A 57,671-nucleotide genomic window follows, 5' to 3' on the forward strand; every position below is an offset into this window, starting at 1 on the left:
TGATAGAGCACCTAATTAGTGGTTCAACTTCTGTGGATACCAATATGGTGACAATTCCGGAAGGGTATACTACTGAACAGATTATTGAGCTTTTGGTGCAAAAAGGAATAGGGAGTAAAGGGGAGTTAACTAAAGTTGTTACGGAAGATTCGTTTCCGTATGAATTTCTAAAGGATGCGCCTCAAGGGATCCACCGCTTAGAAGGATATTTATTTCCAAATACCTATGACATCCCAGTTGAAACTTCTCCTCATGAAGCTATTGATTTGCTCTTGCGGCAATTTGCCAAAGAACTAACCCCGGAGGTTCAGCAACAGCTTGTTGCTATGAAGTTGTCTGTTGCTCAATGGGTTATCCTGGGATCTCTAATTGAAAAGGAAGCGGTAAGAGAATCGGATCGGGCCTTAATTGCTTCAGTTTTGTTTAACCGCTTAAAGATTAACCAGCCTCTTCAGATAGATGCTACAATTCAGTTTTTGCTGGGTACACCCAAGCCTAAACTCTCCTACCAGGATTTGCAGATTCCTTCACCCTATAACACTTATCTGCATGCCGGTTACCCGCCTGGACCCATCGCCAGCCCGGGGCATGCCTCGTTGCAAGCTGTATTGAATCCAGCTCAGACAGATTTTCGCTACTATGTCGCCAAAAAGGATGGTTACCATGTGTTCGCGAAGACCTATGCTGAGCATCTGAAGAATGTTGAGTTGTATCAGTGAGGGTGAAAGCGAGATGGTATGGCAAGCGAGATGACTTTTGCACGTTCACCCGAAACTCCGTTGCTGCTCACTGGATGTTAAAACGAAAACGCTAAACCCTTCTGCTTTCTGCAAGTTAACCATAGCGTTTTCATGTTTTAACATCGGCGTTCGCCGGACGCAACTCCGTTTAACGGGATTCACTTTGCAAAAGTCATCTCTGCTTTGTGGGAAGTTTAAGGAATGCTTGAAGGAACCTCTTGGGTGGAGCCTCTGTAACCCAGCGCTTTTGACCATCTTGAACGGCTATGGTTAGTTTGGGGTTAATACCTCTCAAGTCAAGTTTAGACTGACTTGGTCGATCCGCCTCCTTTGGCGGGACTCTTTAGGGCGTTAGTCGTAATCAGTTAACAGATTAGAAGGGCTAAGATTTATGAGTTAGTTGATAGATTTGTTCAACATCTTTGTCACCGCGACCGGAGATATTAACGATGATAATTTCATTGGGGTTCATGGTTGGAGCAAGTTTCAGGGCGTAGGCTACAGCATGAGCGCTTTCCAGGGCAGGAATGATACCTTCTGTTCGGGAAAGTCGGTGGAAGGCTTCCAGGGACTCGGTGTCAGTGATGCTTACATACTCTGCACGACCACTGTCCTTCAGATAACTATGCTCCGGTCCAACGCCGGGATAGTCCAGGCCGGCGGATATGGAGTGGGTGGCCAGAGGTTCTCCGTTTTCGTCTGCCATAACGTAGCATTTAAAGCCGTGAACGATTCCGGGAGCTCCGGCGGACAGAGGAGCAGCGTGTTTGCCGGTTTCCAGACCTAAACCTGCCGGCTCAACTCCTATGAGTTTAACGGAGGAGTCTTCTAAGAAATTGGCGAACATACCGATAGCGTTGCTGCCGCCGCCGACACAGGCCATCACTACATCAGGAAGTTTTCCTTCGGCCTCGAGTATTTGCTGGCGTGCTTCCCGGGAAATAACTGCTTGGAAGTGTTTGACAAGTGAAGGAAAAGGATGGGGGCCTACTGCCGAACCCAGCATGTAAAAGGTGTTCTCATAATTTACGGCAAAGTCCTCTAAGGCTGCATCCACAGCATCTTTTAAAGTACGTGTTCCCGATGTGACCGGGACAACTTTTGCCCCCAGGAGTTCCATGCGGAAGACGTTGAGGGATTGGCGCTTGGTATCTTCTTCTCCCATATATATAATGCATTCCATGTCAAAGAGAGCGCATGCTGTTGCTGTTGCTACGCCGTGTTGTCCGGCACCGGTTTCAGCAATGACCCGTTTAGCTCCCATACGTTTCGCCAGCAATGCTTGACCAAGAACATTATTAATCTTGTGGGCCCCGGTATGGTTAAGGTCTTCACGTTTCAGGTATACTTTAGCACCACCTAATTGTTGAGTAAGCTTTTTGGCATAGTAGAGAGGGTTGGGGCGGCCTACATACTGCCGTAAATAGTAGTCAAGCTCCTGATTAAAATCCGGATCATTCTTATGGGTTTCGAAAGCATCGTCTAATTGAGCTAAGGCATTTTCTAATTGGGGGGGAACAAAACTACCGCCAAATTCTCCGAAATATCCTTTTTCCATGGTTGATTCCTCCATCTTCTTTTAAAACTAAAAAACTTTCCGTCCTTCAAAGGACAGAAAGTTAATTTCCATTATGCCACCTTTTTGTATGGGACATACAAATGTATATTACCCATATCGGGATCTTAGATACGGAGTAGGTTCTCGGCAACAAGTAAGCAGATGCGGAGAGTAAGCCTCTCGATATCCGTGTCTCTGTAACGGGAAACCCCCGGTATCACCTACTTACTTAAAGGGTGTTCGGATTACGACTCCGAGATCCATTCAGTCTACGGGACATGTATCAGACTCCCACCTGCTCTGACTCGCTAAAACAGTCCTCAAAAAACTTACTAATTCTCTTCATTGTCTTGCATGTTAATTTTCTGTATTGTAATATGTCAGAAGGCACTTCGTCAAGGGGTGTTATGTAAAAGATTTTTTCTGTTTGATCTTATTACTTCGAACAGGTTGAATAAGGTACTATCCATTGATGTTAAACTATAGTGAAATAGAAAAACGATTAAAGCTTAAAGTTAGTTAGGGGAATATATATGAAAAAACCGGAACTATTGGCTCCTGCAGGAGATATGGAAAAGTTAAAATATGCGCTTGCCTATGGAGCGGACGCAGTATATATGGGGGGGCAGGCCTTTGGTCTGCGAGCTTACGCCGGAAATTTTGGTTGGGCGGAAATGGAGCAAGCGGTTAGCTGGACCCATGGTCTGGGGAAAAAGCTGTATGTAACGGTTAATATTTTTGCCCATGAGCCGGATTTTGCAGAGCTTCCGTCCTACCTCAAACACTTAGAGGAATTGAAAGTAGACGCTGCCATTGTTTCTGATCCGGGAGTTATTATGATGGCTAAGGAAGTGGCTCCTCGTCTGCCCTTACATTTAAGTACCCAGGCTAATAATACAAACTCCTATTCCGTCCGCTTTTGGATGAATCAAGGGATAGAGAGAGTGGTTTTGGCCCGGGAATTAACCCTACAGGAGATGAATGATGTACGTGCTAAAGTGGATGGGGGCTTAGAAATCTTTATCCATGGAGCAATGTGTATGTCATATTCCGGGCGATGCCTACTAAGCAACTACTTAACAGGCAGAGATGCTAATCGCGGGGAATGTACTCAGCCCTGCCGTTGGGGCTACGCACTTGTCGAGGAAAAGCGACCGGGGATTGCTTTTCCGATTGAAGAGGACGAACGGGGAACCTATGTGTTTAATTCCCACGATTTATGCCTCTTACCCCATCTTCCATTGTTAAAGCCAATTGACATTGACAGTTACAAAATTGAAGGGCGAATGAAAAGCGTTCAATATGTGGCTAGTACGGTTAAAGTTTATCGGGAGGCTATCGATACTTTATGGGTGCAAGGGGAAGAAGCCTTTCGGGAAAAGCTTCCACAATGGTTGGAGGAAATGGATAAAGTTAGCCACAGAGATTATTCACCAGGCTTCCTGTTTGGAAAGCCGGGTGCCAGTTCACATAACCTGGTTTCCTCTCATTATGTTCGAGATTATGATTTTGTAGGAGTCCACTTATCTGAAGAAAAAATGGCAGGACAAATCATTAAGACACCTGATGAGACCATCTCGTGGGTTGAGCAAAGGAATAATTTTAAGATCGGTGAAGTCTTAGAAGTCTTAACTCCCCAAGGAGAATGTTGGTCTTTCGAAGTAAAAGAGATGTGGGATATTGAAGGGGTACCGATGGAGGTGGCTCGTCATGCTCAACAAAAGATAAGGATGACTGTACCAAGGGAAATCCTGCCTTACAGTATTTTGCGACGAGCAAAAAGCGAGAAAAAGTAGTCAAAAAGTAAACGTAGACCCGGCCGGGCTTGTACCAAGAATCTTACGCGCGTAAGATTCTTGGTACAAGCTGAGGAGAAGCCTCCCACCCTATCGGGATTGCCCACAGTATGATTTGGATATGGGGGCGGAAAAATCGTAAGATTCTGGTTTTCTAAGAGGGAAAAGGAGTTTGGTTAGCAAACCCTACTTATCATAATAATTGTTTGTAACGAAAAGTGTTGAAGATTAAGGAGACGGGTTATGAATTTTGATAGTATTGAGCACTCAAGTCCGCCTATTTTGGGTCTGGATGTTGTTGTTAAAGCCCGGTTAGAAAGGGTGGAAATGCAGACGTTAGATAAGCTTGTCGAAGGCCTTGGACATCTGGGAATTGTTACGACAACTGATCGAGCCTTAGGGGAAGTCATGATTCAAACGACCAAGCAGTGTTGGCCGGATTTAAAGAAGGCCATAGAACAAATGCCCTTTGAGATAGAGTTTATCTAGATGCTGAGTAATACGGAGAGAAAAATTATGGAAACAGGAGATAAGTTAATGAATTTTTCCGAACCCCAAGGAGTCCAACTTTCGGATCTTGACCTGATCATAAAAGCGCGCATCGATCGTTCCCAAATCCAATTGCTTTGTAAGCTTGTCGAGGGATTAGGTCATTTGGGCGTTGTAACTACAACGAATAAGGCCTTAGGGGAAGTCATGATTCAAACCACCAGGCATTGTTGGCCTGAGTTGGAAGGAGTTGTGAAAGAAATGCCCTTAGAAATTGAATTTGTGTGAAGTAGCAGGGGGCGGTTTAGCGTTATCTAAACCGTCCTCTCTCTACTTCCGAACCATTAATTTTTTGATGGCTTGATCAAGTCCTTCTAAGGTTAACTCATACATGGGAAAGACGCTGCGTACCATATTTATGGTGTGAGAGCCGTGAACCCGATCCCAAAATTTTTCCGGTATGGGGTTAAGCCAGACATTATAAGGGAAATGTTTAGCCAAGCGCTGCAGCCAGGTAAATCCCGGTTCTTCGTTGCTAACATCCCAAAAAATATTGCCATCAATCATTGTCAGTTCACTGGGGGCCATAGCCGCATCCCCGATAATAATAACTTTGTAATCTGAACCCAGGGAATGCATAACATCATAAGTTTTGACGGCTCTTCTGGGGCTACAGCTGGCGTCCAGATGGAGCAACTCATAAAAACAATTGTGGAAGTAATAAAACTTTAAATCTTTAAAGTGAGAGGATCTATGCACTGCTGCAAACAATTGGCTGCATATTTGAGCATAAGGGGCCATAGAGCCCCCGGCATCCATTAAGACAATTAGTTTTACCGAATTTTTGCGGGGGCTTGTCCAAATAAGCTTTAGTTGACCGGCATTCTTACAAGTTTCATCAATGGTATCCTCTAGATCGAGCTGATCTTTTGCTCCATCAATACGTGTACTAAACTGGCGTAATTTACGTAACGCCACTTCAAATTGGCGTACTCCTAAGGTTTTGTCGTTGCGATACTCTCGGTAGTTTCGCTCAGAGGCCACTTTCACCGCAGATTGCCCATGGGACTCCCCGCCTATGCGGATGCCCCCCGGATGAAAGCCGGAGTGCCCAAAAGGGGAAGTTCCCCCTGTTCCTACCCAGGTATTCCCACCGTGATGAGGCCCATCTTGTTTGCGCATACGTTCTTCTAAAGCTTCCCTAAGACTTTCCCAATTGGGCAAGCCTAATTTGTTCAAGATTTCGTTGCGTTCTTCTTCAGAGAACATTTTAGCCGGCAGAGGATTTTCCATCCATTTCGAAACCTGATCCAATAACTGTTCCGGGGTTGCTATCCCCTGAAAATACTTTTGAAAGGCCAGGTCATATTGGTCAAAGTGACTTTCACTCTTAACTAAGACTGCGCGAGCAAGATAGTAAAACCCAGAAAGACTTGATTCAGCTAAGCCTTGGGCCAGGGCTTCCATTAAGGTCATCCATTCTGTGATAGAAACGGGAACCCCTTCCCGGCGTAATTGATAAAAAAAGTGTGTAAACATAGGCCATTCTACCAGCCACGTCTGCTGGCGCGGGACGTGCCATCTGTCTCACGCAAGTGCAGCTGCCTTAAAGCTAGATCGAAATCCTGGTTCTTCTTTAATAACGCTCCAAGAAAGGGGATCTCTTTGGCAATCTTATCAGGATCAATTCCTCCGATGGTTAAGGCTTGCACCCAATCGAGAAGTTCGCTGGTACTGGGTTTTTTCTGTAAGCCTGAGACACTGCGCAGCCAATAAAAGGACTTTAAGGCCTCGGCAAGGAGGAGGGTATCTAATTGGGGGAAATGGACATGAACAATCTCTTCCATCATTGTTTGATCGGGAAAGTCGATATAATGGAATACACAGCGCCTTAAAAAGGCATCGGGAAGCTCCTTTTCTGCATTGCTTGTTATAATCACAATGGGACGATGTTTGGTTGCAATGGTTTCTCCGGTTTCAGGGATATAGAAATTCATAACGTCTAATTCCCAAAGCAGATCATTAGGGAATTCTAAGTCAGCCTTGTCGATCTCATCGATCAAAAGTACCACCCGCTCCTCGGACTGGAAGGCTTCGCCGAGTTTTCCGAGCTTAATATATTGTTTGATGTCGGATACATTTTGCCCCCCAAATTGACTGTCGTAGAGGCGCTGAACTGTGTCATAGACGTAGAGACCGTCTTGGGCTTTAGTGGTGGATTTTATATTCCAAACTATTAAGCGGAGGCCCAGGGAGCGAGCGATGCTCTCGGCCAGTACAGTTTTCCCTGTGCCAGGCTCTCCTTTTATCAGGAGCGGTCGTTTTAAAGCGACTGAGATATTGACACTATTGCTAAGATCCTTGGAAACTATGTAATCCTCAGTACCTTGATAGATTAGCTCATCAGTCATTTAGATATTTCCCCCTGTTCTGATTAAACTTGTATCAACATAATACCACTATTTGGTGGGTTTTGGGCAACAATTTATCAGACTATTGAATTTTTATAGCGTGAGGTATCGGAGCAAGTCTATCCCTCTTATCCATTGATTGAGAGCAGCGTCCAACTAAAATTAAATTACATAAAATGGAATTAAAGTCTCGATTTTGTTGTGAGAACTGACTTAGGACTACGAAGATTGCTTTAGCAGATAATATTTAAATTTAATTACTTACAAACGTTAAGTAGTTTTAACATATAGGATATCTTCAATAATTATTAGTTGTTTCCATAACAAATTAGAGTATTTAGAGATGTATTAAGTTGCAGAACTATTGACTATTCATGGCTTTAGCGATACTATTATTAACTAACATAGGTCAAAAGTCCCATACACTATAGCCCAAAAGTCCTAGCGAAATTTGTCAAAAAATACAAATTTTAAGATTATTTTGGGGACAAGTTAAATTTTACACTAGCCGCTTAAGGTTATTTTCCATTAATATTAAATATTTTTTATGCTATAATATACCTATTATTGTTTTAATTACATAATTAGCCTGAATCCATTAAAGAGAGAATTAGTCGTCCGGGTTCCTTGGGGGGGTAACTTAAAGCTTGCAACGGAAAGGTGTCAGTAAGAGTGTATGGAAAAGCCTAAACAGAAAATAAAGCTGGGCGAACTCTTAATGGGAGCAGGAATGCTTACACAGGCTCAGCTAGAAGAGGTGTTAGCTGAACAAGGAAAGTCCAGAAAACGGATGGGGCAAATCCTTATTGAGCGTAACATTCTAACAGAAGAAGAAATCATGGATACTCTCGCTGTGCAGCTTTCTCTCGAACGTTTTGATATTGGCAAAGCCTTTATTGATCCGGAAGTAGCTAGATGCATCCCGAAAGAAGTGGCAAAAAAATATAATCTGATTCCCTTTGGTGAAAAAGATGGCAAACTGCAAGTAGCTATGAGCGATCCTCTCAATATCTTCGCCATAGATGATATTTCGTTTATAACGCAAAAGCCTATTCAACCTTGTATTGCAGGATTCGAGGCCATTGAAAAGGCCATCGAGCTATATTTCAGCAAACAATCTACCGATAAAGCCTTAGAAGACTTGAAAAAGGAATACAAGGTTGAACTTGACGGTAAGTACGATCAAGCTATCATTGATGAAGTTCAGAGCGCTCCGGCAGTAAGGCTTACCAATTCAATTGTGAATCAGGCCATTACTTCTGGGGCAAGCGATATACATATAGAACCCTTTGAAAAGGAAGTAAAGGTTCGTTATCGAATTGACGGGGTTTTAGTGGCCAGTATGGCAATCCCTAAGAGCTTGTACTCATCAGTGTGCACCCGTATTAAAATCATGGCGGGGATGAACATTGCTGAAAATAGAATCCCTCAAGACGGAAGGAACGAAATGGAGGTTGGGGGGAGGAGCTATGATTTCCGGGTTTCCTCATTGCCCACTGTATTTGGAGAGAAAATAGTAATTCGGATTCTTGATGGGAAAAACTTTGATTTAAACAGAAGTATGATTGGCTTTACTAATCATGATAATGCTATTCTTAACAGGATTCTAAGCATGCCCTATGGAATTGTCCTCTTAACAGGTCCTACGGGAAGTGGGAAATCTACCACTCTTTATACAATTCTAAAAGAGTTTAACACTGTCGACAAAAATATTGTAACTGTTGAAGATCCTGTAGAATACACCTTGCTGGGTATTAACCAAGTTCAAGTTAATTCAAAAGCAGGATTAACCTTTGCTTCCAGTTTGAGAAGCATTCTCAGGCAAGATCCGGATATTATCATGATCGGAGAAATGCGGGACGAAGAAACGGCTCATATCGCAGTCCGGGCGGCTATAACCGGTCACTTGGTATTTTCCACCCTCCATACCAATGATGCCCCTACCTCCTTGACCCGCTTAGTAGATATGGGAATTGCTCCTTATCTGGTTGCGGAGTCCACTATTGGGATCATAAGCCAAAGACTCCTGCGCAAACTCTGCCCCTCCTGCAAAAGAGGTTATCTGGCAGATGATCGGGAGAAAAAAATCCTGCGGGATCTGAACGTTGTAAAATTATATAAACCAACAGGTTGCCCCGCTTGTAATAATACCGGCTATAAAGGCCGTATTGCCATCCATGAGGTCTTATACTTAGATAGTAAAATGCGCAGTATTATTGAAAAAGGTGCCAATGCCGATGAGTTGAGAACCCTTGCCGTCAAGAACGGGATGGTGCCCCTTTATGAAAACTGTAAGAGGCTCGTTATCAATGGAGTTACCAGTATTAATGAAATGGTTCGTACAGTCTACGCCAGAGATTAGTCTATAACAATTAACACTTCTGAATCTCGAAAAGAGGTAGTAAAAGAGGATGCCTATATATACCTTTAGGGCCAAAAAGTTAAATGGAGAAGAACTCACAGGTACTCAAGAATTTGCGTCCATAGAGGTTCTTAAGGCCATGTTGTCCGATCAAGGTTTTTTTCTCATTGATGCTCAGATTAAAGGAAAAGAATACAGCTTTGGCGAATTGCTCAAACGAGTTGACATGAAGGATATTTCCCTTTTCTGTCGACAATTCTCGGTTATTCTAAATGCTGGGATTCCCATTGTCGAGGCTATAGCCATATTACGAGATCAGGTGGAAAAAAAGAAATTCCGAGATACCTTAGAAGATGTCCACGACCAACTCCAAAGAGGTAATCTGTTTTCCAGCACTCTGCAGGCTCATCCCAAGGTTTTCCCGGATTTTATGATAAACATGGTTGAAGTGGGTGAAGCGAGCGGAACCTTAGATTCCATTATGATTAGCTTGGCTGAGTATTATGAAAAAGAGAACAAGCTACGTCGTAAAATCAAAAGCGCTATGACTTATCCCATGATTCTCCTAATTCTGATGATTGGTGTCGTCACCTTGCTGATGGTTAAGGTTCTTCCCACCTTTTCTAATATCCTGCAGTCCATGGGAGGGGAACTGCCTGCCTTGACTAAAATCCTCATGGGGATGAGCGATTTTATGGTTCAGAATGTGGCGTTGATTTTTGCGATTGTGGCACTTGGAGGAATAGGGCTAAGAGTTCTTTCCAAGAATGATGAATTTAGATTTTGGCTGGATTCTTTAAAATTACGAGCCCCGGTGATTAAAGCAACCGTAGTAAAAGTAATCACTGCTCGATTCGCGAGAAGTATGGGGATTTTACTTAAAAGCGGCATACCGATTATCCGTTCCTTTGAGATTATGAATGATTTGCTGGGGAATCGGGTGGTAGCTCACAAGTTTACCGAATGCCGGGATGAAGTTATGGAGGGCAAGGGGATATCAGGCTCCATTAAGAAGATGGGAGTGTTTCCGCCTATGCTAATTCATATGATTGAGGTAGGAGAAGCCACCGGACAATTAGACGAAATGCTTACTAGAACAGCTGGATTCTTCGATGAGGAGGTGGAGGAAGCCATCGAGAAACTGACGGCCATGATTGAACCTGCCATGATCGTTATAATGGCAGTGGTCGTAGGGACAGTGGTTATGGCAATGATGTTGCCAATGGTCAGCATTATGCAGTCGGTACAACAATAAATATAGGGGAGGTATGAAGAGGTGGAACTTAGACAACGTATGGACAAGCTTAAACAAAAGCAAAAGGGATTTACGCTTGTGGAATTAATTGTAGTTATTGCCATTATTGGGATTTTGGCAGGGGTTATGTTACCGAGGTATTTTGGGTTTACAGATAATGCAAGAGTAGGAGTTGCGATTTCTGAAGCTAAATCTGTAAGAGCAATAGCAGAAGCTTATTATTCGAGTAACGGGACATGGCCTCAACCGACCAAATCTAGTGAAAGTAGTACTGTTGATACAATTAATGGAACTACATTTACTGGAGCTACAATAGGTGCGCTTAATACAACAAATGGTTCTTTTGATTATACAGCAAAAAATAAGAAAAAAGCTCATTGCGATGAAAATGGTGTAGTTACTGAAAAATCATAGAATTTTGGTCATAGCTAATGACAAGAATTTTAAATTAATTTTATAAATCTGATTAACAATTTAATTGCTAATACAATTAAATTGTAAGGAGGTAGGAAAAATGGAAATAAAACTGCATATGGAGAAGTTTAAACAAAAACGAAAAGGATTTACTCTTGTAGAATTAATTGTTGTCATAGCTATTATCGGAATCTTGGCGGGCGTTATGCTGCCTAAGTATTTTGGATTTTCAGATGATGCCAGAAAGGCTGCAGCAATATCAGAAGCCAAAAGTATAAGAACACTTCTAGAAACATATTCTGCAAACGATCCTGAAGGAGACTGGCCATCATTAACTAATGCAACATCAGTAACAGTGAATTCTGAAACTACTACATTTCCCGGTAAAATTACGACTAGCACAGATGGAGCTTTTGATTATGTAGCAAATAATGGTTATACTGCGGAATGCACAGAAAATGGGACTATTACTGCCAGTAAGACCCCTGCTTCAGGTGGTTAATCAGGTAATATTAACTGAAGAATCGCTATAACAACAGGGGTTATAACGATTCTTCACATAGAGCTATCGTAAAAAATAAAATTCACGTTACTTATTTGTCAAACATTATCCTGATCAAGGAGGAGAATAATTGGAACTTAGACAACAACTAAAGAATCTAAAGCAAAATCGAAAAGGCTTCACTCTCGTGGAGTTAATTGTTGTTATAGCCATTATTGGAATTTTAGCTGGGATTATGCTACCAAGATATTATTCTTTTACCGATGACGCCAGAAGAGGTGCTGCAATATCTGAGGCAAAATCTATTAGAACTATGTCTGAAACCTTTTATGCTAAGTATGGTAAGTGGCCGGAAGTTTCTGGTGATTCTAATTTCAAAGTTCAAACTGGTGTAGAGAGTGATGGTGATCCTAGTTATTCAGATTCGCCCACATTTACAGGTACTATTGATGGAATTGGTACTGCTGATCCGATGAAAGATGGTACCTTCGAATATGAAAAAGCTGGAGAGACCGCAACTTGTGATGAAGACGGAGCAGTTACTGCAGACTAATCAATTTTATAGAAACAATACAGATCCAAAATCTGTAACGTTCTATACACAAGGAGTTGTTGGCAGTGCCCAACAATAAAGGGTTTACATTAATCGAAATGATGATAGTAATTGTTATTATTGGAATATTGGCTTCCGCTGCCTATCCTACTCTCTCAGGAGCAGCAAACATATCTAATGAGAATGAACGCGCAATACACGAAGAAGTCATCAATAAAGCCTTGATAGAATGCTATGCGCTGACAGGGACTTATCCTAATCAGGGAGTTCATGACACAAGTAAATCAAATCTCACATTAAGCGAGTTATCTAAATTAGAAGAGCAAACGGGTATTCACATGAACACCTCCAAATATGAGTACACCTATGTACTAAATGACAATGGGATCTATGATGTTAATAAACTCCATGTTGATTTGAATTGATATTGGAGGAATCAATATTGGAGAGTAAGAAATTTAATCAGTTGAAAGATTACCAAGGATATACTCTTGTAGAGCTTATTGTCGTGCTGGCAATTATGGCTATTTTGGGTTCGATGCTGGTGTCATTGATGAATGTTGGTGTCCGGTTATACAGAACCGCTGATACAGCAATGAATAATCAAAGTAACGCACGGGTGGCCTTAGCATATGTAACAGTCAAAATTCGACAGAATGATGCATCTAATGCTATATCAGTCAGTAATGAATTAGATAGTCTAAATGATTCTATCTATGTATTAAAGATAAAAGATGCCAATGTATCAGGGAATACGATTTGGATCTATTATGATAAGTACACTCAAAAATTGCGAGAACAAAAGGGAAGTAGTAGTTTCGATCCTGTATTAAAAAACGGTACAGAAATAACGGGGTTAAAAAGTTTTAAGATTGAAAAAAGTGGGATTACGCTTCACTTTGAGGTTTTATCAATTGATAGTACCGTTTATTTATCACAAGATATCACCTTGCGATCACCTTAGTATCTTTGTGTTCGACTAGTTAGTATCGATTATCTATTTTTAAGTGAAGAGTTAAACCCTTTTATGCATAGTAATTTGATCAGGCCGGGAGGAACATCATGTTTAGGGATAATAAAGTTCTTGGTATTGATATCGGCACGCGTTTGACAAAATTTGCTTTATTGAAGCAAGGAACAAAACCGGAACTTATTGCCTGGGGGATTGTTCCAACACCTCAGGGAAGTGTTTCTGACGGCCTGATCAGGGACAAGGAAGCCGTCTCGGAAATGCTGAAGAGTGCGATCAGTGAATATAAGTTAACGGCAAAGAGGGTTGCTGTTACACTGCATTCCTCCGGCATTATGCTGCGGGAACTTAACTTGACGGCTCTAGAAGATGCTGAAATCGAACCTGCTGTCGAGTTTGAATTATCTCAAAGCTTTCCGGATATGCTGCAAACTCATGCTACTGCTTTCAAAATATATACTAAGACAAGTGAATCTCTGAATGGGATTAGCACATCTTGTCCTAAACAAATTGTAAATAGTTATATTGAGCTGTTTGATGATTCTGGTCTAACATTAAAATATGTTGACGTTAATGCTAACACATTGGCAAAAGCTTATAATCATTTTGTGCAACCTCCGGTCCCGGGGGATTCGGTGTTAATCGTTGACCTAAGTTATGCAACATCCGAAGTAAATGTTCTAGTCGATGGAAAGTTAATCTTAAGCCGCAGTGTTTCAGGTGGGGGGGCATTCGTCGATAGCTTAATTGTCAACCGCTTCGAAATCTCCATGGAGGAAGCAGAAGCAGCCAGGCAGAGCGGGTATAAGCAATTGTCGATAAGTCAGGATGAGTTGGATTCTTGCCTTCGCTTGGGATATTCTTCGGTTGAAGAACAGATAAGACAAACTCTGGACTTTATTCGCTATAGTAAGCTGCCTGACGGTATAAAACAGATTTGCCTTACCGGCGGGGGCAGTAATTTTCCAGGTTTGGAGACTTACTTCAGCGGCATATTCAGGACACCTGTAACAGTTGCACAATCAGATAGTATTCCCCTTGAAGTCTCAGATAAGTTTTTTATTTTGATGCCCGCTATTGGCGCAGCTTTAAGGGAGGACTAGTGTCTTGAAAGATATAAATCTGATAGCAAAGTCATTGCAGCAAAAACGGGAACATCAAAACTCTGGAATGGGTCAAAAATTATTGTTTTCGATTCTAATCGTTTTGTTAGTAGGAGCTCTGGGATATGGAGTTCTTGCCTTTCTCAAGGCTCGTTTAGTTACAAAGGAAGAAGCCATTGCCCAAAAGATTAAAGAGGCTGCCCCCATTGTTGAACTCAAAAAGAATATACTAGTCAAAGAACAAAAGATTACTCAGCTTTCTGAGGTAATTGATATGGCAAATGCTCAGTCCATCCTTAATACTAAAATACTTGACGGTATTTCCAAAGTGTTGCCGGAGGATGTCTTTATAGTTAATTATGCAGTGAGCCAAGCAGGAGAGTTGAATATCATTGGGAAGGCAAGGGACATGGACAGTATAGCTTATTTTGTCCATGAGCTGAAAGAGAGCGGGCTATTCAGTGATGTCTACCTTAGCAATGTAAGCAGTACCATTAGTAAAAGTTCGGATTCCAATCCCACAGGTATAACAGAGTATAATTTCTCAGCACTTTTAACTTTGAAAAAGTGAGGAAAATCCATGAAGTTCAAATTTGATTTGTCTAAATTGAAGAACCTCAGAGTATCAGGTAAGTCTAAAAAATCGGCGAAGAAGATGCCGGGCTACTTGCAGAAACTTAAAATTAAGCCACAGAAATCATCCTCGCTGAGCCTGTCAAAGAAGGATTTTGTTCTCTTAACCTTATTAATTATAGGATTCCAGGGGTATGGATTATATCACTTTTTTCTTAATCCTAAGTGGCAGGAGTTCAGTAGCTTGCAGACACGCTATACTGCAGAGCAGATGATTGCTGCTAATTTTGAAAAGGATATGGCCCAGAAAGACCATTATCTTGAAAATCTAAAGTTACAGGATTATAAGTTTAATGCTTTAACGAAGGTACTGCCTAGCGAGGTTCCTCAAGAGGAAATTGTCCTTATGCTTAATAAATTGTCCAAGGAACGAGAACTGGAGATTAACGGTATTTCTTTAAGTGATATTTCTTTTGTCAGCAAACAAGATTTTTCAGCTGGGAAAACAATATTATCCCAGTCACAAGATAACAGTAAAACAAGCACAACAACCAATGTTGCAGCGGATAGTCAAAACAGTCAAAGTACATCAGCGAATATGTCTGGCAGTTCAGTCCCAGCGAAAGCTAATGATATGGTCATAGTTGAGAATATTGATATTGCTTTCTCCGGAAATTATGGGTCGTTATATAATTTCATCAGTGATCTGGAACAAAGTGTCCGAAAAATTATTATTCAAGAAGTAAGTATGACCAGAGCCGGCGGGGATTTATTAAAAGGACAGCTCAAGATTCAGTATATTGGATATGTAAGCCCTGATGACAAGAACACCTATACCTTAGATACTCCTGAAACAAGTGGTAAAGACAGTCCTTTTCAGGCTTATGCGGGATTTGAGGAGAATATCTCTGCTGTGACCGGATCTTCCTCTGGTCAAGGGCAAGCTCCTGTAAAAACGTCAAATCCTGATTTTTACCTTATGCTCAGCACTTATGATGATAATGCGCCTAAGATTATTATGGGAGATTATACTAAGAATGGGACTGAAGTTTATAGTAATGCCAATGCTAACGTTCGAGGAAAGCTTGCTGTTAGCGGAGATGAAGATAATATGACTTACTCTTATTCTCTTGATGGTGCAATACAAACAAAGCAAGGCAAATTGCTTATTGATGGAGGAAAAATACACACAGAGGTAATCGCTCATGCTCGTAAGAACGAACAAGATAAAGTGGGCTTAATCCTCGACGTGGATAATAAAACCAACTATCCTTTAGAGATCACCGTTATTAGTGATGATAAACAAGCCCCCAGGTTTAGCCTTGGAACACAATTTGGGAGTGTGACGTTAAAGTAGGTGATTTTTGTGAAAGCAAAATATGACAAAGGCTTTACCTTAGTTGAAGTAATGATCGCTTTGGCTATTGTGGCTATAGTTTCAACCCCTTTGTTGCGTATGTTCGTGACGACAAGTTATGCCAATCATGAAGCTCAAGTTATGGATTCGGCAAATACGATTGTTGTTCAAAAAGCTGAGATATTCAAAGCTAATCCTGAAGGGTATAGAAGTGAACACGGCGATGAATCATATGATTTCTATAAAGAAGATGGTACCTTTATCGGGGAGTATCCTGATTTAAGCGATATTCCTTCTGGGGCAGCCATGATGATTAAAAGTACTATGTCAGGACCTCAAAATAATGGATCAAATGTCCCTGAAGTTGGATATTATCCTGACTTTGCACTGACGATAAATTTGTCAAAATACGCATCTGACGTTGATTTACTTAAATTAACTGTGTCAGACTGTTATGTAATAAGTGTGGACCCTCTTGCAGGTTTAATATTAGTTGATACCATGAAATTTACGGATACGGTCATTCCAATCAGGGTTGATTTTCATGGAGATAAGAAAACTATTAATGTTGAAAACTACTCGGACAAGGAAGCGGAGTTTTATATTTTCAATGCCGAAGATAATAGTGATGTAACAATTCATGTGGTTAAAGGGGCTTCGAGTACAGCATTTGTGAATAATCCTGAGACCATTCCTAGTAAAAGTTACAATTTAACACTTACGGTAAATAGGCTGAAAGAAGGGATTTGGGCAGAAATGCTTAACTATTCAGCTTTGGCAAATGATTATTCTGCAAAATAGCTACTTTCAGAATGGAGCATTAAAATGAAATTTGGCACACGCCTCAATCTGAAAAGTGAAAAGGGTAATGCATTGCTTATGGCCTTGGCAGTCATTTTTATCTTGACCTCCTTCGGGACAGTATCTTTGATGACAAGTGTGGCTAACGTCAAAATGAGCGGAAAATACAAGAGTTGGTCTAAGGATTACTCTATTCTTGACACAAATGCTGAAACAAAGGTGAATCAGATAAATTCTATATTAGAAGAAGCTGAAAGTAATGCCCAAAAGTATATGGACGGACAATATTACTTGTCGTCGATGGGACCAAGTGGGGATTTGGAAATCCCAGATCCGGCTCAGAAGTACATAAATGGACAATGGAGTACGTGGGTGAAACCCTATTTAGGTGATATGGAAAGTGAGGAGTATAAGAACTATCAGCCCATTTTTGTGGATAATATTCTTACGAGACTATACTATTATTATGCATCTAAGCTCCTTAACAATAATGCAGATGCCAACGGTTATGCTTTATTAACTCAGATTGATGGTTCGGATATAGGACTAACTGATTATCAGAGTAATTTGTTTAGCAGCTCGACACAGATTTTGAATGAAGGAAATTTGGCTGTCAAGTTACAAACCAATACCATTAAAGATAAAGTCATAGCTGTCAGGCTTATTGTTAACTATCCAACTTACGAACCTGTTAAACAAACAAAAGTTGTTGTATTTAAAGGGAATCCGATTTGGACCAATGCAATTACCGCCGCTGGCAGCATTGGTTTTATAAATGGCTCAAGCACTATTAAAGGGGATTTGTTTTCCGCAGATAAAGAGGAAAGTCTTTATCTTAATGATAATCATGTGAAGGCATCGGGAATATATAGTGACGGTGCACAGGTTAGTATTTACGGTAATGTATATTCTAAGGGGAATCTTCATACCATTCGAAGCAATTCTAAAATGAATATCTACAAATATCCTACTGAAAATTTCTCGATTGATTTAAAGTCGAATGTCTTTGCCAAAAATATTTATCCTGGGCTATTTTTTGAAGACGACCTTGAAAAATATCCCATATCAACAAAGTATACTTATGTTGAACCATATCCTGTAGATTCCAGTGATGATACGCTCTATTTTATTAATCAAGATATTATCGGAGGCAACATTTATTGTAACAGCTTGTCAGTGGATCGTACGGTGGATGATAAAAAGGTTGACAATGCTGAAATTTATGCCCATGGTAATGTAAGTACGTGGAATGATATTAAGATGAATAATAGTATACCAGGCAGCCTCTTTGACGGAAAAGATTCGAAAATTACCGTAGCAAAGAATTTTATAGGTATTAATGCAGAAGGGCACAATGGGGATCCTAATGCCAGCAGTACGGTGATCAATAACACAGCTCTGTCAGGTAATACGATAACTTTAAACGGAAAGATGATTGTACCGGGAACCGCTTGGGCTGAGTATGCTGGAGTTAAGAAAAACGGTTGGGAGCGCTTTTGGTGGCCTGGTTCTAAATCAAATCCCATTAATCCTTGGCTTAGTTATCAGTATTATCAGACTGGAGAAAGTATAACTGCTAAAAATGCAGATATCTATAGTGCCTATCTGTCACCTGTGGAGCATCCAGTTCCTTCGTATAATTATTCTTATGAACCTTATACAATAGAAGCTGAACCTGATTCATATGTGGAGGCAAATATTAATTCTTATTATTTAATGCGAGGAGATAATACGAGCGGAAGTGATACGGATAGTTTGATTCCCAAAAAGAGTCAACTAACTGATTTTATCAATAGTAAAAAGCTAAGTGGAGGTAAGGTTGTTTCAAATATATTTTCAGGTGGAAACGTCACAGGATACGCACTGGGGGAAGCGTTATTGCACAGAAGTAAAGCATCCACGGTCACGGTACATGGAGAGCCTATCAGTAATCTCCCAGATGATCTACAGCCTCACCAGATCATTGATAACGCAGACTATCATATGTATTATTTTGATATACAAAGTACTTTGTCTAAAATATTTCTTTCTAAAGTACAAAATCTCGGAACCTTGAAAAAAATGCCCGTGAGCTTTGAAGGCTTTATTGACCCGTCAGAAGGATATAGGGAAAATTTGGGGAGGGACTACGAAGATTATGTAGATAAGTCTGCTGTAAAGGATATTAACGGTAATTTATTACATTCAAATCCAGCGGAAATGACAAACGCTTTTGTTTATCTTGAACTACCCTCAAGTGGTGAAACTAATATATTAAATATTTCTGACAGCTTCAGCGGAATTATCTACTGTGAAGGAAACCTGAAGATAACAGGTAGCGGCAATTTTAACGGGGCAATCATTGCCGAGGGTAATATTACGGTTGTAAATGATGCTTCTATCAGTTATGACGAAGAAGTTATTCAAAATGTTTTGGAGAAGGATAATGACGCATATTGCTTCTTTTCAAAGCTTAGCAGTTTTGAAAATCAAACTAATAAATCAAAAGGGTTTATAGACAAATCAGCTATATTTAACAGTGACGGAAGCTTACGTTCTTGGGTTAAGACTGATCCAACCGGAATGCAGAAAAATTTTATTTATTTTAAGAACAATAACAGCACGTTGCATTCTGGAAATTATCAGGGGATTATTTATTGCGAAGGAAATCTCAACATTGAAAATGGTGTAACCTTAAATGGGGCAATTATATGCGAGGGTAATGTAACCGTTGAAGGAGGTTCAACAATTACCTATGATGAAAAGGTTATAAAGAACGTATTAAAAGACGCAAACGTCAGACGATTTTTTGCTCCAGGCGAAATGGGTTCAGATATTATTAGTAATTATACAACAACAGCTTCTGATGGGGCAGTACGGCTGACGAATGTCAAACGTTTTCAAATTGTCGAATGGAAAGAGGAACAACAATAAAAGACTTCATTATTAATGAAAAGTTTAATAGGCCTGTTTGCCGGTTTGGTTGAGGGTGTGAAGTAAGCAGAGTTCGGGAAAGGAAGGAAAACTATTGCTAGACAGCGGGTTAAAATTAGAATAAATTAGAAATAAGTCTAAAGAACGGTAGACCTAATACATGGAGAAAATTTTCTCATTTTGAACGGAGGGTTTTACTTATGTATACATCATTAGTCCAAGGTCTAGCTATACTTAAAACCAAAGTATTAAAGACAGTAAGTATTTTATTCCTTTTTCTGCTTATAATTGCAGCGGTTCCAGCTCAGGTACATGCCGCTGCTGTTCCCATTAGTGTTGATCAATTCACTCCAGCCAATGTGGCTGGAGATGGTGGAACAAGCCTATTATGGAAGAGGGCGAACGCGAATACGACTTCCTCAGGTGTTCTACGGATTGTTCCTAATACGGGCAATCAACATGGGATAGTGGTTCGCCGCAGCAAAGTTAAGCTTACCGGCGGTTTCAGTACCTATTTTGTAATGAATATGAATAGCAGTAAGTCAGCCTTGCCAGCAGATGGACTGACCTTTGTCGTTCAGAGTAACCCAGAACCTAAGGTGGGAAACTGGGGTGCAGGACTGGGCTATCAGAGCGTTGGGAAATCTCTGGGAGTTGAATTTGACATTTGGAAAAATACGGGTTGGGACGTTGCAACCTCAACGGGTCAGTACTATTATGATCCGAATGCCAACCATGTGGCGATCGTAAAAAATGGTAATAACATGCATGATCCGGCAAGTAAGGATGCGATCGACGACGGTACGTTAAGAACGGGAACTGTGGTGACTACAGGAGCGGGAACCGCATTAACTCGGACTAATCCAGGAACGCTTACTCTTTACAAAGAGGATGGAACCCTCGATGTCAACGTCTGGATTGACTACGATGGAACCACTCTGACAGCAACGTATGGACCTTCTTCTACTAAAACATCAAGTTCCAATCGTGTAATTTCTAAAAACGTTGGTAATGAGTTAAACAACCAAGAGGTTTATGTCGGCTTTTCTGGGTCGACGGGAGGCTCAAATGCTAATGTAGATATAAAAAAGTGGTATTTTACTGACACCTATGATCCAGACCCTGTTGTTCCTCCAACGCAGGGGGCCAATAGTGTGGGGATAACCTTAATTCCAGGATCAATTAATCCAACTGCGGCAAATTTCCGAGTCAAGGATATCCACAATAATGATATGATCAATCAGAACGTTGCTGTTTATATTGATGATAGTACTACTCCAATCGCAACTATCAATACTGGTACAGACGGTGCCCAAGCCACCTATAGCATAGGAACATTGGCAGCAGGCAGTCATACTATTAAAGGGGTTGCCGCCAATGGCGGAGCTTCAAATTCTGCGTCTTTTAGTGTAATAATCCCTATTACAGCCATAGGGGCCATAAGTGGTTCACCTCAAGTTGGGGCGGTATTGACAGCAGGAGCTTTGACACCCGCAGGAGCCAACGCGAGTTACCAGTGGCAAATTGCTCCTACAGTAAATGGTAGCTATTCAAACATTACAGGAGCAACAGGAACCACATATATTCCAGTTGCAGAAGATTTAGCTAAGTTCATTAGAGTAGTGGCGACAGGTATCGGCAATTACTCGGGTATAGTAACAAGTACACCAACCCAAGCCGTAGCAGCTCCGCCTCAACTTTATATTAGCCCTGTAGCAGCAACGATTCCATTTGGTTCCAAGCAACAGTTCGAAGCTCTTTTCACTAACGGTGCTTCTAACGCATTTGACTATGCGATTTTCTCAGGGAGTTCGAGTGATTTATTGGGTATATACGGAAGTAGCTTAACGATTAATGGAGATATTCATACAAATAATGCTTTTCAATCTAGTTCTTCTATCTTCAATATGACCGGAACTTGCGAGGCTGTAAAAACGGTGAATGTATGGGGTAGCAGTATAAATATGAAAACACCTGTTGAAAATGCTGCCTATATAGACATGCCTGACTTTAGTGAAATCATTAAAACTCAGGCTAATGCAGCCGGACAATCATATGTAGGAAATAAAAACTATAGCAATACTGACATCAATCTTTCATCTCCGATTTATGTAACGGGTAATCTTACAATAAGTGGCAGTCGAATTTCCGGAAAAGGTACAATAGTGGCAACTGGAGACATAACTATCAGTGGCAGTGGTATATCTTTGGCCAATGATGCATCTGTCTGCATTTATTCTAAGAATGGTAATATAACTGTGAGTAGTTCTGTTGCGACACTGAATGGTATTTTTTATGCTCCAAAGGGGAGAATTGGTGTGTACGCATCTAATGAGACTATTAATGGTCGCCTTATCGGAAATACCGTCCAATTATCCTGCAGCACATTAAATATTACTAGTAGTGCTAACGATTTATTAAGCATACCTTCAAGTGGACCATTACCTGTAACTCCGGTTTGGTCAAGTAGTAATCCAAGTGTGGCATCTATTTCGTCAGATGGAGAAGCCACCGGCAAGGGTTTAGGTACCTGTACAATAACCGCTAATTATCTATTTAATAATACTACCTACCAAGCTTCGGCCCAGCTCACAGTAGCTTCCCAAACAGCGATCAGCCCAACGACCGCAACGTTTGATAAAAACCCCGATAATACGAGTGTGGGTCACTATGCGGACGTAGAGACAACCATGACCTTATACGGAGCGACTTTAGGCAGTATAAAGAACGGAAGCTTAAACCTGACTTCAGGCAGTGATTATACGATTAGTGGAAGCATTGTCACAATTAAGAAAGCCTATTTGGCCACACAAAGTATAGGGACGACGAACCTAACGTTTACTTTTAGTGACGGAAGCACTAAGACATTGACCGTCTCGGTGAGTGATAGCACGCCGCCATCGATCAGCCCAACGACAGCGAAGTTTGATAAAAACACTGCGAACATAAATCCCGGTCACTATGCTGATGTAGCAACAACTATGACCTTAAACGCAGCTACATTAAGCAGCATCAAAAACGGAGGTATAACCTTAACAGCAAACGATTATACAATTAGCGGAAGCAGTGTCACGATTAAGAAAGAGTATTTGGTCAAACAAAGTATCGGGACAACGAGCTTGACGTTCACCTTCAGTGACGGAAGCACTCAGACTTTGACTGTTACGGTGAGTGACAGTTCTTTGCCAACGATCAGCCCAACGGCGGCAATGTTTGATAAAAACAGCGTGAGTACGAACTATGCGAATGTCAGCACAACGATGACTTTGTACTCAGCGAGCTTAGGCAGTATCAAGAACGGAAGCGTAACCTTAATTGAAGGCAGAGACTATAACAGAAGCGGAAGTACAGTAACGATTCTGAAAGAATATCTAGCGGAGCAAAGTGTGGGAACTACGAGCTTGACGTTCACCTTCAGTGACGGAAGCACGCAGACTTTGACAGTTACGGTGAGCGATAGCACCCCGACGATCAGCCCAACCACAGCAACCTTTGATAAGAACACGTCGAATACGAGCACAGGGCACTATGCGGATATACAAGTAACACTAACATTGAAAGGAAGCAGTTTAACTTCCATCACAAATGGAAGCACTACCTTGAATGCAGGCAGCGACTACACCATCTCGGGGAGCAATGTCACACTCAGCACAACGTATCTATCAACACTACCGACGAGCGAAATCCCAACGAACCTCACCTTCACCTTTAGCACTGGTAACACGCAAGTATTGGGGATCACGGTGAGCGACAGTAGGCCTACACTTTTATTGTCAAATCCTAGTATTACAACTAAAAGTGGAGATCATAAAATCTCGATATTACCAAATGTCCCAATTCAGGCAAGTGTTTCTTTTGACCTGAGTGGGGAAGCTAAGTATCTGAGGATGAATTTCGATGAAAGTAACGCGAAAGTTGAGATTACAAATATCTATCACGATAATCAGCGAATCAGCCTCAAGAAGGATAGTACAGACCCGCAGAAATTACTTCCTGACACAACTTTCGTAAGTGGTAGGTACACCTTCGATGCTCTGATAACAGATGTCAAAAATGTAACAGAAGAAGGCAACCCTTTACTCATCATACTAACGGCGTCTGCGCAGAATGCGAAAAACCCATCAGCCCCAGATACAAGTATTAAAGTCGACACGTCTTCTTTGTCTTTAAGTATAAATGTAGGAACAGCTCCACCCTTGCACTAATTGAAGACACTATTCTGTTGATTATGTCCAGTAGATATAATTGAGAGAAGACCTCCTGAGTTTGAGTTGTGCTAGCAATGAAGCAAAAACCTCAAATTGCTGGAGGTCTTTTCTGTGAAACCCTAGGGCGCAGATGTATAGTTGTTTGGGTTCAGAATCTGAAATTAATAAAAAGGATGATTGTATGCTTATCTACGGCATTATTTTCATTTTCGGCTTTATCATGGGTTCTTTTCTAAATGTCTGCATCTACAGGATCCCACGAGGGGAGTCCATAGTATCTCCAGCAGCACACTGTCCTAACTGTGGAACCAGACTGAAACCATTTGACCTTCTTCCGCACTTAAGCTACTTGATACACCATGGAAAATGCCGATATTGTGATCGAAAAATATCCCCTAGGTATCTTTTCGTCGAATTGCTTACAGGAATCGCTTCTGTAACCTTGTTCATCAAATATGGATTGACAGCTGACTTTGTAGCCTTTCTGTTTTTAACTTTTATCTTGATCGCCGTCTTTTTCATCGACCTAGACCATCAGATTATTCCTAATCAGCTGGTAATTACCGGACTTATTGGGGGAGCAGTCCTCTTTGTTTATAACCTTTTCCTGCCTTTCCAAATCTATTCTGACGATCTTTGGTGGAATCCAATACTAGGTTTAGTTTCTGGCTCTGGATTTTTATTCGGTGTTAGCTTAATCGGACTAGTTATTTACAAGGGTGATGAGGTCATGGGCATGGGGGATGTAAAGTTATTCGCGCCAATCGGGTTATTTCTGGGTTGGAGAATGACGTTACTTGCGCTCTTTCTTTCAGTTGTTTTGGGAGGAATGTTGAGTCTGCTATTGATCCTCTTTGGTAAAGCGACCAGAAAAAGCAGGATCCCTTTCGGGCCGTTTATTGTTATTGGCACATTTACAACAATCATGTGGGGTTGGCAGCTCTTGCACTGGTATGTGAACACCTATTTATATTACTAGGGTAGCGGAGAGATATCTGTGAATCTCGGTGTATTCTAATGATTGTACCATTTGTACTTTAAGATAATAGTCTCATTATAAACTGAAATTGATAAGGTAGTTGTCGGACTGCTTGTAATTTGTCTGTTGAAAAACCGCCTCCCTGAAACATGGGTGAGGCGGTTTTCAATAAATTAAAGTGGATAAGCAAAATCTCCAACTTCTAAGCATAGGTATTAGAATACCATGCGAAAGGAGTGGAGAATTTGATCGCAGAACTGTTCTTTGTTAGCATAGCTCTCTCAGTTCTAAAGGGAGTCACCTTACTCGTCTCGTATATCAATAATAACGCCTTTCCCCAACCCCTAAATGAGCAGGACGAGGCGCGTTATTTAAGAATCCTAAGTGAAAGCAAGACTGAACCATTCACCTTAACCCAGGAAGTTGAGAATGCCCGCAATATTTTAGTGGAGCATAATTTGCGTTTAGTGGCTCATCTTGTTAAAAAATTTGATGGGACGGGAGAAGATGGAGATGATTTAATCTCCATTGGGACGATTGGTCTAATCAAAGGGATCAATACCTTTGATCCCAATAAAGGTACCAAGTTGGCCACTTATGCAGCCCGTTGTATTGAAAATGAGATTCTGATGCATTTAAGATCTTTAAAGAAATCCCGGGGTGAAGTTTCGATCTATGATCCAATTGGCATGGATAAAGAGGGAAATGAAATTTCCCTCATTGATGTCTTAGGTTCTAATGAAGAGGATATTTCCTTAAAGGTCGAAAATGAATCGGAGCAAAAAGCTTTACTCGAACTTGTCAAAAAGCTGACCAAACGGGAAAAACTGGTTCTTCAATTACGCTACGGATTAATGAACAGTCCCAAGAGGACTCAACGCGAAATTGCCAAAGCTCTGGCAATCTCCCGGTCATATGTTTCGCGCATCGAAAAGAAAGCCATTCAAAAATTAATGGAAGAGATGGCAAAGATTGATCCAAATAGATAGTCCGTTACTTGCTCTTGTGGCATTCTCTAAGGTATAATGATAGAAACTTACACACTTTGGAGGATTCTATGTTAGAGTATTTTCAACCGACGCATCAAGCTAATTCCCTCGATCTCATTCCTGTAGAACAGCTTAGTCGGGATGGGATTCGCGGGCTAATCATAGACTTAGATAATACTATGACCCCGTGGAATAATTTAGAAGTAGCTCCTAAAGTGGAAACCTGGTTTAAAGAGGTTAAAGCAGCTGGAATTCGAGCCTGCGTGGTGTCGAATAACAGTAAACGACAGCGTGTAGCCGTAGTAGCAGATCAATTAGGGATACCTTTCGTTTTCGGAGCCACCAAGCCGCGCCGCAAAGCATTTCGGGCAGGAATGAAGCTTCTGGAAACAGGCCAAAAGGATACTGCAGTGATTGGAGATCAGTTATTTACGGATATTTTAGGCGGAAATCGTCTGGGGTTATATACGATTTTAGTCACCCCTATTAATGATCGTGAGTTTATCGGAACCCGGATTATGCGTCGAATAGAGAAGGTTCTCGTTTGGATTATGAAGCATTTCGCTTCTGCGAAACCCTTCAGCCCGAAAATTCATTAAGCATTAAGGAATGGCTTAGCCATTCCTTTTCCAGTATATTAGCCCCTCGTCACGCAGTATAATTTTTTGGGGTGCCACAGTGTACCATTTTCCTTGCTTATGCATAAAGCGGACAAGCTTGTGGCCAAAATCGGAAACGTTTCCGATTTTGGATCTGGAAGGTTTGGGGCGTTGACAAGCTCTGATTAGTGCTCTTGCTTGGGAGAGTCTAGGAGTTTAAATAGGTTACATTGTTGTGGTATAACAGAAAATGGGTATAAAGGAATGTTATACGTGGAAAAACAATTTGCAGTTATAGGTAATCCGATCAAGCACTCTCTCTCTCCTGCCATGCATAATGCTGGGTATGAGACATTAGGGATTAACGCAGAATATCAGCGCTTTCGGGTAGAAGAGCACTGTTTAGAAGAGGCTGTAAAAGGTCTCAGGGCTTTGGGCTTTGCTGGGTGGAATGTCACGCTGCCTCATAAGGAAGCTATTGTTTCCTTCATGGATACGCTAACCCCTGAAGCAGAGAAGGCTGGAGCAGTGAACACTGTGAAAAACCAGAATGGTCGCTTGATTGGTCACAATACGGATGGGAAGGGATTTGTTCGTTCCGTAGAAAATGACCTTAGAGGATTAAAAGGAAAAAAAGCAGTTCTTCTTGGTGCAGGCGGGGCCAGCAAAGGGATTGCTATGGCTCTGGCCCAGCAGGGAATGAATTTGCACATCCTCAATCGGAATCCAGAAAAGGCGAAAACCTTGGTTCAAATCATTCACAGCGTGGGGGGAACAGCGACATTTGGAGAGTTCGAACCGGGAGACTGGCTGGAGAACCTCGATCTCTTAGTGCAGACTACCTCTGTAGGGCTGAATAAAGAACCCTTCCCTTTTTCACTAGAAGGGATTGATAAAGAGGCCTTGGTTGTCGATATAATATTTAACCCTTTGGAAACCAGTTTTTTGAGAGAGGCTAAGAAGTTGGGATGCCGCACTCAAAATGGCCTGGAAATGCTTCTCTATCAAGGTGCCTTAGCTTGGGAGTTTTGGCTCGGTGAACAGGCCCCCCTTGATGCAATGAGGCAAGCCCTTAAAAATCAGCTTTTCCAGGGTATGTTTTATAAAGAATAGATTAAAGGGATGAATGTTATGGTGAGTGCATTAAAAGTCAGGGGCCGAGAGCAGGGATTTACTCTGCTGGAGATACTGCTGGTTCTGATCCTTTTGGCCGGCTCGGGCTTTTACTTGCTCATCAAGCTTCCCATTAACTTTGAGAGACAGCACTTAACCTTTCAAGCAACTCAACTATTAGAAGATATACGGGATACTCGGCAGGCGGCAATGGCTGAAAATAATTGGTACGCCGTTAAATTTTATTACCAAACAGGGGATCACCATTACCAAATATTCAAGCAAGGCAAATTAATAAAAAACGTCTACTTCAAAGATGGCATCAGTTTTTTAGGCAGCCCGGGAGATCTGACCTTTAATGCTTTAGGACGAAGTGTGGGGACAACGATCATTTTGACAAATTCCTTGGGTGAACAGAAAAGTGTCATTGTGGCCCCGGTAGGTATGCGCATTCGGGAGAAGTAGGACATAGAAGGGGAAGACGAAAGTGCGGTTTTTAACGGCAGGGGAATCACACGGTCAGAAATTAGTAGGAATTATCGAGGGCCTTCCCGCGGGAATGAAAATTTCCAAGGCTTACATTGATAAGGCGCTGGGAAAGCGTCAACAAGGCCCCGGCAGAGGCGGCCGAATGGCCATTGAACAAGATGAAGTCCAGCTTGTATCCGGAGTGCGGGGCGGATTAAGTACAGGAGCTCCAATCGCTTTAGAGATTCTCAACCGTGATTGGGAGAACTGGGAGAAAATTATGACCTGGAGGGATGAGGCTGATGTTGAAAGCCGAAAAGTTCTGACTCCTCGTCCTGGACATGCTGATTTGACAGGATCACTCAAATATCGTACTGAAGTTCGGAATATCCTCGAACGGGCGAGCGCCAGAGAAACAGCGATGAGGGTAGCTACTGGGAATATTGCCAGGCAGATGCTGGATTCCTTGGGGGTGGAAATTCGCGGACATGTCCGTGGAGTAGGTGGTGTTCACGCCAAATTTACCGATGAGGCGGCTTATTGGCAACACGTGGAACAATCGGAGTGGTCCGTTGGCGATCCGCTGGCTGAAGAGCAGATGGAGAAACAGCTAATCTTGGCTCGAGAACAAGGGGAATCACTAGGTGGAATTCTGGAAGTACAGGTTCATCATCTGCCGGCAGGATTAGGATCTCATGTACAGTGGGATCGAAAATTAGACGGAAAGATTGCCCAAGCAGTCCTTTCTGTTCAAGCAATCAAAGGTATTTCCTTTGGCCTAGGGTTTGAAGCTGGTGACCGTATGGGGTCTAAGGTTCATGATCCAATTTGTTATGCAGTGGGTAAGGGCTTTTCCCGGGCTTCCAACAATGCCGGCGGAATAGAGGGTGGCATGACCAACGGAGAACCAATCATTCTTCAAGCGGTTATGAAACCAATTCCCACCCTTTATCAGCCTTTAGATACGGTACATTTAGATACCAAAGAAGTGGTAAAGGCAAGTGTAGAACGTTCCGATGTCTGTGCCGTGCCAGCGGCCTTAGTCGTGTTAGAACACGTAGTGGCCTGGGTCATTGCAGAAGCGGTAATGGATAAGTTTGCAGCAGATAGTTTTATCGAATTAGAAAATGCTTGGCAGGAGTATCAAGCATATTTACGACAAAAGTGAGAGGAGGATCTCCATGCGGAACATTGTTCTCATTGGATTTATGGGAACCGGCAAAAGCACGGTTGGGAAGCGCTTGGCTCAGTCACTTTCTTGGAACTTTGTTGATACAGACTGTGAGATTGGAGAAGTAACCAGTTTAAGTGTCAGTGAAATCTTTCGTCGGCATGGGGAGACTCGCTTCCGTTCAGAAGAGAGTATTGTCGTCACCAGACTTAGTCAGCAGGAACAACTTGTAATTGCCACGGGAGGCGGAACTGTCTTAAATCCACTCAACTTGAGTGCTTTGGCTAAAAACGGAATTGTGATTGCCCTCCATGCTTCTTTAGAGGCGATTCTTAGTCGGATTGGGCATAAGAATGACCGCCCACTCCTTAAAGGTCCCAGAGAAGCCATTGAAAAGCTTTGGTCTGAAAGGCAGAATGTGTATGTCCAAGCGGATTATATAGTAGATACGTCGCAAAAAAACGTAGATGAAGTTGTCAAAGAGATTCTTCTTCTGCTAGAGAGGGTGATGAAGGATGAGCTTAGCAATGCAGCAAAAGATTGAAATAGCGGCAGATAAACCCTATCCCGTTTATCTGGGATCATCTCTTGAAGGTCTGGGAGAATACCTCCGCCATCAATTCGACGATATAGAGCATATCTTGATAGTATCCCATCAAGTCGTTGCAGACCTTTACGCTCAAAGACTAATGAAGGGTTTGCAGGATTACCGTATTAATCTCCTGATTGTCCCCGCCGGAGAAGAGGAAAAGTCCCTGGATCGCTTAAGTCGGCTCACGGCAGAAGCATTAGGCCATGGCACAGATCGCAAATCCTTGGTCATTGCTTTGGGCGGTGGAGTTATCGGAGATTTAGCCGGATTTTTTGCCAGTATATTCATGAGAGGTATTCGCTTAATTCAAGTTCCTACAACCTTGTTGGCACAGGTGGACAGCAGCATTGGTGGAAAAGTGGCTGTAAATCATTCGGCGGGCAAGAATATTTTAGGTGCCTTTTATCCCCCTCAAGCAGTCTGGACAGATTTCTCAACTCTGGAAAGCCTTCCTTGGGAAGAAGTGGAGAATGGCTTGGCTGAAAGTATCAAGCATGCTTTGATTGCCGACGGGGATCTTTTTCAGTTTTTTGAGAATGAACAGAAACCTATTAAGCATAGGGATTGCTTGATTTGGAGTGAAATGGTAACCCGCTCGTCCCTTGTCAAAATAAGAATAGTTTCTCAAGACGAACGAGAACAAGGGATTCGTGCTCTGCTAAATTTAGGACACAGTTTCGGGCATGCCATAGAAACTGAGATGGATTACCGAGGTATAACTCATGGACAAGGAGTCAGCGTTGGGATTGTGGCTGCGGCGCATCTAGCCTTTGCCAAAGGACTAATGACCTCAGCAGAGGTGGATAGAGTCATTGCTTTGCTAAATTCTTATGGCTTGTTGACGAAAATTAAAGGGTTGGATTCTCAAAATCTATTACACAAAATGCAAGCGGATAAGAAAAATCAGGGGGGCCGAAAGATATTAATTCTTCCCCAAGGAATTGGGCAAGCGCTAGTAACTAAGGAATGCTCCGACTCTGAGATTTTAGCAGCTTGGAAACAGGTTCTCTTTTAGGAGCGGTTTTAACTGTTTCGAAGGAATAAATACTATTATAGGCTTTTAAGTAAGAAAATCTGGCTAGGCTCAAGGAGCTTTGTCAGATTTTCTCCGTTATTGCTGTAAAAATATGCCTATCAGAGGAGTAATCGTGTAGTAAATCAAGAAGAGTAGCAATTGCCAGTAGTTCTAATAAAGTTATGTCGAGAGCAGGAGGGATTTCTTAATAGATAGAGAAACAAGAAGTTTAATGTAGTAATATTCGTGTATTAAGTTGAAAGTTGTGAGTTAGTTGGGAAAACAATCAGGTTTTACTTTATGGGAAGTTTTAATCGTCCTTTTCCTTATGGGAGTATTACTAGCAACTTTTTCTCAGCATTTCGGTTCTGATTCCAAGACTGTACAGAATCATATTAATCAAGCAAATATCCAAAGAATTGAAGGTGCTGCCCAACTATATAAGATTGATGTGGGCACTTATCCCAGCAGTGTTAGGCAATTAGTTCATAATCCAGGGAGTGTCAGCAATTGGCAGGGGCCATATTTGGATGAAATACCCATCAATCCATTTGATTTGGAACTGGAGTATGAGATTGATTCCACCGGAAAAGTATCCAACAACATGGTGAAGTGAACTTGTTCAGCTAAAGCTGAACTGCGAGATTTCGGTGAGGATCCCCGCCGAAGTAGAATAAGGAACACTCACTTTAAAGAAGTAGGTGTCAGAATGAATCCAGAAATTCTTAAGGGTGGTAACAATATCTTAAGAAACTATATCTATAACTCTAGAAGTAATGAAGGATATGTGTTGCTCGATGTATTGCTGGCTCTATTTCTTTTTTCATTAGGATTTGCAGTTTTATTTGAATTAACAAGCCACGCCCTTTCTGAATCGGGGAAGGCCATGACTCTCATGGAAGGGGCTAATTTGGCTCAAGGAAAAATGGATCAATTAGCGGTTCGGAATTGGAGAGATAATATTGCTCAGCGGGGTTGTATACCTGGCGGTATTGTTGAGGGACGAGAAGGTAAATTTCGGTGGCAAATATATTCTGATTGGCATGATATCCCCCACTTATTAAAAGTAAGTGTTAAAGTGATGTGGTCGGAGCGAGGAGATCCTTATCAATACAAGTTGGAGAGTCTTTATGCGGTCGAATAGAAGACGGGCACCAGAACAGGGGTTAACTCTCATAGAAGTTGTGTGTGCCCTGTTGATTTCTTGCATGTTCTTGATGATCGCTATGCGCTTATTAACGGATCAATGGCGGGGTGCCCGGGCTCTTAAGAATCACCTGGAAGCTCAATACACGGTCTTTACTACTGGCAAGACAGTCTCGGATGCCATTCGAACCGCCGAAACTGTAAGCTGGACAGAGTCGGGAGTGTTAAAAATATTACCTCTACCTGATAATACCAATCCATCGCCAACTCTCGATTCCTATTTCATCGATGATTTAGACCATGATGGAAAGAGAGATCTGTATTGGCGACACTTAGGAGTTTCTCAGCCAGTAGCGAGCTATGTTATTGATTGGAAATGTGCGGAGGTGGAACCGGGATTATGGGAAATCTTCTTACACGCCAGCAAGGAAGGGCGAGCAATCACTTGGAAAACTCTCATCCGCCAAAGGATATATTCGGCGCCCTAAACACCCTTATGGTTACCGGGAATGATATTAAGCACAACTCAAGAGGATATGTCAGCCTGCTCATTCTCTTGTTATTAACCTTACTCGCAGGGCTAGGAATGGAGAGCTATCTAAAGTCCAATACTGAGAACCGAATGGTCAAACGTGAAGTTCAAAGCCGTCAGGCTCTTTACCTTGCTGAAGGGGGAGTGGAGTGGGCAAAAGCCCATTTGACAACTAATCCTGATCTGAGGAAGGGAAGTTTGTCTTTAGATAACGGGCAAGTCGATGTGCAGATTGAGTTAAGTGGAGGGGATTACAAAGTGACTTCAAAAGGGCTTTCTGGGTTAGCGGTCAGAAAAATCGAGGAACACTTAGAATTGGTCAATGACAGTTGGGTTAGTAAGAGTTATCAGGAACTGCATCAGTAATGGTGACGAGAAACGACTATGACTTCGGTCAATATCTGTATGCCAATGGCTATCTGGATGAGGCTGGTTTAGCAATGGCCTCAGAGCTAGCCTTAAAGGGTGAAGAACCAATTGGGGATGTGCTCCTGCGCACAGGAATACTGGAAAAAGCCAGCTTGTCAGAGGCCCTACGCAGCTACTTGGGAATCCAGGCAGTAAAATTGACGAGAGTCATAATTGACCCCGCTGTCGCAGGATTGATTTCTGAAGAAATTGCTCGTCGTTATACCCTTATTCCCTTTGAGCGATATTCCGGGGTCTTAAAGGTTGCCATGTCTGATCCCACCCATGAAAGAGCCCTTCGGGATGTAAGAATGCTGACCGGGTTAGAGATTGAACCACTATACGCAGCTAAGGAAGAAATTGAAGCTGCAATTCGCCAGTATTTAACCGTTGAACAGTCTGTTGCCCGCCTGGCGGATATTGGAGACAGCGTTTTTGAAAATTCGGGAGTTTGGTCGACTGAATCCTCTAAGACCCTGGAGTATGAATTCCAAGAAGATGAAGCGCCTACTTTGAAATTCGTTAATTCTATTTTACATGAGGCAGTTTTACAGGGAGTCAGCGATATCCATTGGGAACCCCGTAAAAACCTTTTTGTAGTCCGCTATCGGATTGATGGTAAGCTTATTAAAAAGCATGATCTTGCTTTAAAAGCTGCACGGAGTATTGTCTCTAGTCTTAAGGTGATGGCTCACATGGATGTTGCAGAACGCAGGTTTCCCCAAGACGGTCGAATGACCTTTAGCGCTGGAGTTCGGCGAGTGGATCTGCGTATGTCCTCGATGCCAACCGTATATGGTGAAAAAGTTGTAGTTCGCATTTTGGATCCTGAGATGGCTCAGCGTTCGCTGGACAGCCTAGGTATGCGCCAAGACGTTAGGACAGGGGTACAAGCTTTATTAAAGCGTCCAAATGGTTTGATCTTAGTCGTTGGCCCCACCGGGAGCGGCAAGACTACTACCCTCTATGCCCTGCTTAGGGAATTAAATGCTGAAGAGCAAAACATCATTTCAATTGAAGACCCTGTGGAATATCAACTTTCAGGAGTTAATCAAGTACAAGTAAATCTTCCTGCCGGGCTTAGTTTTCCCGTAGGCTTGAAACATATTTTACGGCAAGACCCAGATGTGATTATGATTGGAGAAATCCGTGATGAAGAAACCGCCGGAATCGCCATAACTGCTTCACTGACCGGGCATTTAGTATTATCAACCCTACATACAAACACTGCTGCAGCGGCCTTAGCACGGCTGATTGATATGGGGGTAGAGCCCTATCTTTTAGCTTCAGCGGTCAGCGGGGTTTTATCTCAACGCTTAGTACGTCGTTTGTGCGAACACTGTAAGACCCAGTATAAAATTTCTGAGGCGGAAAAAAGAGCATTTCGCCTGCCTGTGTCAATAAACTACCTATACCGCTCGGTAGGCTGTCCGGAATGTCTGGGGACAGGATATCGAGGCAGGATAGGGATCCACGAGTTTTTGCTCTATAGTCAAGAGATTAAAGAACTGGTTCTCTCTGTACAAAATGCTCGCGACATAGAACAGCAAGCCATGGTTTCCGGAATGCTTACTGTAAGTGAGGATGGGTTCCTAAAGGTTCAGCAAGGCCTTACAACTGTTGAGGAAGTATTGCGGGTTACATCTGGAATAGAAGAATAAGGGGAGACTAAACCATGATTTCATTTAAAGAACTTTTACTTTTAGCTGGAGAAAAGAAGGCTTCAGATATTCATTTGACTGTAGAGAGTCCTCCGGTTTTGCGGATGGATGGCTCACTGATCCCAAGCAAGATGGATAAACTTTCTCAGGCAGATTTAGAGACCTTTACCAAGGCTCTGATGAATGAAACTCAGGCCAAACGGTTTGCTGAATATGGTGAATTAGATATGTCCTATAGTTTACCGGGTGTTGGACGTTATCGGATTAATATATTTCGGCAAAGGGGATCAATTGGAGTGGTTATTCGCCTGATTCCTTTTACAATCCCAAGTCCTCAGGCCTTAGGACTTCCTCCCGTCAGCATTGAGCTGGCCAAACTGCACAAAGGATTAGTCTTAGTGACTGGCCCAACCGGAAGTGGAAAATCCACAACTCTGGCTTCACTTATAGACTATATTAATACGACGAGGGCCAGTCATATTGTGACAATTGAAGATCCCATTGAGTATTTACACCGACATAAGTTAAGTCTAGTCAATCAACGAGAGGTTGGTAACGATACCCATTCTTTTTCTAATGCTCTGAGAGCTGTTTTACGTCAAGATCCTGATGTAATCTTAGTTGGAGAGATGCGTGACTTAGAAACTATTGCCACAGCGGTAACAGCTGCTGAAACCGGACACTTGGTCTTTAGCACTCTTCATACCAATGATGCCACTCAGTCCGTGGATCGGATGATCGATGTATTTCCCCCCCATCAGCAGCAGCAAATTCGTGTACAGTTAGCGGCTGTCTTGCAAGGGATTATGTCTCAACAATTATTTCCCAGAGCAGATCACAAAGGCAGAGTTGCAGCCATCGAGGTCTTGATGGCCACTCCGGCGGTACGCAGTTTGATTAGAGAGGGCAAAACCCATCAGCTTCCGACAGTTATTCAAACAAATGCTAAGTTGGGAATGCAAACAATGGACAAGGCTATTATGGAATTAGTCCAAAAGGGACTGGTAACGTATGACGTTGCCCAGGAAAAGCTGCAGAGCCCTGATAGCATGCGAAGATGAGCAAACAGCATTTCTTATGGAAAGCTGTTGATATAAATGGCAAAGTTCGTCGCGGAATATGGGCTGATACTGGCTTGTACGAGGTTCAAAGACGTCTAAGGAAGGCAGGCTACTTTCCGGTTTGGATTCGATCGATAGCTCCTATAGAAAATGCCCTTTTTCCAGCCGGAAGGAATTTTAAGTGGAGTAGTTTTGCTCGTCGATTGGCTACTTTACTGGAGGCTGGTATCCCCATCCTGCAAGCTTTGGAAATGATGAGCTCCAATGAGCGCAGTTCCTTTGATCAAGACCAATTAATGATTCTCAAGAACCAGGTAGAAAGTGGCACTGATTTATCTGAGGCTTTAGCTCATCTCAACCCCTCCCCTAACTCATTTATACTATCCATGATAAAGGCCGGCGAATATACGGGAAATCTGGGAAAGGTTCTCAGTGAGATTGCTGATGAGTTAGACCTGGAGCTTGAGTATCAGCGAAAAATTAGGGCAACTCTGGCCTATCCTGCCCTTTTATTTACTGCAATTATCCTCGTACTCTACGCTCTTTCGGTCTGGATTCTGCCAATGTACGAAAAACTATTTCTAAGTGTTGGTGTCTCCGAATTGCCTTTCTTGACCAGAGTCATTTTTGCCGGCAGTCAAAAACTTCCCCTTCTCTTAGGAGGGTGTCTTAGTTTGGTAAGTGTGAGTTTATTGGTTGTTAAATTTTCCAGCTCGAATCAGTGGAGAATCCATCTGGAGAACTTGCTGGGACGTGCCCCTTTGATCGGTAAAGTCTATCATCTTCGGGATTTAGTCCAGTTCAGCCGGATGTTGAGCCGCTTGCTGACCGCCGGAATTCCTTTATTGGAAGCCTTGCGTCTCACGGCAGGAACCTTGCGCAGCCCTAAGATGTTAGCTTTAATAAGCAATCTCATACTAAATGTTCGTCAAGGAAAAAGAATGGCACCAATGCTCAGTGCCAGTGGGATTTTTCCTAAGGAAGGAGCTGAAATGATTGGAATCGCAGAGGAAGCAGGGCAACTTGATCTGATGATGCATTATGTCACCAAGATATTTCGCCGTGATCTTGAGGAACAACTCGAAGGGTTAATGCGAATGATTGGGCCCCTTCTCACAATTATTTTAGCCGGGTTGATTGGCATTATCGCAGGAGGAGTTATGCTCCCTATCTTTGATCTAAGTTCACAACTTCAGTAGTCTTAGCTTAAGTTCATCCGAGTGAGACAGATGTTCAATTCTAATTGAACGAGATTGCTTTGTGCAGGACTGTTAAAATTAAGGAGGAATTAAGATGAATTATCTCAAACAGGACAAAGGATTTACCCTGATTGAAGTTTTGGCTGTGATCATCATAATCGCCGGACTGGCGGCAATTGCAATTCCTAAATTAGTATCTAGTACAGCTAATGCGAAACAAAAAGCCGATGTAGCTACAGCCCACCAAGTTAAAGCAGCTCTTGATCGTTATCAAGTAGAAAATGGTACCTATCCTAAAAACTTGGAAACAAAGGATGGGAAGGTTACAGCTCCGGGTTTTATTCCTAACTACATCAGTAAGTTGGATGTGTCAACCACTCAACAGGTGGTAGTGGGCAAAGAAGGATTTGGAGTATCTACCTTAACAGTCGACGAATCGGATAGCACTTTGTATCATTTTCCAGCGGATCATACTCCCAATAGAATCATCATGATCTATTTGTCTGCGGATGGTTTAGCTGCGGAAGTTCGGGCGTATGATGAAAAAATGAAAGAGGCAATTTGGACGTCAGCTGACTAGCGTGTCTTTTTCAGAGAGAAAACTGCAAAGAACCCAAAAAGTTGCAAGGTTATTCATTAAAGACTGAATTGAAGATAAAACCGGAAAAGAGGGCCTCATTTGTTTTTAATAAGTATTACAGCTGGATTATTAGGATTATTAATTGGAAGTTTTCTGAATGTGGTCATTTACAGAGTCCCGCGAGGGGAATCCATAGTATCGCCGGGTTCTCATTGTCCTGCTTGTGGACATCCCTTAAAAGCTTGGGAACTTATTCCCGTCCTTAGTTTTCTAATCCAGAATGGAAGGTGTCGGGAGTGTCAAGAGCCAATTTCTTGGCGTTATCCGGCTGTTGAACTACTAACGGCAATTCTTTTCTTGCTTACGGCATACTTTAGTTGGAGTACGGCAATCTATCCTTCTCAACTATTCCTAAACTTAGTCTTTGTTGCTGTCTTGATTGCGCTATCCTTGATTGATATTGATACCCTGCGCTTGCCGGATGTGCTCACCCTTCCCCTCTTAGTGCTTGGGTTACTGGGGGCTTTTCTTATACCCGGAAACCCAACAGGATGGGAAAGTTTGCTGAGTGCTATGGGCACGGGAGGGTTATTCTTATTGATTGCTCTGCTCTATCCCCAGGGAATGGGCTTAGGAGACGTTAAATTGGTTGCGGCACTTGGTGCCTTCCTAGGTTTTCCCGCAATATTCTTAGCTGTTTTTCTAGGAAGTCTAATTGGTGCAATATCTGGAGTATATCTCCTAGTTACAGGACAAAAATGTTTTCGTCAACAGATCCCTTTTGGACCTTATCTGGCCCTAGGATCAATAATAGCCTTATTGTGGGGAACCCGAATCTTTGATTGGTATTGGGCGTTGGTAAAATGAAACCTCGAATAAGTAGGTGAAATAATGCAGAAAAGTTACCTAGTTTTCGAATTAATTGATGGAGAGATTCGTGTATTTTGCTTTTCCGTCTCTTCCTTTAGACAAAAACTTATTCATAGTTCTACAGCAGTCAGATTTGACCGTATTCCAATACCGACCGGTCTTATCGAGCAGGGTGCAGTTCGAGATGAAGACTCTTTAAGGGGCATTCTTTCGAACTATCGATCTCAGCACCCTGGTAAGTTTGCTAAAGCTTATCTGGCAGTTTCAATGCAGCAGGGATTCATAGGAGCTTATACCCTGCCTTGGCTATCTAAACGCGACAGAGAATCAGCTATATCTCTTCTCGTAGATGAGGAAATATCGATTCCGAAGTCTGAGCTGTTTTATGATTACTTCATTTTACCCGAGGAACAACCTAAAACATTACAAATCCTCTTAGGTGCAACACGACGAAGCATACTTGAACAGTATGCCTTTATTTTTGATCAAGCCGGTTTTCCATTAAATGAGATCGATTTTGCTTATTCCGCTCTTGGACAGGCTTTCAGATTTGATGCAGATCAAGATGTATTATACCTTCAGGGTGAGCCTGAAGGTGTGAAAATAATTTTCTTTAGAGGAGTAGTTCCCAAAAACTTGCGCATGCTTTCTTCTTTTTCGGCTAATGAAACGTATTCGGAAACAGACTTACTTGAAGAGCGGAAAAACGAAATAGGACGGTTTCTCTTATATCATCAAACTCAGCAGACCGATTATAATTTACAACGGATAGTCTGGAGTGGAGGTTCTGATATCAGCAGACTCGCTCAGGAGTTACATTCAACTAACTCAAATTTATTGCTTGAACAAGCTGTCATAAAGGATTTGCCTGATTCCTGGCAGAAAGTGCTTGAGCAAAACCATGGTGTTGCAGAGGTGGCAGTGGGGTATGGTCTGCGCGTTATATCCCAACGTCCGGGGCTTAATCTTTGGCGCCAGCCATTTGCCAAGGGAAAGCTTATGAAGGCCTACTTACGTCTAGGGTTCGCAGCAATAATATTGCTTATCATAGGAACCCTGGTTTGGTTATCTCTTTCTCGACTGGCACTACCTTTACAAGATGAACTAAGCCAACTATCTCGGGAGGGTACTGATATCCTGGAACAGAACCAACAACAGGCAGATCTGCTTTCTGCTTGGAAGAAAGTAAGTGTCCACCGGGAGAAGATCGGAGAGAGGTTGGCAGAAGTTCAGGCTTCGGCGGGGGTAGAATTGGAGATTAAACAAATCACCTTTAAAAACGGAAGTCTATCTATACAAGGCTCGGCTAATGACTCGAAAAATGTCCAAGCTTTTATCAAGACTCTGAGGATACTAGGCTGGGCAGATCCGTTATTATCAAGTTACAAAATGACAGTAGAAAGTACCGTTGATTTTATGATAAATGCTAAGCTGGGGCAAATTTCTACCCAGCTAGAGTCTCAGGAATCCGAATAATATTTTGAGGTACTGTGAATGTTTGAGTTAGTTTGGTTAGAAGAGAGCAATTGAATTTGGTTTTGATATTAAAAATATTAACTTTGATTTTAAGTTTAAGGGGGGGCTTATTTTTGATTAAGTCAACCATCAACTCCTCTATACGTAACTGCCGATATATTTCTTTAGGTAGTCTTAAAATTATTATCTTCAGCATCTTTCTTTCCAATGCTGTTGTCTATACGACTCTTTGCCAGCCAGCGTATTTTAAGTTGATGGCATTGAAAGAAGAGACTAATTATTGGCAAGATGTATTAGAAAGAGATGTAATCCAAAATGAGTCTATTATTCCTACAATGGATCAATTGCCGGACATGATTGAGCTGTGTCGTCATACTTTTCTAGATAAAGGTGTGGACGTGGCTTCCTTAAATGTTGAACGATTTGGGGAGCGGAGAGAGGCAGGAACAGGAGCAACCGTTGATTATGCTTTGGTTCGATTGCGGTTAGTTGGTCAACAGGAACAAATTCCAAGTTCCCTAGAAGCTATTGAGGATAATAAAAAAATAAGCGTTCATATTCAGGAGGTGCTCTTAGCTGAAGGAAAGGGAGAAGCTCTTCTGAAAATCTATTTCAGTACCGGAGAATAGCTTTGTCAGCAAAGATACTGGTTTGATGAAGTGAGCTATGGTAATTATGGGATACTTTTCATAAACTTAGTAACGAGACATTCCTTTGCTACCATAGTTTATGAAGAGGAGGAATGTGATGTGGGAAAAGAGTACTGCATACAAGCCGGAGATAATTTTTATGTTTTAGCTCAACGCTGGGGAGGCACCTGTGATGATTTTCTAATGGTTAATCCTAGCGTTGACCCACTAAGACTTCAAATAGGACAAAAGATTGTTCTGCCCGATTTTAAACCAAGTAAAGGGCTGGAACAGTATGCAACTATAAATGCTGATCAGGGGCAAGAGTTTGTTGGGGAATATTTAGATCAGGTAGAAATGGAAGTTGAAGGAGTTCGTGTTCGGCTAAAGCGTATCGGTGAACCAAAGACTCCTCATGAAATTCATTTAATGATTCCTCGAACAGAGATTCGAAAAGTTCAGCCTGCTGGAGAGTGTGGGCCAACTGAAGTACAAATAATGTTGAGTAACTTAAATGTTGTGCTTTCTCCTCGCTTAGTGAGTGGAGAAGGGGATCGTGCAGAACAAGGGAAAATGACGGTTCAGCAGGATCAAAACCAACAAACTCAAATTAATAATCCCCAGCAATTTGGTCAAGGGGTACAGCCGGGGTTCTAAGCGTTAAGGGTAGGCTGATGACATTTGTAAGGTATTGCAATAAGCATAAAAACAGTAAAACAGACAGGAGATTCTAAAACCTCTTGTCTGTTTTTATGGCCATTATTGATTCTTCACTCAATTCCGAGACTCCACTTTTTAACCGAGGGTTCTTTATTACGACCGTGGGGGTAGAGTAGAGTTCAGTTACTAGAGATAATAAATCTTTTTAGGCAGGAATGAAATAACTACTAATAGAAAAATACTATGCTACAATAGAAAATTGTGTTAAAATTTTAAAGGTGAGTTGAGGAAGTGATAAATTGGGTATGATATGGGTGTTTAATGGACCAAATTTAAATTTATTAGGGTTGCGTGAACCAGAGCATTATGGCTCGCATACATTGGCGGAGATTCATCAGGAAATATTAAAAATAGCAAATGAGGCGAAAATAAACGCCGAGTGCAAGCAAACTAATCATGAGGGGGTTCTCATCGACTGGATTCAGGGCCTAAGTTCAGAGGATTTTTTGATACTTAATCCTGGGGCTTGGACGCATACGAGTTATGCGATTAGAGATGCTATAAGCGCTGTAAAAGTTCCTGTAGTTGAAGTACATCTATCCAATATCCACGCACGTGAGGCCTTTCGGGCCAATTCAGTTATTGCTCCAGTCTGTATCGGACAGATCTCAGGTCTAGGCGCTGAGGGATATTCCCTAGCAATGCATTATGCTATCTCTTACCAAAAAACACAGGGTAAAACCTGAACTGGAATTCGAATCATGTACTACGAACTTCGAGATAGGGGGTATTTAAGTGAGTCGCCTGCAACAAATGCGTCAACACATGCGAGATGAAAATCTCAACGCATATGTTGTAATGCGCCCGGAAAACGGTAGGTATCTTAGCGGATTTTCCGGTGGTGAAACAACTTTATATATTACTTTAGAGAATGCTGTTTTATTAACCGACTTTCGCTACATAGAACAAGCTAAAGCTCAAGCCCCTGCTTTTGAGATTATTGATGCGGGACATGACCACTTTGCAAAATTAGGCGAAATAGGTAGGGGAGTACATAAGGTTGGCTTTGAAGGAGATTATATAACCTACGTTGATTTTGGCAAGCTGAAGAATGCCTTCTCACAAGCTGAACTTTTTTCGCTGCCGAACCTTGTCAGCAACTTGCGCTCGGTGAAAGATGATTCTGAAATTGGGTTAATTCGTCAAGCTGTGAAAATTGCTGATAATGCCTTTAAAGAAGTTTTAATGACAATTGAGATCGGACAATCAGAGGAAGAAATCGGACTTAATCTGGAATATTCCATGAGACGAGCTGGTGCCAGTGGAGGTTCCTTTGACTTTATCGTGGCATCAGGCCTGCGTTCGGCTATGCCTCATGGAACTGCAAGTCCTAAAAGGATTCAGGCAGGGGAATTTCTGACTATGGATTTTGGAGCCATTTATCAAGGGTACTGTTCGGATATAACTCGTACTGTGTTTATCGGCGACCCAGAGGATAAGCATAGGGATATTTACGCTACTGTTTTGAGAGCACAAATGGCAGGAATTCAAGCAGTTGCACCAGGCCGCTCCGGTAAAGAGGTAGATGCTGTAGCCCGGTCTATTATTGAAGAAGCAGGCTATGGAGATTACTTCGGACACGGGCTGGGACATTCTGTAGGTCTGGCGATTCATGAAGGGCCGAATCTGAATAAACGAGAAGAACGTCTTCTTCAGCCTGGTATGGTAGTCACTGTCGAACCTGGTATTTATATACCTGACTGGGGCGGTGTTCGCATTGAAGACATTGTTTTAGTTACTGAAAGCGGTTGCGAGGTCTTAACCCAAGCACCAAAGGAATTGATTATATTATAAGTAAATTTTGTCCATAAGCTGATTCTCACTACCCCTTGTTGTTCAAAATGCAGAAGGAATGGTAGTATTAAGCTTCTGGATAACATAGATTCCATGGGATGTATCCCCAGAATCGCAAATCAACGGTTTTCATTACGCAGGTATTAGACTTCAAAAGGGACAATCTGGTCTAGACAAGAATTATTAGGAGGAAGTAAACAATGATTTCAACAAATGATTTTAAGACAGGTCTTACCATTACAATAGATGGTGATGTATTTTCAGTAGTTGAGTTTCAACATGTCAAACCAGGGAAGGGTGCAGCTTTTGTACGCACTAAACTGAAGAATGTCAAGACCGGTGGCGTCGTAGAGCGTAAGTTCAATGCCGGCGAAAAAGTTGAGAAAGCACATGTAGAGCGCCGCGAAATGGATTATCTTTATAAAGATGGAGAACATTTCGTTGTTATGGATAAGGAAACCTACGAACAAACCTCTTTAACTGAGGCACAAATCGGTGATGGAGTTAAGTGGCTGAAAGAAAACATGACTTTAGGGGTGCTTTTCTTTGGGGTACAGGTTATTGGGGTAGATATCCCAAATTCTGTTCAACTGGAAGTTACAGCTACTGAACCGGGAGTTAAAGGAGATACTGCAACCGGTGGTACCAAACCTGCTACCTTAGAAACCGGTGCTGTCGTGCAAGTTCCTTTCTTTGTTAATGAAGGGGATGTCCTCATTATTGATACTCGCACAGGTAACTATGTCCAACGGGCATAGTGATACTCATATACTTAAATAGTTAATAGACATGAAAACATCTTCTATGGGGCAAATTAACTTTACTTGTACCATAGGAGGTGTTTTTAATTTGCATAATAATAAGAGGGCATCAAAGCTTAGTGTGATTCCACTTGGTGGAACGGGGGAAATTGGAAAAAACTTGCTTGTGTTTGAATATGAAGATTCGATTGTAGTCATTGACGGAGGCGTAAAATTTCCGGAAGATGAATTACTCGGTATTGATCTAGTAATTCCCGATATCACTTATTTGGAGAAAAACCGTGACCGTATTAAAGGACTATTTATCACTCATGGACATGAAGACCATATTGGTGGTCTTCCCTTCATCTTACCAAAACTGAATATACCCATTTATGGGACTCGGTTGACTTTAGGCTTAGTACAGGCAAAGTTACAGGAAAGAACCCCCTATCCGGAATCGATGGTGCATGTTATTGAGCCAGGAGAACCGATTCGAGCAGGGGTGTTTGAAGTTGAAGCCTTTCGTGTTACTCATAGTATTCCCGATGCTGTCGGATATTCTTTACTAACGCCGGTGGGCCGAGTGATTTATACCGGTGATTTTAAAGTAGATTATACACCGATTGATGGACATAACATGGATTTAGGCAAACTTGCGGCCTGGGGACAAGAAGGGGTATTAGCCCTACTTTGTGACTCTACTAACTCAGAGAGACCAGGAGTTACAGTTTCAGAGAAGATTGTTGGCAAAGTCTTGCGGGAGTGGTTCGAAAGGGCTCAAGGAAAAATTATCATGGCCTCCTTTGCTTCTAATGTCCATCGAATTCAACAAGCGATTAATGCGGCTGCAGATATCGGACGCAAAATTTGTGTTGTAGGAAGAAGTATGGAAAATGTCGTTAATACTTCGATTGAACTGGGATATTTAAAATTACCCCAGGAAAACATCTTAATTCCAAGTTCCGAAGTAGGGAGTATGCCTCCGGAAAAATTATTAGTGCTCACGACTGGGAGTCAAGGAGAACCTTTGGCAGCCTTAACGCGAATGGCTACTCGCAGTCATCGGCAGATTAATGTGATGCCTGGGGATATGGTAGTCATGGCAGCGACCCCAATCCCCGGAAACGAGAAGTTGGTCGGAAAAACAATCAATCATCTCTATCAAATAGGGGCCGAAGTAGTCACTAAGGAAATGGGACAGGTGCATGTATCCGGACATGCCAACCAAGAAGAAATAAAACTTGTTATTCGCCTCACTCAACCTCGCTTTCTTATTCCTCATCATGGTGAAATACGGCATCAAGCCGGTTTTAGAAAGATTGGTCAATCTCTTGGTTATGCGGATGAGGACATTGCCATTACCCAGTTGGGCTCCCGGGTTGAACTTTCACCGAATCGAATGGAGTTTGGTGAACGGGTTGAGGCAGGAAGTGTTTATATTGATGGGTTGGGTGTAGGAGATGTGGGGTACATTGTTTTAAAGGATCGTCAACAATTAGCTCAGGATGGAGTAGTTGTAGTTGTCGCTGCACTCTCTAAGAGCAAGCCATATAAAATATTATCTGGGCCGGATATCATTTCAAGAGGATTTACATTTATGAAAGAAGCAGATGCCTTAATCGATGGTGCTAAAAAGGATGTAATAGGGAGTATAGAAAGACAATTTGAGAAAGACCAAACTGAATGGGGAGCCCTAAAATCGAACATTCGTGATAGTCTAGGTAAATACTTATGGGAAAAGACTCGAAGAAGGCCTATGATTTTACCAGTGTTATTACATTTTTAAGCGTCTGTCGGATTGGTGATTTTAACACCTGCATAGTCGTAGAAAGAAGAAAGATATAGTAGACAATGAATACTTAAAAGGGACCTGTAACGCCCACTTGTAAGAAGTGGGTGTTTTTAATATTAAATAATTAAACCGATTTCTGTCATAAGAGTCTAATTTATCTAAATTATTAAATAAGTTAAGCGATTATTTACAGATTCTCATTAAAATTGCAGGATTATTGATTATTATTGAAGAATAAGACCTAAGACTTAAGACCTATCGAAAGGAGTGCTTCGTAATGAATTCTAAGCTAAAATGCGATCTGAGTAAGGTCACTCCTTTTAGAATAGCAGTGCTTTATGGTTTGTTTAGTATGCTTTGGATTCTCTTTTCTGATCGTTTGTTGACTATTATTATTGCTGATCAAGAGACGATTCTCAATTTATCTATTCTAAAAGGTGCTGTTTTTGTCTTAGTAACTGCAATGTTACTCTATTGGCTAATTCAATGGGGATATAACAATCTGCAAGAATCTGAAAAGGCTCTAATTAAAGATCGGGCTAACCTGGAACGTTATCGTTTATTGGCTGATGAAGTACTCGATATAATTATATTTATTAGTCCCGAAGGACAAATAATTGATGCCAATGAGGCGGCAGTAAAACGTTATGGATATACTCGTGAGGAATTGACGAATATGCCAATGCACAAATTGCGTTTGCCAGAGGATCAATTAATGGTTCCATTCTTTCTTGAACATGCGCCAAAGGGAATGCAGTTTGAATTGAAGCACGTCTGCAAAGATGGAAGTGTTTTTCCTATCGATATTAGTGCTAAAGGAGCAACAATAAACGGGAAACCAATTATTGTAAGTATGATACGAGATATTGCTATACGAAAGAAAATTGAGGCTGAAGTTTGGCTGGCCAAGGAACGTGCACAAGTTACTTTAGAGTCAATCGGAGATGCCGTGATTACCACGGATGTTAAGGCGAAGGTAGAGTATATTAATCCAGTTGCTGAGGCTTTAACAGGTTGGTCAAATTCAGAGGGAGTAGGTCTCCCTTTAGAAACAGTTTTTCATATTGTTCATGAAGAAACAGGTGAAGAAGTCGAAAGTCCAATTATTCGCTGTCTTCAAGAAGGCCGTGTAGTAAATATAGCTGATCATACTGCCCTAATTAATAAAGATGGTCTTGCAGTTTCAATTGAGGATTCTGCCGCTCCCATAAGGGATAGAGATGATAAAATTATAGGTGCTGTTTTAGTTTTTCGAGATGTCAGTTATAAATGGGATCATATGAAAGAATTGGCTCATCAGGCACAGCATGACGCCTTAACAGGGCTGCCCAATCGGCTTTTATTCAATGAATATTTAAAGAACGCCTTAGCTAGAGCAAGACGTAAAAATGGCAAATTGGCGGTCATGTTCTTAGATTTAGATCGATTCAAACTGATTAACGATACAATGGGACACAATATGGGGGATTTACTTCTCAAAAGTGTAGCCGAACGTTTGCGGCAGACTTTGCGTGAAGGGGATACAGTGGCAAGGCAGGGCGGGGACGAATTCTTGATATTGCTCTCAGAAATTCAAGATGAAATTGAAGCAGCTTTAGTCTCGGAAAGAATTTTAGGGCTCTTTTCCAAACCGATTATCTTAGAGGACAATGAAATCTATATAAGTACAAGTATCGGAATCAGTCTATATCCTAATGATGGCAGCGATATGGAAGCTTTGGTAAAGCAGGCGGATACGGCAATGTACGCTGCTAAAGAGAAGGGAAGGAATAACTGCCAGTTTTTTACGCAAGGACTTAATATTAAAGCCAACCAAAGGCTTTCAACAGAAAACAGTCTCCGCAAAGCCCTGGTTCGTGAAGAATTTGTCTTACATTATCAGCCTCAAGTTGATTTAGATAATGGCTTAATTGTAGGACTTGAAGCTCTCATTCGGTGGGATTCTGTCGAATTAGGGATGGTCTCTCCTGCTGCTTTTATTCCTATAGCTGAAGAAACAGGGCTGATTATTCCGATTGGAGAATGGGTTTTACGTACAGCCTGTGCTCAAAATAAACATTGGCAAGAACAAGGGTTTTCTCCCTTACGTATAGCGGTCAATATATCTGCTCGGCAATTTAAAGAACCCAATTTTGTAAAATTGGTTAAAAACATTCTGGATGAAACCAAATTAGACCCCCAATGGCTTGAACTAGAGATTACAGAAAGCATTGCCATGGAAAAGGGCCAAACTTCGTTAGAAATGTTAAGTTCTTTTAAAAAGTTGGGAGTTCGAATTTCAATTGATGACTTCGGGACAGGTTTCTCTTCCCTCAATTATTTAAGCCGCATGCCAATAGATACTTTAAAAATAGATCAAACCTTTATTCGGGACATTACCACCGGGGATAATGGTAAAGAGGTTGTTACTGCAATAATACAGCTTGCTAAAAACCTGCAGTTAAAAGTGATTGCTGAAGGAGTAGAGACTGATAACCAATTCTCCTTCTTAAAGGATAAGCTATGTGATGAGATGCAAGGCTTCCTTTTTAGTAAAGCAGTGTCTTCCCAAGAGGCAGAAAAAATGTTTGTTCATAACTGTAGGTAGAGTGACTTAAAGTGTAAATTTCTAACTAAAGCCGAGAGCAGATCAAATTGCTCCCGGCTTTAGTTATGTAGATAAACTTCCTCTTTTTGCCAAGTGTTGAAGTCTAAAACTATTAAGTTGGACATACCTTCTATCAAGGGGGGCAATGAAGTGTCGCTACATTACACTCTATCTGTCGTTCAGGAACATAGGCTAACGGCAGATTTACAAAAAGTTAAGGCTTCTAATGGGGAAAAAAGCCTTTCAAGGCTTAATAAGAGCGCGGCCTTATGGGCGGATATGGCGAGATGGTTTGGGGAAAATGTTCGATCAATTTTACTCAATCTTAAGGAGGTAGCTTTTTACGAGGTTGAAGAACTGCGTTTGCGAGTTGGACAGCCGCTTATGCTTCGAACGGTGGATAAGGATCTTTTTATTAACCACCTGGGGGAGGCAACTAGTCCCTACAAAGCCTACATTATTAAATCAGAGGACTTAACAGCTGCTTTAGAACGTATGACTCATAGCTCCCTCTACGCAGTTGAAGAGAATTTGAAGCAGGGGTTTATTACTCTGCCTGGAGGAAATAGAGTAGGCTTGACAGGTGAAGCTGTGCTTCAGGATGGTCAACTTCAGACATTGAAACACATATCTTCTTTAAATCTCCGTATAGCAAGAGATATTCAGGGACAAAGTCTCAAAATATTGCCCTTACTGCTAAATTCTGCCGGGCAGCTGTATCATACACTTTTAATCTCTCCCCCAAGAGCAGGTAAAACAACCTTGTTAAGAGATTTGATTCGTTCAATAAGCAACGGAGTTCCTAAATTAAGATTAGAGGGTCAGACTGTAGGAGTTGTCGATGAACGGGGGGAACTTGCCGGGATGTGGCAAGGTATACCAACCTATGATTTAGGTTTACGAACGGATGTTTTAGATGGCTGTCCAAAAGCCAGCGGGATGAGCATGATGGTTCGTTCCATGTCCCCTCAAGTGTTGGCTGTGGATGAGCTGGGTCATGCTGAGGATGTTGTTGCGATAAATGATGCTTTGCGTACCGGAGTCCGGATACTTAGTACCGCTCACGCAGGCACCTTGGAAGAGGCCCGAAGCAGACCGATTATAACTCATCTATTAGATCAAGAGGTTTTTGAACGTTTGGTTGTGTTGAGCAGGCGACATGGACCGGGAACTTTAGAAGAGATTTACGATCTGAAAACTGGGAGGAGCCTGTCATGCTAATACTGGGATGTATGGTACTTATAGCAGGGTGCGGATGTTTAGGGCTTTGGTTTGCTTACAGAATTCGAAGACGTCCTCAGGAGTTAAGAGAATGTTCTATGGCCTTAGCACTCTTAGACACGGAAATAGTCTGGGGGGCAACTCCTCTACCTGAGGCATTCGGAATTCTCAAAGAACGTACAGATGTACCTTGGCAAGGATTTTTTGGAGAATTGAAGGAACGATTGAGTCAAGGCGAATCAGCAGGTATAGCATGGAAAGAGACCATGATAGCACAAAATAGTCACTTTTGTTTGAAGTCGGAAGACTGGAATGTAATTGGAGATGTTGGTAAAGGGTTGGGTCGGTCTGATCGGACGGAACAGCATAAACAAATAGAGCTTGTTCAACGTCAATTGATGGTAATAAAGGAACAAGCGGAAACCTGGTCTGGGAAACAAGCTAAGATGTGGTCCTACTTAGGCTTTCTTGGAGGAATTGCGGGAGTGCTAATCTTGATTTAACCAGAGAGAGGAGTTGTACAATGAGCTTTAATTTGATAATAACAGTGGCCGGTATTGGGATTTTGGTCGGAGTTCTAGCATCCGTTCTAAATCAATCCGGCCGTAGTGAAATGGCTCAAGGAGTTACTATTATGGGAGTTATTGTAGTTCTCTATATTGTAGTACAGTCTATAGCTGAATTATTTACTCTGGTTAAGAGTGTCTTTAACCTATATTAGGGGGCTAAAGTGTGGAGATATGGCAAATAGTTGGACTAGCCCTAATAGTAACAATTTTTAGCGTTGTTCTTAAACAGATCAAGCCAGAGATCGCTTTACAGCTTTCCATATTAGCAGGTGCATCGATCTTTATAATTGTTCTCAGTAAAATACGAGTTATTGTTGACTTATTACAAAACCTTGCTGATCAAGCAAATATTAATTCCTATTATTTGCTGATCATTTTAAAAATCGTAGGAGTTGCCTATCTGGCAGAGTTTGGTGCCCAAATATGCCGTGACGCAGGTGAAGGTGCCTTGGCGACAAAAATCGAACTTGCGGCAAAAGTCGGGGTAATAATCTTAGCTATTCCTATTATTGTAGCCATTACTGAGTCATTAGTACGACTTGTTCCGTGAGGTGATGTGTTTGCCGAGATATATTGTCAGTTTGGTAATGTTAGTTTTCTTCCTTTGTGGGACAACTTCACCGGTTTTGGCAGAAGAAGTACCCCCTCAGTCCCAGGAAAAGATAGATCTTCTACAAGAGATTGATTTGAGCCAAATGCATAGTTTTTTGGAGCAATTGGACAGTGATGTCCAGAAGGCAATGCCTGGATTTTCTCTTGTGCGTATGTTTGAGGATCTAAGGAGTGGCAAGTTAAGTTTGAAACCGGAAAACATAGGGAATACGTTGTTGACTTTATTAGGCCATCAAATATTAGGAACTGGCCCCCTAATTGGTAAGCTCCTTATCCTAGCTGTACTGGGAGCAGTTTTGGGACAACTCCAAGTAGCTTTTGGAGGTAGTGTGGGGAAAATCGCCCAGGTCATGACCTATCTCGTTCTGCTTAGCTTAGCGATGACAACATTTAAAGAGGTTATAGACATTGCTACAGGAACTATCGATCAAATGGTAGGTCTGATGCAAACCATGTTTCCGGTTATCCTGACGCTCTTAATTACCATGGGGAATTTGACCAGCGCAGCTCTATTTAAGCCTCTTATTATGGGTAGCTTGACAGTTTTAGCTACGGTTATCAAGACGGTTATTCTGCCACTCTTCTTATTAGCAGCAGTCCTTAAGCTTTTTAATCATATTTCCGAACAATTTAAACTAAGCAAACTGGCTGGCTTATTTGAATTCGTGGGTAAAATATCTCTTGGTGTGATTATGACTATTTTTATCGGCGTCATGACGGTTCAAGGAGTGACTGGAGGGGTTGCTGATAGCGTTGTATTCCGAACAGCTAAGTACTCAGCTGATCTTGTTCCTGTGGTCGGAAAGTTTTTTAAAGACGCCGTGGAACTGGTGATTACCTCAGGACTACTCTTAAAAAATGCCGTTGGGATAGTTGCTTTAGTAGCAATTATTGTGATTTGTTTGGGTCCTTTAATCAAGATTTTAGCTATGATCCTGGTGTTTCGCATTTCTGCAGCCCTCATCGAACCAATTGGTGAAAAGGCCCTTGCGGAAAGTCTTCAAGATATGTCTAAAAGTTTAATACTAATAATAGTTTCAGTTGCATCTGTCGCAGTTATGTTTTTCATGGCAGTAGCTGTAGTCGTAGGTTCGGGAACCTTTTCAGTGATGTTGCACTAAGGAGGAAAAACTGTGCAAACGTTACAAACACTTGTTAGAAATTTGGCCTTGATTTTATTGTTGGCAACCTTTCTGGAGATGATTTTGCCTAATAAATCCATGCGGGGATTTGTCCAAATGGTGATGGGATTATTCGTGATTTCGGCGATTCTCGCTCCAATTACAACATTGCTGGATACCCCTCTATCAATGGAGATTCCCGCTTGGACTGCATCAAGTCCTCAAGATTTACCGGCAATTGCGGTGGAAGGACAAGGAGTTCAGGTTGGGCGAGATGCGGTTCAGGAACAATATCAGCGGATACTTATTAACCAGATTAAAGGATTAGCATTAGGTACTTCAGGGGTTGGAGACGCGGAGGTTGACGTTAGATTTGAAGAAAAAGAGGGGGGAATCATCGATCAACCAACAATTGCGGAAATTAATGTCCTGTTGACAGCTTCCCAGGAAACCATCCAATCAGTCAAACCAATTATCATTGGGGAATCTACTATCCCTGAGACAACACGATCTCCAAAGGTCGAAGAAGTAAGAGAGCGAATTGCCACATTTATGAGCATCCCTAAAGAGAAGATAATAGTTCAAGAAACTTGAAGGTTTTGCAAATACGGAAGGAGGTTAACTTATGGATTGGATGAAAAAAATCTCAACGGATAAAATGTTATTAGGAGTTGTGTCTTTAATCGTTGTAGGGATGTCCTTTATTTATCTCGGAAAAGGTAAAATTGGCACTGAAGAAATTACTCCAACAAAATCCGCAATAACATCTGTAGAGAGTCCGAACACCAAAATTGGCGTTTTGGAGAAAGAGTTAGAAAGCAAATTACAAACCAACATTTTGATGATGGAGGGCGTAGGAAAGGTACAAGTTTCCGTTAACTTTTTGACTGGTTTAAAGAATGAGTATGTTCGGAATAACAATGTCACTAAGCGTACGAATAAAGAAACGGATAAAACCGGAGGTACTAGAGAAACAACAGAGGTCACGGAAAATAACCAAGTTGTTATGCCAAGTGGGTCTGCTCAACCAGTAATTGCGATTGAGGATCGTCCCGAGATCGGAGGAGTCTTAGTAATAGCTGAAGGTGCCCGCGATCCAAAAGTACGAGAAGGAATACATACAGCGGTACAAACTCTTTTAAGTATTCCAAGCTCCAGAATTACTGTTGTGCCAATGGGTGGAGCATGATGACTAAGTACATGAATTGGCCGGTGCTTTTAATTGTGGGACGCAAATCTCGGCTAAGACTGACTGTTTATGTAGGGTTAGCAGTCATGCTGGGGATTTTGGGAATTAGTTTAATGCTTTCTGAATCCCATGCCTATATTCCGGAACAGGCCAGTTCGCCTGTTAATGCTCCTAGAGAAAAGTCTCAAATCAAGTTTGAGGTTGAAACCATAAAACCCAATAACTCCGGGGGAGATTATTTCGTCAATTATCGTTTAAAACGAGATCAATTACGTCAGGAATCGAAAGCTATGCTTGCTCCACTCCTCGATTCGACAGTAGAAAAAAGCAGGGCAGAGGCGCAAGACCAATGGCTGCAGCTTAGCATGAAAATTCAACGAGAAGAAGAGATTGAAAATCTTCTTAAAATTAAAGGCTTCCAAGACGCAGTTGCGGATGTTTTTTCTGAACATGTAACGGTGATTGTCTTTGCTTCGAGTTTAACTCCCCATGAGGTAAGTCTTATCCAGGAGATTGTCCTGAGAGTGACAGGAATCCCTTTAGATAAAATTATGATATCTTCTAAAAAATAGAAGATATTCAAAAAGTTCTATATAACATGTGCAGGAAAATAGGTAGGTAAGAGCGAATTATATTCATGATAGGACTAAAGTCCTGGTTGAGAGGGTGAGAGACACTGAAGATGAGCAAAATTCTTATTGCTGATGATGCGAGTTTCATGCGTTTGATGATTAGTCAGATTCTTGCTCGGCAGGGTCTTACAAACGTCATTGAAGCTGAAAATGGTTTGCAGGCTGTGGAGCAATTCAAGTCTAACAAACCTGACCTGACGCTTTTAGATATTACTATGCCGGAACTAGATGGATTAGCTGCTCTGGCAGAGATTCTTAGGATTAACCCTTTGGCTAAGGTTGTAATCTGCAGTGCAGTTGCCAATGACAATATTGTTCGAGAAGCGTTGAAAGAAGGTGCAGTGGGTTTTGTGGCCAAGCCGTTTCGGCCTGATGAGCTATTAGACATAGTTCTTAAACATTTAAATTAGGTAAATCTATAATAACTTAAACGCACTTAGTTGCCGCCTGATATAGGCGGCAGTTTTTGCTAATCTGCAAATAGTTATATCTAAAAGATAAGCTGTTCAAAGTATACAAAAAGAGTTATATTGTATACTTAAACTAGTTTCGTTGAAAAAGAAGTGGTACCCTCATATAATAAAACATATTGTTTCATTTTTAATAATGAGAAAATTACCCATTATTGAAGTTTGAACGGAATGGGGATAATACAAAGAGGGGTGACGGCAGTGAAACCAGTTAAGATTACAGATACGACTTTGAGGGATGCCCACCAAAGTCTTTGGGCAACTCGGATGCGTACCGAGGATATGCTGCCCATCCTAACAGAGCTGGATGAGGTAGGTTTTTTTTCGTTAGAAGTATGGGGCGGGGCTACTTTCGATGTATGTCTGCGTTTCTTAGGTGAGGATCCCTGGGAACGTTTAAGACAGATAAAAAGCCGTGTTAAAAAGACACCCTTACAAATGTTGCTTAGGGCCCAGTCTCTGGTAGGGTATCAGCATTACCCAGATGATGTCGTTAGGGAATTTGTTTCCCTGAGTGTCAAAAATGGAATTGATATTATCAGGATTTTCGATTCTCTGAATGATGTTCGGAATATGGTCGTTCCTATGGATGCTGCCAAAAAAGCAGGAGCACATGTTCAAGCCTCGGTTGTTTATACGATTAGTCCGGTTCATACAACTAAACATTACCTGGAAACAGCTACGGCACTTGCCGAGCTTGGTGCTGATTCCCTTTGTATTAAAGATATGGCTGGATTACTTACTCCTATCAAAGCTTACGAACTGATCTCGTTATTAAAAAAAGAGTTAGGAATTATGATTCATTTGCACAGTCATTATATTGGCGGAATGGCTGTCGGAACGTATTTAAAGGCCGCAGAAGCCGGAGTGGACATTGTTGATACTGCTAGTGTGCCCTTAGCCTTTGGTGCTAGTCAACCGCCGGTTGAAACAGTGGTTCGAGCTTTTCAAGATACCGAATTTGATTCGGGTTTAAGTTTACGTAAACTGTTCCATGTTGCAAAGTATTTTGAGGCACTGCGCAAAAGCCGTAGTTTTGAGCGCGGAATCACTCGAATCTCAGATATGAGAGTCTTTGAGCACCAAGTACCTGGGGGTATGATCTCGAATCTAGTCTCTCAGCTTGAAGAACAGGGTGCCCTTGAGCGCATACATGACGTCTTAGAGGAGATCCCTAAAGTACGTGCAGAGTTAGGCTACCCCCCGCTGGTAACTCCTACGAGTCAAATTGTAGGCACACAAGCGGTATTAAATGTCCTCAGCGGGGCAAGATATAAGTTAATCCCTGGAGAGGTGAAAGGGTATGTGCGCGGACTATATGGTCGTCCGCCAGCGCCGATAAACCCTGAAATTCAAAAGAAAATTATCGGTGATGAGGAACCTCTATTAGTTCGTCCGGCGGATAAACTAGAACCGGGCATGGTAAAAGCAAAGCTTGATAGTCTCGAGTTGGCTCAATCTGAGGAAGATGTGGTAAGCTATGCATTGTTCCCGCAAATTGCTAAGAAGTTTTTCGAAGAGCGAAAAATTGGAGTAATCTCAAGAGAGGAACCTAAAGTGGGTAAGGAAACAAAAGATACCCGTACTTCATTGTTATCTAAGGAGGATTCGAAGTTGAATTTACAAGAAATTAAAGAATTAATCCAAATTATAGATGAGACTGAAATTAGTGAATTAAATCTTGAAAGCGATGGGGTGAAAATCGCTATTCGCAAGGGGCCCAGTGTTGTTGCTGGAGTGCCGGTCACGGCTGTTCCTCGTCAAGAGGTAAGTTCACCGGTTGTGGTAGATGCACCTGTTCAATCCCTACGTCCCGAAGCAGTCAAAGCACCGGAGCCTGTCATAAATGCCAATACAGAAACCATTACTTCTCCCATGGTTGGAACTTTTTACTCTTCCGCATCTCCTGAGGCCGCTCCTTATGTTAAATTAGGACAAACTATTGAAGCTGGCCAAATCGTTTGTATCGTTGAGGCTATGAAGCTCATGAATGAAATTGAGTCGGAAGTTAATGGGAAAGTTGTACAAATTCTTGTAGAGAACGGTCAACCCGTTGAATATGGACAGCCGTTGTTCGTTATTGAAAAATAAGGAGAAAAGAGCATGTTTAAGAAAATCCTGATTGCGAATCGCGGGGAAATTGCCTTGCGTATCATAAGAGCATGTCGCGAACTTGATATCGAGACAGTCGCTGTTTTTTCTGAAGGAGATCGGGAGGCATTGCACGTTAAGGCCGCAGACGAAGCGGTTTGCATAGGGCCCGTAGCTAGTGCCAAGAGTTACCTCAATATTCCTAACATCATCAGTGCTGCAGAATTGACAGGCGTTGATGCAATACACCCCGGCTATGGTTTTTTATCTGAAAACGCCCGCTTCTCTGAAATCTGTGAGTCATGTAATATCACCTTTATCGGGCCGTCTCCTAAAGTTATCGAAACTATGGGAGACAAGGCTACCGCCAGAAAAACAATGATAGAAGGCGGTGTCCCTGTAGTCCCGGGATCTAAGGATATTATTACCGATGAAAAAACCGCAGGAATTGTTGCTGAAGAAATTGGCTATCCTGTGCTAATTAAGGCCTCGGCCGGTGGTGGAGGCAAAGGAATGCGGGTTGCTCAGAATGCTAAAGAGTTGAGCAAATCCATCAAAGCAGCTCAAAATGAAGCCCAAGCTTCCTTTGGCAATGCTGAGGTCTACTTGGAAAAATATGTGGAAGAACCCAGACACATTGAGATTCAAGTGTTGGGTGATAACTACGGCAATGTCATTCATTTAGGCGAGCGGGATTGTTCTCTGCAACGCCGCCATCAAAAGCTTCTGGAAGAGTCCCCATCGAGTGCCATAAGTCCAGAGTTGAGAGAAAGAATGGGTGCAGTAGCCGTGCAGGCGGCAAAGTCTGCAAATTATTCTAATGCAGGAACCATAGAGTTTTTGTTAGATCGTCATGGCAACTTCTATTTTATTGAAATGAATACGCGTATTCAGGTCGAGCATCCGGTTACTGAAATGGTGACAGGTCTGGACTTGGTAAAAGAGCAAATTCGTTTAGCAGCAGGGGAACCTCTGGGCTATACTCAAGCAGATATCCAAATGCGTGGTTGGGCCATTGAATGTAGAATTAATGCGGAAAACCCTGATAAGAACTTTATGCCCTCTCCTGGGCCGATTACCATCTATCATGCTCCGGGTGGACCTGGGGTAAGAGTGGATAGTGCGGTTTATCAAGGGTATGCTGTTTCCCCCTATTACGACTCCATGGTTGGAAAGTTGATTGTCTGGGGTGCCACTAGACAGGAAGCAATTGCCCGCATGAAACGTGCCCTTGAGGAATTTGTCATTGAAGGGATTCACACAACGATACCCTTCCACTTAAAAGTATTGGACAATGCTTTTTATCAACGTGGCGAAGTTTACACAAACTTTATTCAACGTCGAATCTTAGGAGAATAAGGACCTTTAACCTGAGAAGATAAATACGAAGAAGAACGGGATTCCCGTTCTTTTTACTGCAAAAAGAACTTCACTATTAATGTGAGGATCTTTTTGTTTTTACTTAAATTATTTTTAAGGCTTAAATAATTTGTTGAAGGGAAATAGCCTTTGCTAGATCAGCCTTAATTTGGTATAATATCAACGTCATGTAGATAATGGAAACCTACTTAGGATAAGGATATTTCGCTCTAAATGGTAAGTAGGCTTATCTAGTTGCAAAAAAGGGTATGTGAATA

General features: G+C 41.9%; 56 protein-coding genes (1 of these 56 only partly in view). 53 read left to right on the forward strand and 3 right to left on the reverse strand.

Features of this window, described 5'->3' with window-relative positions; translation table 11 throughout:
* Nucleotides 1–719, forward strand: the 3' portion of a protein-coding gene (mltG, locus tag DESMER_RS04645; protein ID WP_014901911.1) for an endolytic transglycosylase MltG. Its footprint begins 301 nt before the window's first position; 719 of the gene's 1,020 nt are visible here — the last part of the coding sequence; the start codon falls outside the window, past its left edge; the stop codon is at nt 717–719.
* A 403-nt stretch (nt 720–1,122) separates the two neighbouring features.
* Here the strand turns inward: mltG and trpB are convergent, their stop codons facing one another.
* Complete coding sequence (trpB, locus tag DESMER_RS04650; RefSeq protein WP_042333381.1) at nt 1,123–2,313, reverse strand: tryptophan synthase subunit beta; 1,191 nt, start codon at nt 2,311–2,313, stop codon at nt 1,123–1,125.
* A gap of 518 nt (nt 2,314–2,831) precedes the next feature.
* Here trpB and DESMER_RS04655 point away from each other — a divergent pair.
* The 3 genes from DESMER_RS04655 (at nt 2,832) to DESMER_RS04665 (ending at nt 4,871) form a co-directional block, all read left to right on the forward strand.
* The gene (locus DESMER_RS04655; RefSeq protein WP_014901913.1) at nt 2,832–4,094 is read left to right on the forward strand and encodes a peptidase U32 family protein; all 1,263 of its coding nucleotides are present in this window, start codon (nt 2,832–2,834) and stop codon (nt 4,092–4,094) included.
* 243 nt (nt 4,095–4,337) lie between these two features.
* Nucleotides 4,338–4,583, forward strand: coding sequence for a DUF4911 domain-containing protein (locus DESMER_RS04660; RefSeq protein WP_014901914.1), 246 nt, complete (start codon nt 4,338–4,340; stop codon nt 4,581–4,583).
* 48 nt (nt 4,584–4,631) lie between these two features.
* Nucleotides 4,632–4,871 (forward strand): DUF4911 domain-containing protein, encoded by a 240-nt coding sequence (locus DESMER_RS04665; protein WP_042334271.1) that lies wholly within the window; start codon nt 4,632–4,634, stop codon nt 4,869–4,871.
* 42 nt (nt 4,872–4,913) lie between these two features.
* On the opposite strand, the gene DESMER_RS04670 is transcribed toward DESMER_RS04665, so the two are convergent.
* Entirely contained in the window at nt 4,914–6,122 is a 1,209-nt protein-coding gene (locus DESMER_RS04670; protein ID WP_014901916.1) for a vWA domain-containing protein, read from the reverse strand.
* An 8-nt stretch (nt 6,123–6,130) separates the two neighbouring features.
* Nucleotides 6,131–6,994 carry an AAA family ATPase gene (locus DESMER_RS04675; protein WP_014901917.1) on the reverse strand — a complete coding sequence of 288 codons (864 nt, stop codon included), beginning with the start codon at nt 6,992–6,994 and terminating at the stop codon, nt 6,131–6,133.
* Nucleotides 6,995–7,670: 676 nt separating this feature from the next.
* Between DESMER_RS04675 and DESMER_RS04680 the strand changes: the two genes are divergently transcribed.
* From DESMER_RS04680 to accC, 49 genes are all read left to right on the forward strand, one after another.
* Nucleotides 7,671–9,356 carry a GspE/PulE family protein gene (locus tag DESMER_RS04680; protein WP_014901918.1) on the forward strand — a complete coding sequence of 562 codons (1,686 nt, stop codon included), beginning with the start codon at nt 7,671–7,673 and terminating at the stop codon, nt 9,354–9,356.
* A gap of 49 nt (nt 9,357–9,405) precedes the next feature.
* Nucleotides 9,406–10,611, forward strand: coding sequence for a type II secretion system F family protein (locus tag DESMER_RS04685; protein WP_014901919.1), 1,206 nt, complete (start codon nt 9,406–9,408; stop codon nt 10,609–10,611).
* A gap of 21 nt (nt 10,612–10,632) precedes the next feature.
* On the forward strand, nt 10,633–11,025 hold the full coding sequence (locus DESMER_RS24630; RefSeq protein ID WP_014901920.1) for a type II secretion system protein: 393 nt from the start codon (nt 10,633–10,635) through the stop codon (nt 11,023–11,025).
* A 100-nt stretch (nt 11,026–11,125) separates the two neighbouring features.
* Nucleotides 11,126–11,527: a type II secretion system protein gene (locus tag DESMER_RS04695; protein ID WP_014901921.1), complete on the forward strand. Its 402-nt coding sequence runs from the start codon at nt 11,126–11,128 to the stop codon at nt 11,525–11,527.
* Nucleotides 11,528–11,657: 130 nt separating this feature from the next.
* Nucleotides 11,658–12,080, forward strand: a complete 423-nt coding sequence (locus tag DESMER_RS04700) for a type IV pilin protein (protein WP_014901922.1) — start codon at nt 11,658–11,660, stop codon at nt 12,078–12,080.
* Between the two features lie 65 nt (nt 12,081–12,145).
* Nucleotides 12,146–12,505 carry a prepilin-type N-terminal cleavage/methylation domain-containing protein gene (locus DESMER_RS24635; RefSeq protein WP_014901923.1) on the forward strand — a complete coding sequence of 120 codons (360 nt, stop codon included), beginning with the start codon at nt 12,146–12,148 and terminating at the stop codon, nt 12,503–12,505.
* Nucleotides 12,506–12,522: 17 nt separating this feature from the next.
* Nucleotides 12,523–13,044 carry a DUF4860 domain-containing protein gene (locus tag DESMER_RS04710; protein WP_014901924.1) on the forward strand — a complete coding sequence of 174 codons (522 nt, stop codon included), beginning with the start codon at nt 12,523–12,525 and terminating at the stop codon, nt 13,042–13,044.
* A 98-nt stretch (nt 13,045–13,142) separates the two neighbouring features.
* Nucleotides 13,143–14,153, forward strand: a complete 1,011-nt coding sequence (pilM, locus tag DESMER_RS04715) for a pilus assembly protein PilM (RefSeq protein WP_014901925.1) — start codon at nt 13,143–13,145, stop codon at nt 14,151–14,153.
* Between the two features lie 4 nt (nt 14,154–14,157).
* Complete coding sequence (locus DESMER_RS04720) at nt 14,158–14,724, forward strand: PilN domain-containing protein (protein WP_014901926.1); 567 nt, start codon at nt 14,158–14,160, stop codon at nt 14,722–14,724.
* A gap of 9 nt (nt 14,725–14,733) precedes the next feature.
* Nucleotides 14,734–16,083 (forward strand): hypothetical protein, encoded by a 1,350-nt coding sequence (locus DESMER_RS04725; RefSeq protein WP_014901927.1) that lies wholly within the window; start codon nt 14,734–14,736, stop codon nt 16,081–16,083.
* Nucleotides 16,084–16,092: 9 nt separating this feature from the next.
* Nucleotides 16,093–16,884 (forward strand): type IV pilus modification PilV family protein, encoded by a 792-nt coding sequence (locus DESMER_RS04730; protein WP_014901928.1) that lies wholly within the window; start codon nt 16,093–16,095, stop codon nt 16,882–16,884.
* A gap of 24 nt (nt 16,885–16,908) precedes the next feature.
* Nucleotides 16,909–19,797, forward strand: coding sequence for a DUF2572 family protein (locus tag DESMER_RS04735; protein ID WP_014901929.1), 2,889 nt, complete (start codon nt 16,909–16,911; stop codon nt 19,795–19,797).
* Between the two features lie 200 nt (nt 19,798–19,997).
* Nucleotides 19,998–24,002: a X2-like carbohydrate binding domain-containing protein gene (locus DESMER_RS04740; protein ID WP_014901930.1), complete on the forward strand. Its 4,005-nt coding sequence runs from the start codon at nt 19,998–20,000 to the stop codon at nt 24,000–24,002.
* A gap of 184 nt (nt 24,003–24,186) precedes the next feature.
* A complete protein-coding gene (locus DESMER_RS04745) occupies nt 24,187–24,984 on the forward strand; it encodes a prepilin peptidase (protein WP_042334273.1) in 798 nt (265 codons plus the stop codon).
* Nucleotides 24,985–25,229: 245 nt separating this feature from the next.
* Complete coding sequence (gene sigK / locus DESMER_RS04750; protein ID WP_014901932.1) at nt 25,230–25,973, forward strand: RNA polymerase sporulation sigma factor SigK; 744 nt, start codon at nt 25,230–25,232, stop codon at nt 25,971–25,973.
* Between the two features lie 68 nt (nt 25,974–26,041).
* On the forward strand, nt 26,042–26,572 hold the full coding sequence (locus DESMER_RS04755; RefSeq protein WP_014901933.1) for a YqeG family HAD IIIA-type phosphatase: 531 nt from the start codon (nt 26,042–26,044) through the stop codon (nt 26,570–26,572).
* Between the two features lie 273 nt (nt 26,573–26,845).
* Nucleotides 26,846–27,685, forward strand: coding sequence for a shikimate dehydrogenase (locus DESMER_RS04760; protein ID WP_014901934.1), 840 nt, complete (start codon nt 26,846–26,848; stop codon nt 27,683–27,685).
* 18 nt (nt 27,686–27,703) lie between these two features.
* A complete protein-coding gene (locus DESMER_RS04765; protein WP_014901935.1) occupies nt 27,704–28,150 on the forward strand; it encodes a prepilin-type N-terminal cleavage/methylation domain-containing protein in 447 nt (148 codons plus the stop codon).
* A 22-nt stretch (nt 28,151–28,172) separates the two neighbouring features.
* Nucleotides 28,173–29,321, forward strand: a complete 1,149-nt coding sequence (aroC, locus tag DESMER_RS04770) for a chorismate synthase (protein ID WP_014901936.1) — start codon at nt 28,173–28,175, stop codon at nt 29,319–29,321.
* A gap of 13 nt (nt 29,322–29,334) precedes the next feature.
* Complete coding sequence (locus tag DESMER_RS04775) at nt 29,335–29,868, forward strand: shikimate kinase (protein ID WP_014901937.1); 534 nt, start codon at nt 29,335–29,337, stop codon at nt 29,866–29,868.
* Nucleotides 29,840–30,931 carry a 3-dehydroquinate synthase gene (gene aroB / locus DESMER_RS04780; protein ID WP_014901938.1) on the forward strand — a complete coding sequence of 364 codons (1,092 nt, stop codon included), beginning with the start codon at nt 29,840–29,842 and terminating at the stop codon, nt 30,929–30,931. The genes DESMER_RS04775 and aroB overlap by 29 nt, the downstream gene beginning before the upstream one ends.
* A gap of 274 nt (nt 30,932–31,205) precedes the next feature.
* Complete coding sequence (locus DESMER_RS04785) at nt 31,206–31,547, forward strand: competence type IV pilus major pilin ComGC (protein WP_014901939.1); 342 nt, start codon at nt 31,206–31,208, stop codon at nt 31,545–31,547.
* Between the two features lie 93 nt (nt 31,548–31,640).
* Complete coding sequence (locus DESMER_RS04790) at nt 31,641–32,075, forward strand: hypothetical protein (RefSeq protein ID WP_014901940.1); 435 nt, start codon at nt 31,641–31,643, stop codon at nt 32,073–32,075.
* A complete protein-coding gene (locus tag DESMER_RS04795; protein WP_014901941.1) occupies nt 32,062–32,565 on the forward strand; it encodes a PulJ/GspJ family protein in 504 nt (167 codons plus the stop codon). Before DESMER_RS04790 ends, DESMER_RS04795 begins: the two co-directional genes overlap by 14 nt.
* Nucleotides 32,566–32,663: 98 nt before the next feature.
* Nucleotides 32,664–32,975 carry a hypothetical protein gene (locus DESMER_RS04800; RefSeq protein WP_052314864.1) on the forward strand — a complete coding sequence of 104 codons (312 nt, stop codon included), beginning with the start codon at nt 32,664–32,666 and terminating at the stop codon, nt 32,973–32,975.
* Nucleotides 32,975–34,678 (forward strand): GspE/PulE family protein, encoded by a 1,704-nt coding sequence (locus DESMER_RS04805; protein WP_014901943.1) that lies wholly within the window; start codon nt 32,975–32,977, stop codon nt 34,676–34,678. The genes DESMER_RS04800 and DESMER_RS04805 overlap by 1 nt, the downstream gene beginning before the upstream one ends.
* Before the next feature lie 14 nt (nt 34,679–34,692).
* Complete coding sequence (locus DESMER_RS04810; protein WP_014901944.1) at nt 34,693–35,739, forward strand: type IV pilus twitching motility protein PilT; 1,047 nt, start codon at nt 34,693–34,695, stop codon at nt 35,737–35,739.
* Nucleotides 35,736–36,938: a type II secretion system F family protein gene (locus DESMER_RS04815; RefSeq protein WP_014901945.1), complete on the forward strand. Its 1,203-nt coding sequence runs from the start codon at nt 35,736–35,738 to the stop codon at nt 36,936–36,938. The genes DESMER_RS04810 and DESMER_RS04815 overlap by 4 nt, the downstream gene beginning before the upstream one ends.
* Before the next feature lie 94 nt (nt 36,939–37,032).
* Complete coding sequence (locus DESMER_RS04820; protein ID WP_014901946.1) at nt 37,033–37,518, forward strand: type II secretion system protein; 486 nt, start codon at nt 37,033–37,035, stop codon at nt 37,516–37,518.
* A gap of 99 nt (nt 37,519–37,617) precedes the next feature.
* Complete coding sequence (locus DESMER_RS04825) at nt 37,618–38,385, forward strand: prepilin peptidase (RefSeq protein WP_014901947.1); 768 nt, start codon at nt 37,618–37,620, stop codon at nt 38,383–38,385.
* A 24-nt stretch (nt 38,386–38,409) separates the two neighbouring features.
* Complete coding sequence (locus tag DESMER_RS04830) at nt 38,410–39,864, forward strand: type IV pilus biogenesis protein PilM (protein ID WP_014901948.1); 1,455 nt, start codon at nt 38,410–38,412, stop codon at nt 39,862–39,864.
* Nucleotides 39,865–39,977: 113 nt separating this feature from the next.
* On the forward strand, nt 39,978–40,493 hold the full coding sequence (locus DESMER_RS04835) for a hypothetical protein (protein WP_014901949.1): 516 nt from the start codon (nt 39,978–39,980) through the stop codon (nt 40,491–40,493).
* Between the two features lie 120 nt (nt 40,494–40,613).
* Nucleotides 40,614–41,150 carry a LysM peptidoglycan-binding domain-containing protein gene (locus DESMER_RS04840; protein WP_014901950.1) on the forward strand — a complete coding sequence of 179 codons (537 nt, stop codon included), beginning with the start codon at nt 40,614–40,616 and terminating at the stop codon, nt 41,148–41,150.
* A gap of 302 nt (nt 41,151–41,452) precedes the next feature.
* A complete protein-coding gene (gene aroQ, locus DESMER_RS04845; protein WP_014901951.1) occupies nt 41,453–41,899 on the forward strand; it encodes a type II 3-dehydroquinate dehydratase in 447 nt (148 codons plus the stop codon).
* Between the two features lie 49 nt (nt 41,900–41,948).
* Nucleotides 41,949–43,007: a M24 family metallopeptidase gene (locus DESMER_RS04850; protein ID WP_014901952.1), complete on the forward strand. Its 1,059-nt coding sequence runs from the start codon at nt 41,949–41,951 to the stop codon at nt 43,005–43,007.
* 200 nt (nt 43,008–43,207) lie between these two features.
* Nucleotides 43,208–43,765 (forward strand): elongation factor P, encoded by a 558-nt coding sequence (gene efp, locus DESMER_RS04855; protein ID WP_014901953.1) that lies wholly within the window; start codon nt 43,208–43,210, stop codon nt 43,763–43,765.
* 46 nt (nt 43,766–43,811) lie between these two features.
* Entirely contained in the window at nt 43,812–45,536 is a 1,725-nt protein-coding gene (locus DESMER_RS04860; RefSeq protein ID WP_083856456.1) for a ribonuclease J, read from the forward strand.
* A gap of 283 nt (nt 45,537–45,819) precedes the next feature.
* Complete coding sequence (locus DESMER_RS24640) at nt 45,820–48,129, forward strand: sensor domain-containing protein (RefSeq protein WP_014901955.1); 2,310 nt, start codon at nt 45,820–45,822, stop codon at nt 48,127–48,129.
* Between the two features lie 150 nt (nt 48,130–48,279).
* Nucleotides 48,280–49,350, forward strand: a complete 1,071-nt coding sequence (gene spoIIIAA / locus DESMER_RS04870; RefSeq protein WP_014901956.1) for a stage III sporulation protein AA — start codon at nt 48,280–48,282, stop codon at nt 49,348–49,350.
* Nucleotides 49,344–49,853, forward strand: coding sequence for a stage III sporulation protein AB (locus DESMER_RS04875; RefSeq protein ID WP_014901957.1), 510 nt, complete (start codon nt 49,344–49,346; stop codon nt 49,851–49,853). The genes spoIIIAA and DESMER_RS04875 overlap by 7 nt, the downstream gene beginning before the upstream one ends.
* 20 nt (nt 49,854–49,873) lie before the next feature.
* Nucleotides 49,874–50,071, forward strand: a complete 198-nt coding sequence (gene spoIIIAC, locus DESMER_RS04880; RefSeq protein WP_007779978.1) for a stage III sporulation protein AC — start codon at nt 49,874–49,876, stop codon at nt 50,069–50,071.
* A gap of 11 nt (nt 50,072–50,082) precedes the next feature.
* Nucleotides 50,083–50,469: a stage III sporulation protein AD gene (gene spoIIIAD, locus DESMER_RS04885; RefSeq protein WP_014901958.1), complete on the forward strand. Its 387-nt coding sequence runs from the start codon at nt 50,083–50,085 to the stop codon at nt 50,467–50,469.
* A 10-nt stretch (nt 50,470–50,479) separates the two neighbouring features.
* Nucleotides 50,480–51,652, forward strand: coding sequence for a stage III sporulation protein AE (spoIIIAE, locus tag DESMER_RS04890; protein WP_014901959.1), 1,173 nt, complete (start codon nt 50,480–50,482; stop codon nt 51,650–51,652).
* Nucleotides 51,653–51,664: 12 nt separating this feature from the next.
* The gene (locus DESMER_RS04895) at nt 51,665–52,246 is read left to right on the forward strand and encodes a stage III sporulation protein AF (RefSeq protein WP_014901960.1); all 582 of its coding nucleotides are present in this window, start codon (nt 51,665–51,667) and stop codon (nt 52,244–52,246) included.
* Nucleotides 52,247–52,277: 31 nt separating this feature from the next.
* Nucleotides 52,278–52,841, forward strand: coding sequence for a stage III sporulation protein AH (locus DESMER_RS04900; protein WP_014901961.1), 564 nt, complete (start codon nt 52,278–52,280; stop codon nt 52,839–52,841).
* The gene (locus DESMER_RS04905) at nt 52,838–53,413 is read left to right on the forward strand and encodes a SpoIIIAH-like family protein (protein WP_345787936.1); all 576 of its coding nucleotides are present in this window, start codon (nt 52,838–52,840) and stop codon (nt 53,411–53,413) included. Before DESMER_RS04900 ends, DESMER_RS04905 begins: the two co-directional genes overlap by 4 nt.
* Before the next feature lie 110 nt (nt 53,414–53,523).
* Complete coding sequence (locus DESMER_RS04910) at nt 53,524–53,883, forward strand: response regulator (RefSeq protein ID WP_014901963.1); 360 nt, start codon at nt 53,524–53,526, stop codon at nt 53,881–53,883.
* A gap of 261 nt (nt 53,884–54,144) precedes the next feature.
* Nucleotides 54,145–56,034, forward strand: a complete 1,890-nt coding sequence (gene accB, locus DESMER_RS04915) for an acetyl-CoA carboxylase biotin carboxyl carrier protein (RefSeq protein WP_014901964.1) — start codon at nt 54,145–54,147, stop codon at nt 56,032–56,034.
* 12 nt (nt 56,035–56,046) lie between these two features.
* The gene (gene accC / locus DESMER_RS04920; RefSeq protein ID WP_014901965.1) at nt 56,047–57,393 is read left to right on the forward strand and encodes an acetyl-CoA carboxylase biotin carboxylase subunit; all 1,347 of its coding nucleotides are present in this window, start codon (nt 56,047–56,049) and stop codon (nt 57,391–57,393) included.
* The last annotated feature ends 278 nt before the right edge of the window (nt 57,394–57,671 follow it).

Source organism: Desulfosporosinus meridiei DSM 13257 (genome assembly GCF_000231385.2).
Taxonomy (GTDB): domain Bacteria; phylum Bacillota; class Desulfitobacteriia; order Desulfitobacteriales; family Desulfitobacteriaceae; genus Desulfosporosinus; species Desulfosporosinus meridiei.

What these genes read in the sequence shown, in the direction of transcription:
- DESMER_RS04795 (WP_014901941.1), top strand. Translation starts at nt 32,062, where the DNA reads ATGCGGTCGAATAGAAGACGGGCACCAGAACAGGGGTTAACTCTCATA.
- DESMER_RS24640 (WP_014901955.1), top strand. Translation starts at nt 45,820, where the DNA reads ATGAATTCTAAGCTAAAATGCGATCTGAGTAAGGTCACTCCTTTTAGA.
- DESMER_RS04810 (WP_014901944.1), top strand. Translation starts at nt 34,693, where the DNA reads ATGATTTCATTTAAAGAACTTTTACTTTTAGCTGGAGAAAAGAAGGCT.
- DESMER_RS04905 (WP_345787936.1), top strand. Translation starts at nt 52,838, where the DNA reads ATGATGACTAAGTACATGAATTGGCCGGTGCTTTTAATTGTGGGACGC.
- DESMER_RS04725 (WP_014901927.1), top strand. Translation starts at nt 14,734, where the DNA reads ATGAAGTTCAAATTTGATTTGTCTAAATTGAAGAACCTCAGAGTATCA.
- pilM (WP_014901925.1), top strand. Translation starts at nt 13,143, where the DNA reads ATGTTTAGGGATAATAAAGTTCTTGGTATTGATATCGGCACGCGTTTG.
- DESMER_RS04660 (WP_014901914.1), top strand. Translation starts at nt 4,338, where the DNA reads ATGAATTTTGATAGTATTGAGCACTCAAGTCCGCCTATTTTGGGTCTG.
- DESMER_RS04680 (WP_014901918.1), top strand. Translation starts at nt 7,671, where the DNA reads ATGGAAAAGCCTAAACAGAAAATAAAGCTGGGCGAACTCTTAATGGGA.
- DESMER_RS04670 (WP_014901916.1), bottom strand. Translation starts at nt 6,122, where the DNA reads ATGTTTACACACTTTTTTTATCAATTACGCCGGGAAGGGGTTCCCGTT.
- accC (WP_014901965.1), top strand. Translation starts at nt 56,047, where the DNA reads ATGTTTAAGAAAATCCTGATTGCGAATCGCGGGGAAATTGCCTTGCGT.
- DESMER_RS04900 (WP_014901961.1), top strand. Translation starts at nt 52,278, where the DNA reads ATGGATTGGATGAAAAAAATCTCAACGGATAAAATGTTATTAGGAGTT.
- DESMER_RS04735 (WP_014901929.1), top strand. Translation starts at nt 16,909, where the DNA reads ATGAAATTTGGCACACGCCTCAATCTGAAAAGTGAAAAGGGTAATGCA.
- DESMER_RS04745 (WP_042334273.1), top strand. Translation starts at nt 24,187, where the DNA reads ATGCTTATCTACGGCATTATTTTCATTTTCGGCTTTATCATGGGTTCT.
- DESMER_RS04675 (WP_014901917.1), bottom strand. Translation starts at nt 6,994, where the DNA reads ATGACTGATGAGCTAATCTATCAAGGTACTGAGGATTACATAGTTTCC.
- DESMER_RS04830 (WP_014901948.1), top strand. Translation starts at nt 38,410, where the DNA reads ATGCAGAAAAGTTACCTAGTTTTCGAATTAATTGATGGAGAGATTCGT.
- DESMER_RS04755 (WP_014901933.1), top strand. Translation starts at nt 26,042, where the DNA reads ATGTTAGAGTATTTTCAACCGACGCATCAAGCTAATTCCCTCGATCTC.
- DESMER_RS04875 (WP_014901957.1), top strand. Translation starts at nt 49,344, where the DNA reads ATGCTAATACTGGGATGTATGGTACTTATAGCAGGGTGCGGATGTTTA.
- efp (WP_014901953.1), top strand. Translation starts at nt 43,208, where the DNA reads ATGATTTCAACAAATGATTTTAAGACAGGTCTTACCATTACAATAGAT.
- DESMER_RS04860 (WP_083856456.1), top strand. Translation starts at nt 43,812, where the DNA reads ATGGGGCAAATTAACTTTACTTGTACCATAGGAGGTGTTTTTAATTTG.
- DESMER_RS04805 (WP_014901943.1), top strand. Translation starts at nt 32,975, where the DNA reads ATGGTGACGAGAAACGACTATGACTTCGGTCAATATCTGTATGCCAAT.
- DESMER_RS04695 (WP_014901921.1), top strand. Translation starts at nt 11,126, where the DNA reads ATGGAAATAAAACTGCATATGGAGAAGTTTAAACAAAAACGAAAAGGA.
- DESMER_RS04790 (WP_014901940.1), top strand. Translation starts at nt 31,641, where the DNA reads ATGAATCCAGAAATTCTTAAGGGTGGTAACAATATCTTAAGAAACTAT.
- DESMER_RS04655 (WP_014901913.1), top strand. Translation starts at nt 2,832, where the DNA reads ATGAAAAAACCGGAACTATTGGCTCCTGCAGGAGATATGGAAAAGTTA.
- DESMER_RS04910 (WP_014901963.1), top strand. Translation starts at nt 53,524, where the DNA reads ATGAGCAAAATTCTTATTGCTGATGATGCGAGTTTCATGCGTTTGATG.
- DESMER_RS04815 (WP_014901945.1), top strand. Translation starts at nt 35,736, where the DNA reads ATGAGCAAACAGCATTTCTTATGGAAAGCTGTTGATATAAATGGCAAA.
- DESMER_RS04800 (WP_052314864.1), top strand. Translation starts at nt 32,664, where the DNA reads ATGGAGAGCTATCTAAAGTCCAATACTGAGAACCGAATGGTCAAACGT.
- DESMER_RS04665 (WP_042334271.1), top strand. Translation starts at nt 4,632, where the DNA reads ATGAATTTTTCCGAACCCCAAGGAGTCCAACTTTCGGATCTTGACCTG.
- spoIIIAC (WP_007779978.1), top strand. Translation starts at nt 49,874, where the DNA reads ATGAGCTTTAATTTGATAATAACAGTGGCCGGTATTGGGATTTTGGTC.
- aroB (WP_014901938.1), top strand. Translation starts at nt 29,840, where the DNA reads ATGAGCTTAGCAATGCAGCAAAAGATTGAAATAGCGGCAGATAAACCC.
- DESMER_RS04685 (WP_014901919.1), top strand. Translation starts at nt 9,406, where the DNA reads ATGCCTATATATACCTTTAGGGCCAAAAAGTTAAATGGAGAAGAACTC.
- DESMER_RS04740 (WP_014901930.1), top strand. Translation starts at nt 19,998, where the DNA reads ATGTATACATCATTAGTCCAAGGTCTAGCTATACTTAAAACCAAAGTA.
- DESMER_RS04765 (WP_014901935.1), top strand. Translation starts at nt 27,704, where the DNA reads ATGGTGAGTGCATTAAAAGTCAGGGGCCGAGAGCAGGGATTTACTCTG.
- DESMER_RS04820 (WP_014901946.1), top strand. Translation starts at nt 37,033, where the DNA reads ATGAATTATCTCAAACAGGACAAAGGATTTACCCTGATTGAAGTTTTG.
- trpB (WP_042333381.1), bottom strand. Translation starts at nt 2,313, where the DNA reads ATGGAGGAATCAACCATGGAAAAAGGATATTTCGGAGAATTTGGCGGT.
- DESMER_RS04775 (WP_014901937.1), top strand. Translation starts at nt 29,335, where the DNA reads ATGCGGAACATTGTTCTCATTGGATTTATGGGAACCGGCAAAAGCACG.